Source organism: Agrobacterium sp. 16-172Ci, assembly GCF_053522725.1.
Genome location: NZ_JBNWBW010000022.1, coordinates 57,672 through 103,085 on the forward strand (window position 1 = coordinate 57,672; position 45,414 = coordinate 103,085).

Annotated in this window: 38 protein-coding genes and 2 pseudogenes (1 of these 40 cut by a window edge); 18 read left to right on the plus strand and 22 right to left on the minus strand. The window is 59.1% G+C overall.

Annotated elements, in window-relative coordinates; all coding sequences use genetic code 11:
• Nucleotides 1–503 carry the 5' portion of a LysR family transcriptional regulator gene (locus ACQZ40_RS18695; RefSeq protein ID WP_065656623.1) on the minus strand. Its footprint begins 385 nt before the window's first position, so the window shows 503 of its 888 coding nt (coding positions 1–503); the start codon lies at nucleotides 501–503; its stop codon lies beyond the left edge, outside the window.
• Nucleotides 504–700: 197 nt separating this feature from the next.
• On the opposite strand from ACQZ40_RS18695, the gene ACQZ40_RS18700 reads away from it, so the two are divergent.
• Nucleotides 701–1,630 carry a DMT family transporter gene (locus ACQZ40_RS18700; RefSeq protein WP_448748434.1) on the plus strand — a complete coding sequence of 310 codons (930 nt, stop codon included), beginning with the start codon at nucleotides 701–703 and terminating at the stop codon, nucleotides 1,628–1,630.
• Here the strand turns inward: ACQZ40_RS18700 and ACQZ40_RS18705 are convergent.
• Nucleotides 1,599–2,525: a DMT family transporter gene (locus ACQZ40_RS18705; RefSeq protein WP_433822321.1), complete on the minus strand. Its 927-nt coding sequence runs from the start codon at nucleotides 2,523–2,525 to the stop codon at nucleotides 1,599–1,601. The genes ACQZ40_RS18700 and ACQZ40_RS18705 overlap by 32 nt on opposite strands.
• 193 nt (nucleotides 2,526–2,718) lie before the next feature.
• Between ACQZ40_RS18705 and accB the strand changes: the two genes are divergently transcribed.
• Genes accB through ACQZ40_RS18735 form a run of 6 tightly spaced genes read left to right on the plus strand, consistent with a single transcriptional unit; the run spans nucleotide 2,719 to nucleotide 7,506 of the window.
• Nucleotides 2,719–3,183 (plus strand): acetyl-CoA carboxylase biotin carboxyl carrier protein, encoded by a 465-nt coding sequence (accB, locus tag ACQZ40_RS18710; RefSeq protein WP_065656626.1) that lies wholly within the window; start codon nucleotides 2,719–2,721, stop codon nucleotides 3,181–3,183.
• Nucleotides 3,180–4,571 carry an acetyl-CoA carboxylase biotin carboxylase subunit gene (accC, locus tag ACQZ40_RS18715; protein WP_448748435.1) on the plus strand — a complete coding sequence of 464 codons (1,392 nt, stop codon included), beginning with the start codon at nucleotides 3,180–3,182 and terminating at the stop codon, nucleotides 4,569–4,571. The genes accB and accC overlap by 4 nt, the downstream gene beginning before the upstream one ends.
• A complete protein-coding gene (locus ACQZ40_RS18720) occupies nucleotides 4,568–5,008 on the plus strand; it encodes an acetyl-CoA carboxylase biotin carboxyl carrier protein (protein WP_448748436.1) in 441 nt (146 codons plus the stop codon). The genes accC and ACQZ40_RS18720 overlap by 4 nt, the downstream gene beginning before the upstream one ends.
• On the plus strand, nucleotides 5,005–5,718 hold the full coding sequence (gene pxpB, locus ACQZ40_RS18725) for a 5-oxoprolinase subunit PxpB (RefSeq protein ID WP_448748437.1): 714 nt from the start codon (nucleotides 5,005–5,007) through the stop codon (nucleotides 5,716–5,718). Before ACQZ40_RS18720 ends, pxpB begins: the two co-directional genes overlap by 4 nt.
• Entirely contained in the window at nucleotides 5,715–6,713 is a 999-nt protein-coding gene (locus ACQZ40_RS18730; protein WP_448748438.1) for a 5-oxoprolinase subunit C family protein, read from the plus strand. The genes pxpB and ACQZ40_RS18730 overlap by 4 nt, the downstream gene beginning before the upstream one ends.
• A 25-nt stretch (nucleotides 6,714–6,738) precedes the next feature.
• Complete coding sequence (locus ACQZ40_RS18735; protein ID WP_448748439.1) at nucleotides 6,739–7,506, plus strand: 5-oxoprolinase subunit PxpA; 768 nt, start codon at nucleotides 6,739–6,741, stop codon at nucleotides 7,504–7,506.
• Nucleotides 7,507–7,655: 149 nt separating this feature from the next.
• Here the strand turns inward: ACQZ40_RS18735 and ACQZ40_RS18740 are convergent, their stop codons facing one another.
• The 4 genes from ACQZ40_RS18740 to ACQZ40_RS18755 are packed head-to-tail and all read right to left on the minus strand — an operon-like array spanning nucleotide 7,656 to nucleotide 11,585.
• Nucleotides 7,656–8,759 carry an ABC transporter ATP-binding protein gene (locus ACQZ40_RS18740; protein WP_271045156.1) on the minus strand — a complete coding sequence of 368 codons (1,104 nt, stop codon included), beginning with the start codon at nucleotides 8,757–8,759 and terminating at the stop codon, nucleotides 7,656–7,658.
• A gap of 9 nt (nucleotides 8,760–8,768) precedes the next feature.
• A complete protein-coding gene (locus ACQZ40_RS18745; protein WP_065656633.1) occupies nucleotides 8,769–9,845 on the minus strand; it encodes an ABC transporter substrate-binding protein in 1,077 nt (358 codons plus the stop codon).
• Between the two features lie 25 nt (nucleotides 9,846–9,870).
• Nucleotides 9,871–10,674: an ABC transporter permease gene (locus ACQZ40_RS18750; protein ID WP_003519698.1), complete on the minus strand. Its 804-nt coding sequence runs from the start codon at nucleotides 10,672–10,674 to the stop codon at nucleotides 9,871–9,873.
• Complete coding sequence (locus ACQZ40_RS18755) at nucleotides 10,671–11,585, minus strand: ABC transporter permease (protein ID WP_271045154.1); 915 nt, start codon at nucleotides 11,583–11,585, stop codon at nucleotides 10,671–10,673. The genes ACQZ40_RS18750 and ACQZ40_RS18755 overlap by 4 nt, the downstream gene beginning before the upstream one ends.
• A 449-nt stretch (nucleotides 11,586–12,034) precedes the next feature.
• Here ACQZ40_RS18755 and ACQZ40_RS18760 point away from each other — a divergent pair, with 449 nt between their 5' ends.
• Both ACQZ40_RS18760 and ACQZ40_RS18765 read left to right on the plus strand, forming a co-directional pair.
• Nucleotides 12,035–13,237: a pyridoxal phosphate-dependent aminotransferase gene (locus ACQZ40_RS18760; protein ID WP_078052162.1), complete on the plus strand. Its 1,203-nt coding sequence runs from the start codon at nucleotides 12,035–12,037 to the stop codon at nucleotides 13,235–13,237.
• Between the two features lie 10 nt (nucleotides 13,238–13,247).
• Nucleotides 13,248–13,940: an SDR family NAD(P)-dependent oxidoreductase gene (locus ACQZ40_RS18765; RefSeq protein WP_448748440.1), complete on the plus strand. Its 693-nt coding sequence runs from the start codon at nucleotides 13,248–13,250 to the stop codon at nucleotides 13,938–13,940.
• Between the two features lie 63 nt (nucleotides 13,941–14,003).
• Here the strand turns inward: ACQZ40_RS18765 and ACQZ40_RS18770 are convergent, their stop codons facing one another.
• The 11 genes from ACQZ40_RS18770 to ACQZ40_RS18820 form a co-directional block, all read right to left on the minus strand.
• On the minus strand, nucleotides 14,004–14,909 hold the full coding sequence (locus tag ACQZ40_RS18770; RefSeq protein ID WP_448748441.1) for a LysR substrate-binding domain-containing protein: 906 nt from the start codon (nucleotides 14,907–14,909) through the stop codon (nucleotides 14,004–14,006).
• 125 nt (nucleotides 14,910–15,034) lie between these two features.
• Nucleotides 15,035–17,239, minus strand: coding sequence for a methyl-accepting chemotaxis protein (locus tag ACQZ40_RS18775; RefSeq protein ID WP_448748442.1), 2,205 nt, complete (start codon nucleotides 17,237–17,239; stop codon nucleotides 15,035–15,037).
• A gap of 283 nt (nucleotides 17,240–17,522) precedes the next feature.
• On the minus strand, nucleotides 17,523–19,022 hold the full coding sequence (locus ACQZ40_RS18780; RefSeq protein WP_448748443.1) for an FGGY-family carbohydrate kinase: 1,500 nt from the start codon (nucleotides 19,020–19,022) through the stop codon (nucleotides 17,523–17,525).
• Nucleotides 19,015–19,857: a class I fructose-bisphosphate aldolase gene (locus ACQZ40_RS18785; protein ID WP_448748455.1), complete on the minus strand. Its 843-nt coding sequence runs from the start codon at nucleotides 19,855–19,857 to the stop codon at nucleotides 19,015–19,017. The genes ACQZ40_RS18780 and ACQZ40_RS18785 overlap by 8 nt, the downstream gene beginning before the upstream one ends.
• 2 nt (nucleotides 19,858–19,859) lie before the next feature.
• Nucleotides 19,860–21,584: a glycerol-3-phosphate dehydrogenase/oxidase gene (locus ACQZ40_RS18790; protein WP_448748444.1), complete on the minus strand. Its 1,725-nt coding sequence runs from the start codon at nucleotides 21,582–21,584 to the stop codon at nucleotides 19,860–19,862.
• Nucleotides 21,585–21,704: 120 nt separating this feature from the next.
• Entirely contained in the window at nucleotides 21,705–22,703 is a 999-nt protein-coding gene (locus tag ACQZ40_RS18795) for an aldo/keto reductase (protein ID WP_448748445.1), read from the minus strand.
• Nucleotides 22,700–23,674, minus strand: coding sequence for a sugar-binding transcriptional regulator (locus tag ACQZ40_RS18800; protein WP_059757988.1), 975 nt, complete (start codon nucleotides 23,672–23,674; stop codon nucleotides 22,700–22,702). The genes ACQZ40_RS18795 and ACQZ40_RS18800 overlap by 4 nt, the downstream gene beginning before the upstream one ends.
• Nucleotides 23,675–23,715: 41 nt before the next feature.
• Nucleotides 23,716–24,717, minus strand: coding sequence for an ABC transporter permease (locus tag ACQZ40_RS18805; protein WP_448748446.1), 1,002 nt, complete (start codon nucleotides 24,715–24,717; stop codon nucleotides 23,716–23,718).
• 12 nt (nucleotides 24,718–24,729) lie between these two features.
• Nucleotides 24,730–26,250 carry a sugar ABC transporter ATP-binding protein gene (locus tag ACQZ40_RS18810; RefSeq protein ID WP_448748447.1) on the minus strand — a complete coding sequence of 507 codons (1,521 nt, stop codon included), beginning with the start codon at nucleotides 26,248–26,250 and terminating at the stop codon, nucleotides 24,730–24,732.
• A gap of 70 nt (nucleotides 26,251–26,320) precedes the next feature.
• Nucleotides 26,321–27,337, minus strand: a complete 1,017-nt coding sequence (locus ACQZ40_RS18815; RefSeq protein ID WP_065656645.1) for a substrate-binding domain-containing protein — start codon at nucleotides 27,335–27,337, stop codon at nucleotides 26,321–26,323.
• A 295-nt stretch (nucleotides 27,338–27,632) separates the two neighbouring features.
• A complete protein-coding gene (locus tag ACQZ40_RS18820; RefSeq protein ID WP_220317641.1) occupies nucleotides 27,633–27,902 on the minus strand; it encodes an acyl carrier protein in 270 nt (89 codons plus the stop codon).
• Nucleotides 27,903–28,386: 484 nt separating this feature from the next.
• On the opposite strand from ACQZ40_RS18820, the gene ACQZ40_RS18825 reads away from it, so the two are divergent.
• The 7 genes and pseudogenes from ACQZ40_RS18825 to ACQZ40_RS18855 all read left to right on the plus strand — a co-directional run bounded on the left by ACQZ40_RS18825 (nucleotide 28,387) and on the right by ACQZ40_RS18855 (nucleotide 36,883).
• Nucleotides 28,387–29,430, plus strand: a complete 1,044-nt coding sequence (locus tag ACQZ40_RS18825; RefSeq protein ID WP_448748448.1) for a LacI family DNA-binding transcriptional regulator — start codon at nucleotides 28,387–28,389, stop codon at nucleotides 29,428–29,430.
• Nucleotides 29,431–29,446: 16 nt separating this feature from the next.
• A complete protein-coding gene (locus ACQZ40_RS18830; RefSeq protein ID WP_448748449.1) occupies nucleotides 29,447–31,057 on the plus strand; it encodes an FAD-dependent oxidoreductase in 1,611 nt (536 codons plus the stop codon).
• Nucleotides 31,058–31,086: 29 nt separating this feature from the next.
• Nucleotides 31,087–32,346 (plus strand): annotated as a pseudogene (locus ACQZ40_RS18835) (ABC transporter substrate-binding protein).
• Nucleotides 32,347–32,394: 48 nt separating this feature from the next.
• Nucleotides 32,395–33,321, plus strand: coding sequence for a carbohydrate ABC transporter permease (locus ACQZ40_RS18840; RefSeq protein ID WP_078052173.1), 927 nt, complete (start codon nucleotides 32,395–32,397; stop codon nucleotides 33,319–33,321).
• On the plus strand, nucleotides 33,311–34,153 hold the full coding sequence (locus tag ACQZ40_RS18845) for a carbohydrate ABC transporter permease (RefSeq protein WP_078052174.1): 843 nt from the start codon (nucleotides 33,311–33,313) through the stop codon (nucleotides 34,151–34,153). The genes ACQZ40_RS18840 and ACQZ40_RS18845 overlap by 11 nt, the downstream gene beginning before the upstream one ends.
• Before the next feature lie 15 nt (nucleotides 34,154–34,168).
• The gene (locus ACQZ40_RS18850) at nucleotides 34,169–35,212 is read left to right on the plus strand and encodes an ABC transporter ATP-binding protein (protein WP_271045144.1); all 1,044 of its coding nucleotides are present in this window, start codon (nucleotides 34,169–34,171) and stop codon (nucleotides 35,210–35,212) included.
• A gap of 168 nt (nucleotides 35,213–35,380) precedes the next feature.
• Nucleotides 35,381–36,883, plus strand: coding sequence for a SecDF P1 head subdomain-containing protein (locus tag ACQZ40_RS18855; RefSeq protein WP_448748450.1), 1,503 nt, complete (start codon nucleotides 35,381–35,383; stop codon nucleotides 36,881–36,883).
• A 170-nt stretch (nucleotides 36,884–37,053) separates the two neighbouring features.
• Here the strand turns inward: ACQZ40_RS18855 and ACQZ40_RS18860 are convergent.
• The 5 genes and pseudogenes from ACQZ40_RS18860 to ACQZ40_RS18880 all read right to left on the minus strand — a co-directional run.
• Nucleotides 37,054–37,278 (minus strand): annotated as a pseudogene (locus tag ACQZ40_RS18860) (LysR substrate-binding domain-containing protein); the annotation flags it as partial.
• A 193-nt stretch (nucleotides 37,279–37,471) separates the two neighbouring features.
• A complete protein-coding gene (locus ACQZ40_RS18865) occupies nucleotides 37,472–39,082 on the minus strand; it encodes an ABC transporter ATP-binding protein (protein ID WP_448748451.1) in 1,611 nt (536 codons plus the stop codon).
• Between the two features lies 1 nt (nucleotide 39,083).
• Entirely contained in the window at nucleotides 39,084–40,214 is a 1,131-nt protein-coding gene (locus ACQZ40_RS18870; RefSeq protein WP_448748452.1) for an ABC transporter permease, read from the minus strand.
• Nucleotides 40,207–41,130, minus strand: coding sequence for an oligopeptide ABC transporter permease OppB (oppB, locus tag ACQZ40_RS18875; RefSeq protein ID WP_443406719.1), 924 nt, complete (start codon nucleotides 41,128–41,130; stop codon nucleotides 40,207–40,209). Before oppB ends, ACQZ40_RS18870 begins: the two co-directional genes overlap by 8 nt.
• A gap of 54 nt (nucleotides 41,131–41,184) precedes the next feature.
• Nucleotides 41,185–42,780 carry a peptide ABC transporter substrate-binding protein gene (locus tag ACQZ40_RS18880; RefSeq protein WP_078052177.1) on the minus strand — a complete coding sequence of 532 codons (1,596 nt, stop codon included), beginning with the start codon at nucleotides 42,778–42,780 and terminating at the stop codon, nucleotides 41,185–41,187.
• Between the two features lie 598 nt (nucleotides 42,781–43,378).
• Between ACQZ40_RS18880 and ACQZ40_RS18885 the strand changes: the two genes are divergently transcribed.
• The gene (locus tag ACQZ40_RS18885) at nucleotides 43,379–44,077 is read left to right on the plus strand and encodes a hypothetical protein (RefSeq protein ID WP_448748453.1); all 699 of its coding nucleotides are present in this window, start codon (nucleotides 43,379–43,381) and stop codon (nucleotides 44,075–44,077) included.
• 366 nt (nucleotides 44,078–44,443) lie between these two features.
• Nucleotides 44,444–45,414 (plus strand): hypothetical protein (locus ACQZ40_RS18890; protein WP_448748454.1); only part of this gene is annotated, 971 nt, incomplete at its 3' end.

The following is a 45,414-nucleotide window of genomic DNA, read 5'->3' on the forward strand; positions in this document are numbered from 1 at the left end:
GAAACGGCAAACAGGCTCTCCTTGACGATAAGATCGTCGGCCTTGTCCTCCGCACCGACCAGCGCAACGGCCATATCCACCTTGCCGAGACGAATAAGGCGCAGGGATTCGTCATTGCGCGCCTCTATCAGCCGCAGCGACACCTTGGGCATCGAAGCGGCAACCTCGCTGATGATGCTCGGCGCAAAGGCCGTGGCCCAGGAGGGAATGAGGCTCAGCCGGATCACCCTCTCATCCAGATAGGCCATGGCCCGGATTTCCGCTTCCGCCTGCCGAACCTTCTCGGTAATCTCCCGCGCATGGGAAAGCAGGACTTCACCTTTTTCCGTCGCCTTCACACCGCGCGCCAGCCGGTGCAGCACGGGAAAACCCACCAGCCGTTCCAGTTCCGTAATGTGATGGCTGAGCGCCGGCTGGGCTATCCCCAATTGCCGCGCCGCCGCCGACATGGAGCCGCAATCGGCAATCGCGACCAGATATCGCAGCCTGCGCAAATCCAACATGCCCGCTTAACCTCCCGCCGGTTAGAAATGCGATCATGACACCAAATCACCGCGGGGGCCTAGGGGAAAAGCGTCGTCCGGTGGTCCTGCCGGTCTTCAAGGGAGTAATGGGGTAAGACAAGATTCTTATGACAGCCGGCTAAGGCTTTTCTCCGCTTCTTCCCCATGACACGGTTTGGGCTGCGATGGGGAGCGGGATGAATCCTAAGACCGGAATTTTGCTCAAGCTGACGGCCATGCTGGCATTCACAGTCATGTCCGCCTGCGTGAAGGGCCTGAACGGGGCGATCCCCGTCGGCGAAGTCGTCTTCTGCCGGGGATTTTTTGCCCTCATTCCCCTCTGTCTCTGGTTCATCGCCTCCTCGGAGCGGATAACCGTGCCGGCCAAAAAGAACATCGGCAGCCTGCTCGCGGGCAGCTCGGCCGGGCTTGGCGGCATGTTCTTCGGCTTTCTGGCGCTCGCCTATCTACCGCTGGTGAATGTGACGGTGCTGAGCTACACGACACCGCTTTTCACCATCATGCTGGCGGCGCTGCTGCTTGGCGAAAAAGTGCGGATATATCGCTGGTCCGCCGTGCTGACCGGCTTCATCGGCGTCTTCATCACGCTCTCGCCGAAACTGATCTTCGATGCCGCCTCAGGCCCCGCTCAAATCGACAGCGTCGCGATGATCGGAACCGCACTGGCGCTGACCGGTGCGCTTTGCGCCGCCTTTTCCTCCATCGCTGTCCGCCATCTGAACAGTATCGAAAAGCCGTCGCGCATCGTTCTCATCTATACGCTGACGGGTGTGGTGGCCGGCCTCGCCACGCTCGGATTTGGATGGAAGATGCCGGATTTTCACCAGTTCCTGCTGCTCGCCGGCGGCGGCCTTGCCGGCGGCATCGGCCAGATCGCCATGACGCTCAGCCTGCGCCACGCCCAGGCCTCGCTGCTGGCGCCGTTCGATTACACCACCATGATATGGGCAATCGCCCTCGGTTATCTCTTCATGGCCGAAGTGCCGACGGGTGCGACCCTCATTGGCGCCTTGACTGTCATCGCCGCCGGGCTTTTTGCGATGTGGCGCGAAAACCGGCTGGCGAAACAGGCCGTCAGGGAGCCGACAGCGTCAACTGTTCCGTAACGCGCTTTTTGTGCAGCCGCCTTTCCCGCCACAGCGTGAACAAACCGGCGGCAACCACGATAGAAGCCCCCAGAATGGTCGTCAGGGCCGGAACCTGATCCATGAAGGCATAACCGATCAACAGCGCCCAGATCATCGTCGTATAGTCGAACGGCGCGAGCAGCGAGGCCTCGGCATAACGCAGGCTGAGCGTCACCAATATCTGCGCGATACCGCCAATAAGACCGGTGCCGATCAGCAGGGTCCATTGCCACGCGGTCGGCATTTTCCAGCCCATGCCGATGCTGGCAAAGCCGATGACGGTGGTGAGCAGGGTGAAATAGAAGATGATTGCGCCGGTATTTTCCGTCTGCGTCAAATGCCGGATCTGGATCATCGATATGGCGGAGAAAAAAGCAGCCGCCAGACCGAACAGACCGCCGAGCATGGCGACGCCAGAGCCGGAAGCGACATCCGAAACATCGAAGGAAAAATGCGGCGACAGGATCAGCACGATTCCGCAGAGCCCGACGACCACCGCCGTCCAGCGGTAAATCCTGACGACTTCCTTCAAAAGCAACACCGCCAGAATGACGGTGAAGAGCGGTGTCGCATAACTGATGGCCGTCGCGTCGGCCAGCGGAATATAGGCGAGCGCCAGATAGCTGAAGACCATGCCGCCGGTGCCGGAAAAACTCCGCACCAGATGGCCGCCAATATGGCTTGTGGCCACCTGCCTTCGAAAACCGCCCTGCGCCGCCATCCACAGACAGAGCGGCAGCATGGCCACCGCCGACCTGAAGAAGACTACCTGCCCGATGGGTATCTCGCCCCTGAGGCTGCTGATGCAGGCGCCCATCAGGACCAGAGCGAGTGCTGCGGAGATTTTGAGGAGAATGCCTTTGCGGGAATCCATGGTTCGTTCCTTCGGAGTCTTCGAACCGTTTCACCACGCGGCGGCGGGATATCAAACCGGAAAGCAATGTCCATAGGAACTTCGTCTGACCCCATCAATCCCGCCCCCATGGTAGCTATTGCTGATGGACAGGGTGCGGATTCCGCTCCGCTCGCCTGCCGCCGTGGGGATAAAAAAGACGTTGGAAACCAATATGGATCTGGAAAAGATCAAGAAACTGATCGAGTTCGTCGGCTCTTCGCGAGTATCCGAATTGACCGTGAGCCAGGAGGGAACCACGGTCCGGATCATCCGCGAAAACAATGCCGTTTCGCCGCAGGCACCATCATCGCAGCCCCGGCCCGTTGCGGTAGCCGAAACGGCATCCGCGACACCCCGCGCCGAAGAACATGCGCCGGCATCCGCCGCAGCCGCACCGGCGTCATCCGGCATCGTCGCAGCACCCTCATTCGGCCTTTTCCATCGCGCCCCGAGCCCGGGCGCGGCGCCTTTCGCCGAAGCCGGCGACGAGGTCAGGCAAGGACAGGAACTCTTCATCATCGAGGCGATGAAAGTGTTCAACACCGTTAGGGCCGAACGAAGCGGCAGGATCGCCAGATTTATCGCCAATGACGGCGAAGACGTCGAACTTGGACAGCCGGTGCTGGAGTTCGAATGATGGATGCGACACTCCCAAAGGTGGCTGAGACACGAGCATTCGACAGCGTGCTGATCGCCAATCGCGGCGAGATTGCCTTGCGGGTGCAGCGCGCCTGCCGTGAACTCGGCCTGAAGACCGTCATGATCTATTCGGAAGCCGATAAGGATGCCGACTATCTGAAGGCGGCCGACACCGCCATCTGCATCGGCCCGGCCTCTCCTACACAGAGCTACCTCAACGTGCCGGCCATATTGCTTGCGATGGAGCTGACCGGCGCTGGCGCGGTTCACCCCGGCTATGGTTTCCTGTCCGAAAGAGCGTCTTTTTCGGAAGCCGTGGAGGCGGCGGGGGCGGTCTTCATCGGCCCACGCGCCGACGCCATTCGCACCATGGGTGACAAGATCGCGGCGAAGCGGGCGATGATGGAGGCCGGCGTGCCCTGCGTTCCCGGACCCGATTCCGCCCTGCCGGATGACATGGCCGAAGTCTCGAGAATCGCCGCCGAAATCGGATATCCCGTCATCGTCAAGGCGGCCGGCGGCGGCGGCGGGCGCGGCATGCGTGTCGTGCACGAGGCCTCTGCTCTTCAGGATGCCGTTCTCGTCACGCGTGAGGAGGCAAGCCGGGCCTTCGGAACGCCGGAACTCTATATCGAAAAATTCCTCGAACATCCGCGCCATGTCGAAATTCAGGTTCTCTGCGATGGTCAGGGCAACGGGGTGTGGGTGGGCCTGCGCGACTGCTCCATGCAGCGCCGCCACCAGAAGGTCGTCGAAGAAGGTCCGGCCATCGGCATCCCGCCCGATGTCGCGGCTTTCGTCGGCAATCGCTGCGTCGAAGCCTGCCGCCAGATCGGTTATCGCGGGGTCGGCACCTTCGAGTTTCTTTATGAGAATGGCGAATTTTATTTCATCGAGATGAATACCCGCCTGCAGGTCGAACATCCGGTCACGGAAATGACCTCGGGCGTGGATCTGGTGCGCCAGCAGCTTCTCGTCGCTCTTGGCCATCCGCTTGAGATTTCGCAGGAGGATATCGTCTGCGAAGGCCATTCGATCGAATGCCGCATCAATGCCGAAGACCCCTATAGCTTCATTCCCTGCCCCGGCCTTATCACGGCTCTGCACCTGCCGGGCGGTCCCGGCGTCAGGGTCGATACCCATGTGAGGGCGGGTTACAGCGTTTCGGCTCATTACGATTCCCTGATCGCCAAGCTCATCGTCCATGCGCCGACCCGCGAGCAGGCAGTCCTGCGCATGCGGCGCGCACTTGACGAAATGCGCATCGAAGGCGTTTCCACCAACCTGCCGCTGCATCGGGAAATATTACAGGACCCGGCCTTTTCCGAAGGCGGTACGGATATTCATTACCTCGAACATTGGCTTGCAGCGCGGAGTGCAAAGTGAAGCGACAGCCTGTTTCCATATCCCGCTACAGCGAGCCCGGCACGATTGCCGATCTTGCCGCTCACCTCGAGCGCAACAATGTCTCCGCCATTGAAATAGAGACGCCGGATGGATCATTGAAGATCGTTGCCATGGCAGGCGCTCAGCCCCCCGCAGCGCAGCGGCCCATCGAATCGGCCAAAGCGCCGGTAAAGGCCGGGGACATTCTTGCCCGTGCACCGATGGCCGGCATCTTCACGCTCGCGCATCCGCAGCGCCCCGACCGGGCGGTTCGGGCAGGACAATCCGTAGCGAAAGGCGAGATCGTCGCATTCGTCGCAGCCGGACCGGTGCTTGTTCCGGTCATCGCCGAAAAAGCCGGCACCGTCAGCGAAATCGTGACGGAAGCCGGCGCGCTTTTCGGCTATGGCTCCGCCCTTCTCAAGACCGAAACATGATGGTGACGTCGATGAGCAACCTCCCGCTGAAAACGCCCCACGTCACCCCCGCCCATCTGGGCCTGCCGAAAATCTCGATGATCGGCAACAAGACGTTTCTGATCGAAGCGCCCGGCGAGCTGGACTTGCCCGCCCAGCGGCGCATCTGGGCGCTGACGCGCGCATTGAAGGACCGCCCCGAAGTGCTGGAACTCATACCCGGCATGACCAACCTGCTGATCGTGCTACGCAGCACGCCTGAAGATGCCGGGCGTTTGGAGGACGAGCTTCTCGACCTCTGGCAAAGGACTGCGGAGCTCGATCTTCTGGGCAAGACCATCGAAGTGCCCACGACCTATGGCGGCGAGCACGCCATCGACCTTGCAGCGATCTGCGATTATTCCGGCCTGCCGGACAAGGAAGTCGTGCGGCTGCATTTCGAGCGGACCTATACGGTTTTCGCCGTCGGCAGCGCGCCGGGCTTCGGTTATCTCGGCGGCCTCGATCCGCGCATTTTCATGCCGCGCAAGAAAGTCCCGTCGCTCCGCATGTTGAAGGGCATGGTGACGATCGGCGGCATGCAGTCCGGCATCTCGGTTCTGACCGGACCGAATGGCTGGAATTCGCTGGGCTTCACCGAAATCACCATGTTCGACGCCACCGCCGAACAGCCGGCGGTGCTGGCGCCCGGCGACCGCGTTCGTTTCCTTCCCGAAAGGATCGAACTATGATCCATATTCTTGCCTGCGGGCCGCTGAACACCGTGCAGGATCTCGGCCGTGCCGGTTACCGCAATATCGGCATCACCGCCACGGGCGCGATGGACCCCATCGCGCTCAGGGTCGGCAATATTCTTGTCGGCAACGGCGAGGATGCCGCGGCGATTGAAATCCAGACCTTTCCGTTCCGCATCGAATTCGAAGAGGCGCTGACCTTCGCCGTAACCGGTGCGGATTGCGCCGCCCGGCTCAATGGTGCTGATCTGCCGCCCTACTGGTGCGCGCGGGCAGAAAAGGGTCAGATTCTCGAATTTTCGACGCCGCTGAAGAATGCGCGCGCCTATCTCTGCCTTCAGGGCGGCATAGACGTTCCCGTGGTGATGGGATCACGAAGCACCTCACTTCGTGGCTCCTTCGGCGGCCATGAGGGACGCCACCTCACCACCGGCGACAGGCTGTCCGTTCCGCCATCCGAACCAACGGCGCTGCCGGCAAGCGGCCTCGGCATCATGCCGCTTGCCGAGGCGATGCCGGATATGTTTCCGGTATCCGAAAATGGCGAATTGCTGCTGAGAGCCATTCCCGCCGCCGAACACGATCTTTTCGGCGAAGGTGCGGAACGTTTCTGGTCCGAAGCCTGGAAAATCACCTCGCAGAGCGACCGCACCGGCTACCGGCTTGCCGGCACTCCACTTATGCTTTCGGCTCCCGTCGAGTTGCGCTCCTATGGCGTCATTCCGGGCGTGGTTCAGGTGCCGCCGGGCGGCGAGCCGATCATCCAGATGAGCGACGCCAACACGGCCGGCGGTTACCCGAAGATGGCCGGTATCATCGACAGCGATCTTTGGCGGCTCGGACAGGCGCGCATCGGCAGCCGCATCCGTTTCGTGCAGGCGACGGTGCGCGAGGCGCTGAAGGTCGAACAGGCAATCGACGCCTATTTCGCCGATATCCGCAAGACCCTGCCGCTGGTCACCGCCGCACTCGGCACGCTCACGAAACGATAATCCTGAAGAACACGGAGAGGGAACCATGAAGATCGATGTTAATTCCGATATGGGCGAAGGTTTCGGCGTCTATAAGGTCTGCGACGACGAGAAGCTTATGGAAGTCGTCTCTTCGGCGAATATCGCCTGCGGATTCCATGCCGGCGATCCGGAAATGATGGCGCGCATGGTGCGTCTCGCCAAACAGAACGGCGTCGGTGTCGGCGCCCATCCAGGCCTCGCCGACCGTCTCGGCTTCGGCCGCCGCGAAATTCCCGTCGATGCAGAAGAAATGGAACAGCAGGTTCTCTACCAGCTGGGCGCGCTTTCGGCGATTGCCAGCGCACAGGAGGTCGCGCTCTCCCATATCAGCTTCCATGCCGCCATGGGCAACATGATCAACCGCGATGCGGCGCTTGCCGAACGGATCATGAAAAAGATCAAGGCAGTCGATCCCAATCTCATCGTCTTTTCAATGCCGGACATGCTGATTGAAAAGGCGGCGCTGGATTGCGGGCTGAAGGTGCTCAACCTCTTTCTCGCCGACCGGGCTTATGATGTGAAGGGCCAGCTCGTGCCACGCAAGCTGCCGAATTCCGTCATCAAGGAAGAGGGAAAAGTTCGTGCGCGCGTGCGCCAGTTTCTGGAAAAAGGCACGGTCACGACCATCGAGGGCGAGACCATTCCCGTTCGTGCCAGATCGATCCTTGTCCACAGCGATACGCCCGGCTCGCTGGAGCTTGCGCGCACGGTGCGCAGCGAAGTGGAAGCCTGCGGCGGCAGCGTCGTGCCGGCTCGCGAAGTGGTTGCCTGAAGCGGCATACGCCTCATATCCAGCACAAAAAGCACGGCACCGCATTCCATGTCAGGAGCGCGGTGCCGTAATTTCGTCGGCTATGGAATACGGCCCGGATTTCGATCCACCGCCAGCCGGGTGGCGTGAGGTGCCCGGCCGCGAAATCATCAATTCAGCTGGATCACGTGATTGCTGTCGCTCGTCCAGCTCAGTCTCACCCGGTCGCCAGCGGCGCTGACGGCATTGGTGAAACCTTCGGTCTGGGTCTGCCGGTAGGCGATCATCGGCTCGCCATTGTCCAGACGCAGGTAATAATGCAGCATGAAACCGCGATAGACGACCTGCTCCACCCGCGCCGTGGTGGAATTGCTGGCGTTTTCACCTGCGTCCACCGCAAGCGGTGACACCGAAATCGCTTCGGGGCGAACGGTGACGACGACCTTGTCGCCCTGAACCGCCCCCATATCCTTGACATCGAGCCGCACGCCGGAACCGGTGACCAGCCTTGCGGAACGACCATTGCGCTCCGCCACGCTCGCCTCGAAGAAGTTCGAGGCGCCGATGAAACCCGCGACGAAGCGGGTCAGCGGCTTCTGGTAGATTTCGCCGGCCGGTGCGATCTGCTCGAGATTGCCATCCCGCATCACGGCGATCTGGTCCGCCATGGTCAGTGCCTCGTCCTGATCGTGGGTCACCATGATCGTGGTGAGGCCAAGCCGCTGCTGCAGGCTGCGGATTTCGACCTGCATGCTTTCCCTCAGGCCCTTGTCGAGCGCGCCGAGCGGCTCGTCCAGGAGGAGCATCGAAGGCTCGATCACCAGCGCGCGCGCCAGCGCCACACGCTGCTGCTGGCCGCCGGAAAGCTGCACCGGCAGTCGGTCGCCGAAGGCGTGCAGCTGAACGAGATCGAGCGCCTGCTTCACGCGCCCCTCCCGGTCAGCCTTCGAGATGCCCCGCATCTCCAGACCGAAGGCGACGTTTTCGGCAACGGTCATATGGGGAAACAGGGCGTAGTTCTGGAAAAGCATGCCAACATTGCGGCGGTGAACCGGGGTGCGCGTGGTCGGCTTACCGCCGACCACGATTTCACCCGAGGTGGGATCGACAAGCCCAGCAATCATGCGCAGGCAGGTCGTTTTCCCGCAGCCGCTCGGGCCGAGAAGCGCCAGGATTTCCCCTGCCTTGACGGTAAGCGAAACATCATCGACGGCAACGACCTGACCGCTGTAATGTTTGGTCAGTCTCTCCAGGCGGACTTCTACGGATTTCATCAGCGTTCCTCAGCCGTTAAAGGTCTGGTTGTATTTTTCGAGCCATTGGGCGCGGCGCGGAATGATGTATTTCCAGTCCGGCGTGAAGAGGTTGAGCGATTCCATCTTCGTTTCCGGGTAGGCAAGGAACTTCGCCGTATCTGCGCCGAACTCGATGCCCTTGACGGAGGGGGCGCTCAGTGTCGCTTCCGAAAGCATCTTCTGCACACCGGGATCGAGGATGCGGTTGATATAGGCAAGCGCAAGATCACGGTGCGGTCCGCCCTTTACCAGGGCGATGGAATTGATGCCGGTGAATGCGCCTTCCTTCGGGAAGGTCATGTCCAGCGGCACGCCCTTCTTGGTGTGCGGATAAACCGCCTTGGAATATTCGATGCCGCCGAAATCCGCCTGGCCCTGCGCCACCATCATCGTCTGTGCTTCCGCATCGTATATCGAGAGCACGTTCGGCTTCAGCTCGGCGAGTTTCGCCCAGCCGGCATCGGTATCATATTGCGCTTCCTTCAGCGGCTTGCCGGTCGCAAGGGCGGCCGCCACCATCAGCATCAGAACGCTCTGGGTGTTCTTCGGTGTGTTGAGAAGCATGCGGCGGGCATATTTCTTGTCGAACATCTGTTCGTAGCTTTCAAACGGCTTGCCCGTCGTCGGATTATAGAACAGGCCGGCAATCGAGATTGCAAAACCGACGCCGAAATTGTCTTCGAAAAGATAGCGAGAATAGACGTTCTTGAGGTTGGGGATTTCGTCCGCCGGCAATTGCTCGATCAGGCCTTCCTCCTTGGCCTGCGGCACGCCGACATCGTCCATCGACATCACGCTATATTGCGGATTTTCGCGGGTGGCGCGCAGCGTGGCGATATTGGCGAGCGTCGCGCCTTCGGTCGTCAGGACCCGGCACTTATATTCCTTTTCGAAAGCCGGGATCACTTCCTTCTTGATCAGCCCGCCCTGCGCCGAATTATAGACGCCCACATACATGGTGCGGTCCTGTGCGGAAGCCGCGGTGTAGAAATAGGGTGTGGCGAGCGCGCCTGCGGTGACTGTCAGGAAACTGCGCCGTTTCATGATGATGGTCTTGTCTGTCATTTCCGGTACCCCTCTTGTTGTTGATTTACATAGCCATTGCCCGGCGCAGACCCACCAGCCTGTCGAGGACGAGCACGACGGTCACCGCCAGAAGAATGATGATGGTGGACATGGTCGCGACCGAAGGATCAAAGACCGTGCCGATCTGGCGATAGAGAACGATGGGCACGGGCAGGTTCGCGGAATCCGCCAGCCACATCGAAACGGGATAATTGTCGAAAGAAACCATGAAGCAGAAGATCGAGCCGGAGGCGACGCCGGGCGCGATCTGCGGAAAGATCACCCGCGTGAAGGTTTTCCAGCGCGTGGCGCCAAGCGTGCGCGCCGCTTCCTCAAGGCTGACATTGACGAGCTGAAGGCTGGTCAGCACCGTGCGGATCACATAGGGCGACGTCACGACGGTGTGGGCGATGAGAAGCTTCAGCTTGGTATCCATCCAGCCATAGCCGGAGAAAAGCTGCAGCAATGCCAGGCCGGTCACCAGCACGGGAAAGATCAGCGGCGAAAGCAGCAGTCCCTTCATCAACGAGCGGCCGATGAATTTTCCGCGGGAGAGTGCGAAGGCTGCCGGAACGCCGAGCGCCAGTGAAAGGATGGTGGTCGCCACCGCCAGCGCCGCACTGAAGGTGAGGCCAGCGGTAAATTCCTCATTCTGCATTACCGCCGCATACCAACGGAAGGTGAAACCCTGTGGCGGGAAGGTGACGAAATAACTGTCGGAAAACGAGATGGCGACGACGAGAACGATGGGGGCCAGGATGAAGACCATCATGGCGGCGGTGATCGCGTAAAGGACGATGGCGGAAGTGCCGGTCAGCTTGTTGTTCATGACGCGCTTGCCTTGATACGACGCCCGCCGAGCAGCCGCATCGAGACGGCGTTGATCAGAATGACGATGAAAACGAGGATGGTGGCGATGGTGGCGCCGAACGGCCAGTCATAGACCGCGAGAACCTGCTGTTCGACCATGTTGCCAAGCATCTGCGAGCCGGGACCGCCGATCAGAGCGGGAATGACGTAGGATGCGGAAGCGAGCGAAAACACCAACGTGAAACCCGCTAGCAGACCGGGAAGGCTGAGCGGGAAGGTGATCCGCAGGAAAACTTTCCATGCCGGCGCGCCGAGCGTGCGGGCGGCCTGCTGCAGGTTCGGATCGATCTTGCCAAGCGCGGAGGACAGCGGCAGCACCATCATCGGGAAGAAAATGTGCAGGGAGCCGATAATGACGGCGGCATCCGAAAACAGCAGCGTCATCGGACTGTCTATGATGCCAAGATTCATCAATACGTAGTTCAGAAGGCCGGTCGGACCGTTGCCGAGAATGAGCTGCCAGCCGTAGGCGCGCACCACGACGCTGACGGCCAGCGGCGCAATCACGATTAGTGTGATGATACGGGTCGTGACGATATTGCCGCGCACGAGAACGGTCGCGACCGGATAGGCCAGTATCGCCGCAAGAATTGAGGTGATCAGGCTGATGCGGATCGTCGCCCAGAGCACTTTCTGGTAAAGATCGACCTCAAAAAACCTGACATAATGGGCAAGCGTGAAGGGGGAGCCGATCAGCCCCTGCGAATTCTGGGTCATGACGCTGAAACTCATCAGCCGAACCGCCGGCCAGAAGAAAAAGATCAGCAGAAAGATCAGCAGCGGCAGGATGAGGATGCCGGGCGAAAACAGCCGACGCTCGAGGGCCTTCCAGCCGGAAACTCCGCGGCGTGGCGGGGCATGTGGTTCCATGATCGCAATATCCGACATCTATACTCCCGTCGCGTTGAATACGGCACGAGGCATCGCTTTGAGCCGAACGAGATCGTCCAGACCCTATGACTAGAATTTGCTGGGTGTGCTCCCTGTCGAGGCATACGGTCTTTTGCCGGCGCCTGTCGCATATTTCTGCATTTTCGCGCCGGTTACCTCTCTGGGTAACATTGCCCGACGCGTCGTTCCCTTGTTGTTAAGCCGAGCTTAGGGGCTAAGCCGACGGGCTGCATAATATTTTATTCCTCTGAGGTCATCGCATACGCATATGGACTGCCCACCCCGTTTTGGCGGGCTATGCATCAAAATCCCGTATGACGTCACATCGAAGTCGTATTGGGGAAATAGCGGAAAATTCCCGTAACCTCTTTGTCATGCACTGGCGTCGCGACGATGCCTGCCTTCACCGTTACAATCGGAAATAATTCATGCCCACTATCGCCCAACGCCTTAACAACGTCACCGTGTCAGCTTCGCTCGCCATGACCCAGAAAGCGCGCGATCTCGCCGCTCAGGGCATCAAGGTCATCAGCCTGTCGTCCGGCGAGCCGGATTTCCCGACGCCTGCCCACGCGGTCGAGGCGGCGCATGCGGCGGCCCTTGCCGGCGACACGAAATATCCGCCAGCCGACGGAACCCCGGCGCTACGGGCCGCGATCCAGCGAAAGTTCAAGCGCGACAATAATCTCGACTACGATCCGAGCCAGATTCTGGTGGCGGGCGGCGGCAAGCAGATCATCTTCAACGCCATCATGGCTACCTGCGACCCGGGCGATGAAGTCGTCATTCCCGCGCCGTCGTGGATCAGCTATGCCGATATCGTGAAGTTCGCGGGCGGCGTGCCCGTGCCGGTGGTTTGCCCGGAGAATAACGGTTTCCGCCTGCGCGCCGAAGATCTCGAAGCCGCGATTACCCCGAAGACCAAGTGGCTGCTTTTCAACTTCCCCAACAACCCGACGGGCGCCGCCTGCTCCCGCGCGGAAATGAAGGAAATCGCCGAGGTCATGCTGCGGCATCCACATGTCTGGATCATGACCGACGATATGTATGAGCACCTGATCTATGACGACTTCGAATTCTGCACCATCGCCGAAGTCGAACCCCGCCTCTATGACCGGGTCCTGACCGTCAACGGCGCATCGAAAGCCTATGCCATGACCGGCTGGCGTCTCGGTTTCTGCGGCGGCCCGAAGGATCTCATCAAGGCCATCAGCAACGTCAATACCCAGAACAGCGGCGGTGTCGCGACCATCGTGCAGGCTGCCGCCGTCGCGGTTCTCGACGGCCCGCAGGATCTGCTGAAGGAGCGCGCCGACATCTACAAGACGCGCCGCGACTTCGTGCTCGGCAAGCTTTCGGAAATCGAGGGGCTTCGCTGCCACAAGCCGGAAGGCGCCTTCTATATCTTCCCGAATATTGCCGCGCTGATCGGCAAGACGACGAAGGGCGGCACGAAGATCGAGAACGATACCGATTTCGTCATGGCGCTTCTCGCCGAACATCACGTTGCGACAGTGCAGGGCGCGGCCTATGGCCTCAGCCCCTTCTTCCGGCTTTCCTATGCCACCAGCATGGAAAACCTTGCCGAAGGCTGCGCCCGCATCGCCGAATTCTGCAATGGAATGAAATAGGGAGAACAGCATGTTGGGAGGAAGTGGCCGTGTCATCATGGTTTCCGGCGCATCGCGGGGTCTCGGCCTTGCGATCGCCAAAAGGCTTCACGAAGCGGGTTTCACGGTGGCGGCGGGAGCGCGAAATCCGGCCGCCATTGCGGTGAAGGACCGGCTTTCGGCCGATCGCTACGATGCGGAAGAGGCTGGTTCGGCGGAGGCCTGGGTTGAGGCCGTTGCCGCCAGATATGGCCGGATCGACGGGCTGGTGAATTGCGCCGGCATCAACCCCAAAGTCCGAGTCATGGATGCGGGCGAAGAAAGCCTCGACCAGATGTGGCGTATCAACGTCAAGGGTCCGCTGAGGGTAACCCGCGCCGCCATTCCCCATCTCGTAAAAACCGGACAGGGCAGGGTTATCAATGTCGCTTCGCTGGCGGGACGCCGCGTGGGGTCAAATGTGGGTTATGCCATGACGAAATTCGCCGTTGTCGCCCTCACCCACGGCATCCGGCAGGAATTGTGGGACAGCGGCGTGCGCGCCACCGCGCTTTGCCCTGGCTATATCGCAACCGATATGACGGTCGGCGAAACGGAAGTCAGCCGCGAGGATATGACCCAGCCGGACGATCTTGCCGAAATGGTCGAAACCCTGCTTCGCCTGCCGAACAACCTTTCGGTGGCAGAATTGCTGGTGAACTGCCGCAAGGAAGCAATGCTTTGATCTTTTCCATGCGCGGCACCGGGAAACGGTGCTGCGCGTGGCTTTAGAACCGGCCTGACCCTTTTATTTCAGGGTCTCCGCCAGTTGCAGCAATATCTCCTTCACGGCAAGCGCCGGCTCGGAGAGCGGCGTATTGTCCGATACGCAGAAGGACAGCGTTTCCTCGATCATCGGGCTGGCGATCTGCCTCACGACGATGTCCTCATTGGATTCCGCCACGATACGGTCGGCGATGGCCTTGGGCGTTATGGTCGCGCCAAGCCCGGCATCCACGCCGCGCGCGATGGTCCGGACCGATTCCAGCTCCGCCGTCACGATCAGATCCTTGCGGCTGCGGGTGAAGGCAAGATTGATGGCGCGGCGCACGAAATTATAGGTCGGCGGCAGAAGGAACGGCAAAAACGCCAGATCGGCGACCGTGATCGGCGCATCGCCCGCTTCCACGCCGAAGCTGCGATGTACGACCAGCACGAATTCCTCACGCAACAGCGGCGTGAACTTGACACCCCGGATCGGCCCGACGCCGTGGATCAAACCCATTTCCAGACGGCCGTTCATGATCATCTGGCTATAGGGCTGGCTGACGCTTTCCGTGATGTGCAGCAGAATGCCGGGATGAAGCCGCTTGGTTTCCTCCATCAGACGCAGCGAAAGCGTGGCGGCGCTGCTGAAGGGCGCAAGGCCCACCGATACCTTGCCGGAAAGCACAGCGCCGGCTTCCAGAGCCTCCGCCTGCGCCTGCTCCATCTGCCGCAAAATGACCTGCGCATGCCTATAGACAACCTTGCCGGCATCGGTCATGACCACGCCCTGCTGGCTTCGGGTCAGCAGTTTCTGACGGAAATGCTCCTCGATGCTTGCCAGTTGCTGGCTGAGCGCCGGCTGGGCAATATGCAACACATCGGCCGCTCTGGTTATGCTACCCATGTCGACAATCGTGATAAACGATTTCAGGCGCCTGATATCCATCTGCTGTTGATCATCCCATTACTTGCTTGCAGGAAATAAGATGCTCAATTTGCAGACAAAGTCCATCTTCCATTTCCCCGCCGTGCCCATCGGCGCTGATGGACACGGCTGCTCAGGGCGCCCAGTCAGGCCGCCTTTAGAGAACTCCGATGGACACCTGTTCCCTGACCGAGTTCGAACTGGCCGAGCAGCCGGTTCAGCGCATCGACCTCCGTTGCCAGCGTGTGGCTTGCGGCGGTCATCTCCTCGACCATCGCGGCATTTTTCTGCGTGTCCTGATCCATCTGGTTAACGGCGACGTTGATCTGCTGGAGGCCGGATGACTGTTCCTGCGCGGATTCCACGATCGCGGCGACGTGCTGGTTGATCTCCTGCACTTCGGCAACGATGACATCGAGCGCCTTGCCTGTATCGCCGACAAGATGTACGCCCTCTTCGACCTGCTGGTTCGACTTGGTGATCAGCGACTTGATTTCCTTCGCCGCAGCGGCGGAGCGTTGGGCAAGCTCCCGCACTTCCTGCGCCACCACCGCAAAACCCTTGCCCGCCTCACCGGCACGCGCCGCTTCCACCCCGGCATTCAGCGCCAGCAAATTCGTCTGGAAGGCGATCTCATCGATCACGCCGATGATGCTGGAAATTTCGTTCGACGATTTCTCGATCCGCTCCATCGCCATCACGGCCTGACGCACGACTTCACCAGACCGTTCCGCGCCGATGCGCGTGCGGGAAACCAGCCGGCCCGCCTCATGCGCACGTTTGGCGGCGTCTTTTACCGTTGTCGTAATCTCTTCAAGGGCCGCAGCGGTCTCTTCAACGGCCGCCGCCTGCTGCTCCGTTCGCCGCGCCAGATCATCGGACGCCGACATGATTTCATTAGCGCCGACGTCGATGCCGGAGGCATTTTCCGATACCCGCAGAAGCGCGTCCTGCAATTTCCCGGCCGAGCCGTTGAAATCGCCACGCACCGCGTCGAGCTGCTCGACAAAGGGATTGTCGATACGGCAGGACAGGTCGCCGTCAGCGAGCTTCGCCAGCGCATAAGCCAGGCTGTCGACGGCAAAGCGGATGCTGCCCGCCTCATCGGCGGCCCTGCGTTCCCGGGCCGCACGCTCTTCTTCGCCAAGCGTGCGGTTGGTCTCGGCCTCCTGTTCCAGCGAGGCCTTCTGCCGGTTGTTTTCGCGCAGAACATCGAGAGAGCGGGCAAGATCGCCGATTTCGTCCCTTGTCCCGATATCCTTCAGTGTCAGATGAAGATTTCCCTGTGCAATCTGGGCGGTCTCATCGATGATGTTTGCGATGCGCCCGATGAACCGCCGCGCGATGAACCACCCCGCCAGCGCCAGCAGCACGGTGGCCGTCACTATGGTCAAAGCGGCGTCTCGCATCATGGCATGCAGCTGCGCAAACACCGTTTCTTCCGGCACCGAGATGATTGCGTACCATTTCATGTCCTGGGTAAGCATGACCGGCAAGGCGATGGCGAAGGACGCCGTTCCATCCTGTGCGGTGATCTCGCGCTCCACACCGGGATTTGCAATCAGCTGGTCCCAACCGGCGGTCTTCGCACCGCCGTCCGCAAGGCTTTTTCCCATGATCGCCGCATCCGGATGACTGATGATCTTGCCGCCGCCGCTGACCAGACTAACGAACCCCGTTCCCATGGGCCGCACCGCCGAAAGCGCCTTGCTCGTTTCATCGAGCGACAGGTCGAGGCCGGCGACCCCCTGAGGTTTGCCATCGACCATAACCGGCTTGGCGATCGAGGTAATCAGGACCTCCTTGCCGTCGATTGCATAGGAATAGGGTTCGACGACGACCGTTTTCTTCAGGGTGAAGGGCAATTGATAATAATCGCCCGGACCTGCGGTGGCATAGTCCGTCAAAGCGGTATTGCCTATTTTGCCGCCGCTGCGCACCCAATAGGGTATGTACCGGCCGGTCGCGTCATGCCCCTCCCTGTTGGCGAAATCCGCATCCTTGCCGTCAAACGCATTTGGCTCCCATCCGGTCCAGAGGCCAAGGATGTCGGGGTTATTGGCCAGCATCTGGTGAATGATCTGATCGGCCTTACCCCGGTCGGCATCGCCTGATTGTTTCATCGATTCCAGAACCGAGACGAGGCTGTTGACGATATGGATCGTGCCGCCGATATTCTTTTCGGTCGCCAGGGCTTCGCTATGGGCGATCTGCCGCATACGCTCAAGATTGTTGGCCCTGGTATCCTCAATGGACCGATAAAACAGCACGGCCGAGGCCGCGATCGTCGCAAAGACCCCGCATGCGGCGACCGCAAAAATATTCCGACCCGTTGTCGATTTAAAAAGCATGTCCCATCCCCCAAAACTATGCTGCAACGGTGGCGAGAGTTACGGGTGCGTGCGCAACTGTTGGCGACCGGGCTGGAGGGTGAGCTTAAGAATTTATGTTTAAAATTTACTTTCAATTCTATTTTTCAAGCGCCATATCAAAACATCAATACTTTATAAAGTTGCAATATTGAAGTATATACAAACTATTGCACGATATCTTCACCCCTGCACAGATACTTTTGCTCTGCGCAGGGGCTCTGCTCGATGCGGACGCGCGATTGCGCCCTGCAGAAACCGAAGACTATTGCGGTAACCGCAAAGCGCTCCAGAAGCCACGCAACTGCGCGGTCAATTCTGCATAGAGACCGTAGCGCCGCAGATAATGCGAGACTTGCGCAGCATCGGGCCGGTAAGCATTCGCAACCCGTGTCATCGCCGCAACCGCCTCCTCATAATCAGGATAAAGCCCAATCGCCACGGCCGCACCAATGGCCGCGCCGAGCGCGCCCGTCTCGCGGGCTTCCGCGACACGTAGCGGAATTTCCAGAACATCCGCCATGATCTGCGGCCAATGCTGGCTGCGGGAACCGCCGCCGGACATCACGGCGCTTTCCACCGGCAGTCCCGCTTCGCGCAGAACGCCGATATGGCGGCGATGTTCGAAACACACCCCTTCGAATAGGGCCCGCAACATGTGACCTTCGCCGTGCCATCCCGCGAGGCCGTAAAAGCCGCCGCGAAATTCCGCACCCAGTCGCGAGCCGAAAATGAACGGATGGAAGAACGGATCGTCGGCGCGGGGTGAGACGGAGCCGACCAATTCGTTGCAGCGCTCGAAGGCGTGGTCGCCATGGTCGCCGCGAACACGGTGCACGTACCATTCGAGGTTGGCGGCGGAGGTGGCGCTGGATTCGATATTGACATAGCGGTCACGGCCGAAGGTGGTGACCATGAAGACATCGGGACTGATGACCGGCCTGTCCGCGAAAACCTGGTTGATGCTCCAGGTGCCGGCGATGATGGAAGCTTCCCCGGCATTGATGACCCCCGACCCCATGGCGCTGGAGACCACATCGAAGAAACCGCCGATCACGAGTGTGCCTTCGGAAAGCCCCGTCACAGCCGCAGCCTCGCCTGTCACATGGCCGACGATGTCAGCCGATTCCACGCGACGGGGGAAAAACGCGAACGCATCCTCAAGATCGTAAAGTGACAGAAGCTCGCGGTCGAGCCGCGCTTCCGGCAAGGCAAGTAGCCCCGCGCCGCTGAGATCGGAAATATCATTGGCAAGGCACCCCGTCAGGCGGAAATTGACGAAATCCTTGCAGAACAGGACCGTGCCTGTCCGGGCATAAAGATCGGGTGCATGTCGCTTCACCCAAGCGAGAAGGCTGGGTGTTTGCGCAGGCCATGGCCGCTGCAGGCAACGGGCCTGCAATTGCGTTCCGCTTTTCCGGTCAAGCTCGGCCGCCACATCGGCAGCACGGCTGTCGAGCGACTGGATGCCGATCAGGGGCTGCCGGTCCTTGTCCAGAAGATAGAGGCCATTGCCGTGGCCGGCGCAGCCCACTGCCAGGATGCTGCGGGGATCGACGGACGATTTCACCAGAAGCTGGCGGATCGCTTCGCAGCCGTTCCACCACAATTCCTCGAGATCGCGCTCGACATAGCCGGGCTCAGGAAATGTCGACTGTCCGTCGATGGCGTGTTGCGCAACCTGCCGGCCTTCCGTGTCGAACAGCACGGCCTTGATGACCGTGTTGCCGACATCGAGACCCAATATGTGATTTTTATCAGCCACGATTATAGATATCCCATGCTTCCTCGCCACCCGCACCCTGATGGATGATGGCCATCAACGCCGCAACGACGGCCTTGGGATTGTCGTGCTGGTAGATATTGCGCCCGTAAACCATTCCGTTCGCACCTTCGGCCACCAGAGCCGCCGATTTCGTAAGCACGTTACGCAAGTCCTCACGCCCCCCGCCCCGCACCAGCACCGGGCACCGCGCGGCTTCGATCACCTTGTGAAAATCGCGCGGATCGCTGGTCGGATCGGCCTTGATGATATCGGCTCCCATTTCCGAGGCAAGACGCACGAGCGTGACGATCTTTTCGGCGTCGCCATCCACCTGATAACCACCGCGCACATCATTCGGCAGCATCACCAGCGGCTCGATCATCAGCGGCATGCCGAAACGATGGCAATCTGCCCGCACACGGCTGATGTTTTCGACGCATTGACGAAACAGCTCCGGCTCGTCCGGCAGCATGAACAGGTTCACGACGACGCAGGCGGCGTCCATTTCCAGCGCACCGATGATCGGATCGTGATGGTTCTGGAGCTGCGACCACATGGTTCTGTGGCGCGTGGAATTGTAAGGGTTACCCATGTCGATACGCATGACGAGGGCCGGCTTGTCGCGCTCCGGCCTCTGCTGCAGCAGATCCGCCTGCCCATAGGCCATCTGGATGGCATCGGGGCCGGCCTCGACCAGCCTGTCCACGGTCTGCGCCATATCCTCCAGCCCAACGAGGAAGCTCGGCTCGTTGCAAACCCCGTGATCGATGGCCACATCCAGGCAACCGCCATTGCGGAACAGCCGGTTCATGCGCGCCTTTTTCGAAATCCGCATCATCATGCATTCTCCTTGCATCTGTGTTGAAGCATTGCCGGCGTGACCCCATAAAAAGTCTCCAGCTCATGGATAAGCCGCTGCCGTTCCGCCGCCGCCTGGGTGGCCGGCCAGCCAAGCTCGCGGGCCGCAACGGCGAGGATAGCGTCGATCAGATCGGCGTCGATGACGCCGGTGATGGCGAGCGTCGTGCGCCGCAGGGCGAGATCGGTTAGGTGTCGGACATGTTCGAAGCGGATCAGCCAGACCACCTCCGCGGCCGTGATCGGCGATTTTTCTGAAAGCCGCACATCATCCGCATGATCCCGGCAAAAGCCCATCAGATCGAAGGCGCGGGAGCCGTAAGCCAGAGCCAGATGCTCCGCCCGGTCTGCGGCAATCGAAAATTCCTCCACCAGCAAGGCAGGCAGGCTGCTGGCACCGGTGGGAAAATTCCTGCCACCGCCGATCGGGCGCTCCATGGTGCCGGTCAGCCGCCGGCGTCCAAGAAAGGCCAGAACCTCGTCGGTCACCTGCTCGCCAAAAGCCCTGAAAGTGGTCCACTTGCCGCCGATCATGCAGAGCTGCGGCGGATCGCCCGCAACGCGATGGATGAAATGGCTGCGGGAAATTCTTCCGGTAAAGGCGGCGTCGCTGCGCGGCAGCGGACGTATGCCGCTGAAACTGAAAACGATGTCGGAATGGGCGATGGCAATCTGCGGAAAGACCTGCCGGATCGCGTCCAGAATATAATCCCGTTCGTCGGGCTCGCAGCGCACCCGCTCGGGGCGATCCACCTTGATATCGGTCGAACCTGCGAGAACCCGGCCGAGATAGGGAAAGAGGATACAGACGCGATTATCGTCATTCTCGAAGAAGATCATATGGCCGTTCAGGGCCTTCAAAAGCGCCTCATTGGCAATGATCAGATGCGATCCCTTGGTTCCGGAGACGGTCGGTTTTGCTTTCTCCGCCATTGGCCCGGCGGTCAGCGTGCCAATCGTCTCGTCGATCCATGCGCCGGTTGCATTGACGACGATCCTTGGGCGGACGGGCAGGGCTTCATCCACGCCCTCCAGTCGAAGACGATACTCGTCGCCAATACGGACAAGCTCCGCATAGTTGAGCGCAATGCTTTGCGGCGCATCGGCACGGGTGTCGATAAGAAGCTCCAGCGCAAGCCGCTCGGGCTGGCTGATCCACGCATCGTAATAGGTGGCCGAATACCTGATCTCCGGCGTCAAATCCGGCCAATGCTGCAAAGTCCCGGACGCACCGCGAAAGGCGTGACGGGGCAGGATACGGTTTTTGCGGGTGACGAAATCATAGAGCATCAGACCCGCCTTGATGGCGAGAGCGCCCCGGCTTGCGGGTTTTCCGCCGGAACCGGCAAAGGTTGCCGCCGCGTTGAACAGGCCGCTGAAAGTCGAAAAAATCGGGATCGTGGTCGGCAGCGGATGAACCATATGCGGCGCAAGCCTGAGAAGCGCATCCCGCTCCCGCAAAGACTCTGCCACGAGGCCGAATTCACCGTTTTCGAGATAACGCAGGCCACCATGGATCATGCGCGAGGGTGCGGCGCTGCAACCGGAGGAGAAATCGTTGCGCTCCACCAGCAGCACCCGCAGCTCCTGCAAGGCGAGATCGCGATAGGCGGCAATTCCGTTGATGCCGCCGCCGATAACGACGGCATCGAAATCACCATCGTGCTGGATGCGGCGCAGAGCGTCCTCGCGAAAACTGGGCATAGAAATACCGTTCGCCGGCTGATGACCAGCGTCCCAATGTTGTTGACCGTTTAAAGCGACGTGAGAGACGGGACGAAAATGATGCGCTGTTCGCCTGAAGTCCCGTCTCAGCCTACATAATCAGGTATCGAGCCCCACAAGATGCTCCGCGACACCGGCGCTGATGAGCGCCAGCTCACTCGCAGTGAGGCGAAGACGTGCCGCGGCAGCGTTTTCAACCGCCTGAGCCGGATCGCGCGCGCCGCACAGCGAGAATGTTATGCCCGGCTGCGCAATCGTCCAGGCGATCACCACCTGCGCGACCGAAGCTCCATGGGCGGCCGCCACCGGTTCCAGCACGCCCATCAACCGCGCAATCTTCTGACGGTTCGCCTGGCTGAAGCGCGGGTTGCCGTGGCGCTGGTCGTCTTCCGCAAAGACCCGTTCAGGCCCGACCTTGCCCGAGAGAAGACCGAGCGCCAGCGATGAATAGCTGAGAACCGAGACATCATTCTTTCGGCAAAGCGGCAGCAGCGTCGTCTCGATATCGCGCTTCACCATGGAATATTCTTCCTGAATGGCATCCAGCGCGCCGGTGGCGATATAGGCTTCGAGATCGCCGGGCGAGACGTTGCTTGCCCCGATGGAGCGGATCTTCCCCTCCTCCTTCAGCCGCACCAAAGCCCCGACCGTTTCGGCAATCGGCGTCGTGGCGTCCTGCCAATGGGTCACGTAATGATCGATATAGTCGGTTCCGAGCCGTTTCAGGCTCTCTTCGACCTCATGCCGGATGGAAGGGGCACCGAGGTAACGGTGAACGGGTTTGCCATCCTGATGGAAGAAATAGGCACCCTCATTCACATGCCAGACCAGCCCACATTTGGTAACCAGCACCACCTTCTCGCGCCTGCCGGCAATTGCCTTGCCAACGATGGTTTCCGCAAGCCCCATGCCATAGGCCGGTGCGGTGTCGATGAGGGAAATACCAGCATCGATGGAGGCCTGGATGGCGGCGATGGATTGCCGCTCGTCGGTGCCGCCCCACATCCAGCCGCCGATGGCCCAGGTGCCGAGCCCCACGGCGGATGCGTCGATGCCGCTTCTGCCGATCGTCCGGGTCAATATTGCATTGTCCGTCACGCGGTTTCCCCTCCTTCGTGATCCAGTAAATAGCCGGCTATCGCTTCGTCCACGACGAGCGAGGTCAGATAGCGGCCGGCAAGCGTGGCCGCCACCGGTCCGGCCTTGATGGCGCCTGCCGCCACACCGATGATATTCGGGCACCGGGCCAGCTGCCCGGGGTCCAGCGCCACCACGCGCGAGTTGAGATCGATGCGCGCCAGCTGTCCGTCCGCCATGGTGAGATGGGCGAGAAACTCGCCGGCAATGCCCGCATCCACCAGCGCCTGCCCGCCACGGGCCGCATCCGGCAGAAGATCGTAATAGCCGGAGCCCGGAGCCTCCACGGAGCCGATGCCGACCAGCGCCACCTGCGCCTGCCGGGCCAGATCGAAGACCTCGCGGATCGATGCGACATTCATCAGCAGATCGCGCTGTTCCTCATCCTCGGCAAACAGCGGCGCATGAACGAGCGATGCGCTGCCGCCGAGCTTTTCCGCCAGTTGCGTGGCGAGATGATTGACATCCGTATAGTGCTTGCCCTGCACACCGCCGGTCAGCGGCACCACCCGCACATCGAAACGGCGCTCCGCCTCCAGATTGTCGACAACGGCACTCACCGCCTTGCCGCCGGTAATCGCGATCACGTCACCGTCACGAATGGTTTCCAGCAAGTGGTTGGCGGCCACCCGACCCACCATCTGCAAGGCGGTTTCCGGATTATCGGAGACCGTCGGCGTCACCACCGACTGCCTGAGGCCGAAACGGCGGGTGATCTCGTTTTCAAGGTCCACCAGCCTCTGATAGGGACTGGCGATGGTGATCTTCACCATGCCCGCCTTGCGGCCGGCCGCAATCATGCGGTTCACCTTGGTATGGGAAAGATTGAGCCGCTCGGCGATTTCCGACTGCTTCACACCCTCGATGAAATGCAGCACCAGGACGGAATACATCTGTCTCTGTTGATCGAAATCGTCCTTGATATCCAGCATGGTCGTCTTTCTCCAGTTACCCTCGGGCGAGCGAAGGGCGCTCAACGGCGGCGCCTGACCAGATAGTGGTCGAACAGGACCGCAGTGAGCAATATGCTGCCCCTGATGATGTCCTGCCAGTAGACAGACACATTGAGCAAGGCAAGCGAACTGGAAACCACCGAAAGAAGGATCGCCCCAAGGATCGCGCCGAGAATGGTGCCCGAGCCGCCCGAAAGGCTCGCGCCGCCGATGACCGCCGCCGCAATCACGTTAAGTTCCATGCCGACGCCGAAGCTTGGTTGGGCGGAACCGAAGCGGGCCATGTAGATAACGCCTGCAACACCGCATAACATCGAACAAAGCGTGGTGGTGGCAAACACCACCCGGCCGACGCGGATACCGGAATAGGCCGCGGCCTTTGGATTGCTGCCGGTATAGAACACCTTGCGGAAGGCGGTCGTGCGCCGCAGCAGCAGATCGAAAGCAACAACCACCACCGCGAAGATAATCAGCACCAGCGGAATGCTACCAAGCGCGCCCTGACCGATGAACTTGAATTCCGGCGGCAGGGAATAGAGCCCAAGCGGCCGCCCGCCCGTCGCCAGCAGGCACACACCGCGCGCAATCACCATGACGCCCAGCGACACGATGAAATGATGCAGGCCGATCACTGTCGTCAGGAATCCCATGGCCATGCCGATCAAGGTCGTAAGGCAGATCGCCAGCCCCGCCGCCACCCATGGGTCGACGCCATTGAGGAACAGCCAGCCAGCCGCCACCATCGCAAGTGCGGTGACGGAGCCGACCGAAAGGTCGATACCGCCAGAGATCAGCAGGATCGTCATGCCCACCACGACGATGCTTTCGATGGCGAAGACCATGGCCATGGCCCGCAGATTGTCCACGGTCAGGAAATACGGGGATATGAAGGACATCACTGCAAAAAGCGCGAGGATGATGACGATCAGCCCGGTTTCCCGCGCCTTGAGCGCCGGCTCCCACCAGGCGGTGCGGCGAACCGCCGTCTCAGCTATGCCCGAAGGTGTTTCCGATGTTGCCATTTTCCCGCTCCCTCAGGCCCTTTCCGGGCTATGCACAATATTGATCGATGCGAGCTGCATGATCTTTTCCTCCGTCATGTCGTCGCCCTCGACCTCACCCGTGATGCGCCCCTCGCGCACGACCAGCACGCGATCGCTGACGCCGATGAGTTCCGGCAGTTCCGAGGATATGACGACCACACCGACCCCCTCGCGCGCCAGTTCCCGGATCTGGCGGTGGATTTCCGCCTTCGCCCCCACATCCACCCCGCGTGTCGGCTCATCCAGAAAGATGACCTCCGGCTCCACCGACAGCATCTTCGCCAGCGCCACCTTCTGCTGGTTACCGCCGCTCAGGGTCGATACCGCATCGCCGATGCTGTTCGCCCGCAATTCCAGCCTGCGTCCCAACTCATCGGCGCGCTTCATTTCCTTGCGCCGTTCGATGAAGCCCATGCCGTTCGATACCCTGCCGATATCGAGCGCGGAGACATTCGAGGCGATGGACATATTGAGGAAAAGCCCGTCCCCCTTGCGATCCTCGGAGAGATAGACCAGCCCCTCACGGATGCTGTCGCGATAATCCTTGAGCCTCAGCGCCCGGCCGCGCAGCGTAACCTCGCCTCTCGGCTTCCCCTCCAGCCGGCAGACCGCCCGGGCGATCTCGCTTCTTCCCGCACCGATCAGCCCGGCAAGCCCCAGGATTTCGCCGCGGCGCAGATCGAAATCGACATCGAAAACCCGCTTTCCTTCGTTCAGGCCTCGCACAGAGAGAATGACGTCATCCGATTTTTCATCCTCCGAAAGCTTTGGCGGGTAGAGCTTGTCGAGCACCCGTCCCACCATGCTGTTGACGACCTCTTCCGGGGAAATATCGGCAATATTCTCCGTCCTGATATGGCAGCCGTCGCGCATCACCGTGATGCGGTCGCAATGTTCGAAAATCTCCGCCATACGATGCGAGATATAAACGATGGCAATGCCCCGTTCCGCCAGCCGGTGCATGATCCTGAAAAGCGTCTGGGCTTCGGTTTCGGTCAGCGCCGCCGTCGGCTCGTCGAGGATCAGGATGCGGCAATCGAGTGTCAGCGCCTTGGCGATTTCGACGATCTGCTGTTGCGAAATCGACAGGTCTCCGGCCCGGCGGGCGGGATCGATATCACCGATTTCCCGCAGCACAATTGCCGCCCGCTTTTCGAGATCGCGATAGTTCATGAACCAGGAGCGGCTCTGCCCCGTCTGCGACATAAACATGTTCTCGGCGACGGAAATCTCCGGGCAGAGCGCGATCTCCTGATGCACGAAACCGATGCCGAGCCGGTTCGCCGCATTGGGCGAGAATATCTTGACCGGTTTGCCATCCAGCACGATTTCCCCGCCATCCGGCTGCAGAATGCCGTCGATTATATGCATCAGCGTCGATTTGCCGGCGCCGTTTTCACCGGCCAGCGCATGGATTTCGCCGCGCCGCAACTCGAGTGCCGCATTGCGCAGCGCCCGCACGGGGCCGAACGCCTTGTGAATATTCGTCATGCTGAGGATGACCTCACCCATAACGCCCTCCCGAACCTGCTTCCCCTTGTGGCCGGCGAGGTGCAAACCCCGCCGGGTCCAGAGCGACGCGTCAGCGCCCCTTCATATAGTCGTTGAGATCGAAGGAAGCGGCGTTCGCCTTGGTGATGACAGCGAAACCATTGTCCATCGAAGGAACCTGCATCGGATTGAAGCCGGAAACCTTGTAGTCGTTGAACGGGTCGATAAGGTCCGAATGGGCGCCCAGAAACGTGTTCATGAAACCCATGAAGCCCTGCACACCCTGATTGGGGTTGATGGACATGTAGATATTGCCCTGCTTGATATGCTCCAGCGTGGCCGGGGTGATATCCGCATGCAGGATCAGGACCTTCTTCTTCGCCTCAAGGACCGCAGCTGTCGCGCCTTCGGCCGAACCGGCTTCGGGAATCCACAGGGCACCCAGATTGGGATTGGCCTGCAACAATGCGCCAACGGCCTGGTAGGCAAGGTTCGAATCCTGATTGGTCGCCTGGCGACCGACCAGCTTCATCTGCGGATAGGTGCGCCCCATATAGTCGATGAGAGCGGTGACGCGCAGATCGTGATTGCTCTGTCCCGGATTTTCCAGAACGGCATATTCGCCTTTTTCGCCAAGTTTCTTGACGATTTCATCCGCCGCAAATTTCGCCTCGGCAACATTGTCCGAAGTGATATAGGCGGTGCGTTTCGACTTCGGGGAATCCGCCGCAAAAGTCGTCACCGAAACGCCGGAGCCGATAGCCTTGTTGATCGGTTCGATAAAGGGATCGGCCTGCATCGGATGCAGCAGGATACCCTTCGGCTTCTTCACCAGTTCCTGCTCGAAAGATGCGATCTGCTTGGTGATGTCATATTCCGGGGTGCCGGTGAAAACGGCTTCGCAGCCGAGCGCCTTTGCGGCCTGCTTGAACCCCTCGAAGACCGGCACCCAATAGGGGTGGCTGGAAACCATGACGTTCATCACATAGGTCTCACCCGGCTCGCACGCAAATTTTCCCGCAGCAGCGGTGGCCTGCGAACCGGCCCCACCGGCAATCGCCACGGCTAAAACACCCGCGGCAGCGGTCGATTTCAGAAAAGCCAACATATTCCCCTCCCAAGGACAATGACTTAGTCCGCAATAAATTTTATTCGGTGTAATTTATTGCATGGGAATTGGGATAGCCGGAAACCGAGCGGCCGTCAATGCCGTTTGAATTTTATTTTATGATGTGAAATTTATTTCAGTTCAGCCGCAAGGCACGGAAGCGATGGCCGGCGCCTAATCGGCGCCGAGCAAATAGAGGATGAATTTGTAGAGGACATAGGCGCCGACAACGGCGGGAAGAAAGTGCATGAATGGATTGATTATCGCCATATCAAACGCGCTCTTTCCAGATCGACTAAGTGGTTGCCAACTGAATGAAGCGAATGGCATCACCGACAGTGGAAAGACTGTCTGCGGCAGCATCGGGAATTTCTATGCCAAATTCCTCTTCGAGTTCCATGACGATTTGAACGACCTCAAGCGAATCCGCATTCAGATCTTCGGAAAAATCAGCTGTATCGACGATTTTATCATCAGCTATTCCGAGCTGCTCGCCGATGATTTTTGCAACCCGGTTTCTTATCTCGGATACTGCGGTATCTGTGGGGACCGAAAAACTCACCATCTCGATTCCGACTTCCTGTTCTCCGTGCCGATGTCATCCGACATCCATCGATAGAAGGCGAAAATGCCCATCGCGAAGACAAAAAGGGATATGAGGCTACCCAGGTTCGACATTGCTCTCTCATTTCTCCCCCCGATAAAATCTAAGCTTCGGAATGAGTGACCTGCAATGAAGATTTTGTAATTTATTGTTGCCCGTAACCGGCTTTTAGACCGCTCTCTGTCTCTGAACTTTTCCGGCTTTCATGAATTGCATCCGGCTCGCAGGCGCACTCCGGTGACCTGGATAGTCATGTTTCAGGTGGCCCTAAGCGAAATATCCCGGAAAGACTGTCTAATGGTGACGGGCCGCGCGGAAGCTGGAGTGAATGTGCCGGAACCACCACATCCTCCGGAGTACCTCACTATTGACATCCCCTCGCAAACACTGTTTATACGCATAAGCAGCTAATACGAATTAGCAGCCAGAAGGAAACGAGGTTTCGATGGTTAGGCGCTTGACGCAACGGGACATTGCGATCTTCGCGGGGGTCAGCCAGGCGACGGTTTCGCTCGTGCTCAACGAGGCGAAATCCGCCGAAGGCCGTATCCCGCCTGAAACGCGAGAGCGTGTGCTGAAGGCCATTCGGGACACGGGTTATGTGGCGGACCCCATCGCGCGCAGCATGGTCAAAGGCGCTAATCGGATTCTGGGTGTTTTCACCTATCAGCCGGCTTTCCCGATTGCGCAGGCAGATTTCTACACGCCTTTTCTGATGGGGATAGAAGAGGAAGCGGAGAGGCTGAGCTACGACCTTCTGCTGATGACGGCTGCGGCGCGCGACGATAACGGCCGCAAGCGCATCTTCGGAGAAACAGGTCGGCTTCGACTAGCTGACGGATGCCTCATTCTGGGCAGCCAGTTCGACCGCGATGAATTGGCCCAGCTGGTTGCCGGCGACTACCCTTACGTCGCAGTCGGTCGTCGTGACGATGCCGGCGGGCCGGTGCGTTATGTTGGCGCGGACTATGTGACAGCCACGCATGCTCTTGTGCGAGAGGCACTTGCCGCCGGCCATCGCCGCTTCGCCTTTATCGGCGCGACGGGCCCGGCGGAATCCATCAGCGACCGCTGGCGTGGTTTTCTCGCCGCAATCGAGGGCGCGGCGGAGCTGGTCTATTCCCACGAAAGCGAAAATGGCGATCCGGCCGAGCAAATGGCCGCCGTTCGCGCCAGCGGAGCGAGCGTCGTTTTTTTTGCCGAAGTAGCCGAAGCGGTGGTCTTCGACAATCAGGTCCGCGCCCAGGGGGTGAGCGTCCCCGGCGATCTTTCCATCGTGGTACTGGGCAGCGGCACCCGCACGCATACGCTCCGGTCGCAACGCGTCTTCACCTCCTATGCCATCCCCCGCGAAGAGATGGGCAGGCAGGCGACCTCCATGCTGGTCGAAACCCTCACCAGCCCCCCCGGCCCGGTACGGCAGATACTGCTGGGCTGCGACATCGTGGCGGGCGAAACGCTTGGCTCCCCAAATCAAAGCCCAACTTAAGGAAAGAGAACCTGACGTGAGAGAATACAATGCAGATATTCTTGTGGTTGGCGGCGGGCTTGGCGGCGTGGCCGCGGCACTTGGGGCCCTGCGCAATGGCCGCAGCGTTATCCTGACCGAAGCATTTGAGTGGATTGGCGGCCAGCTGACCAGCCAGGCCGTACCGCCCGACGAACACAGCTGGGTTGAACAGTTCGGGATCACCGCCAGCTATCGCGCCTTGCGCACGGGTGTGCGGCAATATTACCGCAATCATTATCCGCTCACCGACACAGCCCGGGCCGATCTGACGCTCAACCCCGGAGACGGCAACGTCTCTCGCCTGTGCCATGAACCACGCGTTTCGCTGGCGGTGATGGAGGCAATGCTTGCGCCTTACGCGGCCGGTGGCAAGCTGACCATCCTCAAGCCCTATGAGCCGATATCAGCGGAGGTCGACGGCGACACCGTGCGGGCCGTGACGCTACGCCATTGCAATACCGGCGATCTCGTTTCCTGCTCGGCCCGCTATATCATCGACGCGACCGAATTGGGCGATCTGCTGCCGCTGACCGCAACTGACTATGTCACGGGTTTCGAAGCCCAATCCGAAACCGGCGAGCCGAGCGCGCCGGCGGAGGCGCAACCGGACAATCAGCAAGCCGTCTCTATCTGCTTCGCCATCGATCAGGTTGACGGCAATCATGTCATCGACAAACCTGCCCGGTACGAGCACTGGCGTCAGGTTGCCCCCGAATTTTGGGGCGGCCCGCTATTGAGCTGGCACTCGCCCAATCCGCGCACACTGGAGCGCAGTCGCCGGTTCTTCGATCCCAACCCAGCCGACAACGCAACACGCGACGTTGCAGACCAGCGTCACAGCGCCGGCGATATGAGCCTTTGGATATTCCGCCGTATTGCCGCCCGCCATACATTTCGACCCGGTGCCTATGCCAGCGATATCTGCCTCGTGAACTGGCCGATGATCGATTATTTCGAGGCACCGATCATTGATGTTACCCCAGAACAATATGCCGAGCGGCTGGCCGATGCGGCTAGTCTGTCCTATTCCATGTTCTACTGGATGCAGACCGAGGCGCCTCGCCCGGATGGCGGTCAGGGCTTTCCGGGCCTGCGTCTGCGCGGCGACATTACCGGCACGGAACATGGCCTGGCCATGGCGCCCTATATCCGTGAAAGCCGTCGCATTCGTGCCCTGACCACGGTGGTCGAGCAGGATCTGTCGCTTGCGGTGCGCGGCGATCGCGGCGCGGTGCATTATCCGGACAGCATCGGTATCGGCATGTACCGCATCGACCTGCACCCCTCGACGGGCGGCGATAACTATATCGATGTCGGCGCCTGCCCATTCGAGATTCCGCTGGGTGCCCTTATTCCCCGCCACAAAACGAACCTGCTGGCGGCATCCAAGAATATCGGCACGACGCATATCACCAATGGCTGCTACAGGCTGCATCCAGTCGAGTGGAACATCGGCGAAGTGGCCGGCATGCTGGCGGCCTATTGCCTCGACAAGGGCGAGACCCCGCATGGCGTGCATGCCGATGAAAAGCGGCTGGCGGAGTTTCATACCCACATTGAACGCCAAGGGGTGGAGCGCCATTGGCCCGATATTCGCGGCTACTAGCTAATACGTATAATCTGGGAGGATTGCTCATGCGCAGGAGTATAGTGAAAATTGCAGTGGCCGGTTTTCTGGTCACATCCGGGCTGGTTTCGCCAGCTTTGTCGCAGGAATTGCGGATGGCCATCTGGAGCGCCAACGAAGCCCATCTGGCCCTGTTCAACTAGATCGCCGATGAGTTCGAGGCGAGCCATCCCGGCGTCAAGATCACCTACGATTCGCTTGCCTACGAAGGCTATGCCACCGCTCTGACCACCCAGATCGCCGGCGGCAATCCCCCCGATCTGGCCTGGCTGTTCGACACGACCGCGCCCGACTTCATGGCGGCAGGGGCGCTTTATCCCCTCACCGAAACCTTTGCCAATACCGAAGGTTACGACATGGGCGACTTCCCCCCGGCAACGCTCACCGCCTGGTCGTATGAAGGGGTACAATATCTCTATCCATTCTCGACATCTCCCTTCGGCGTCTTCGTCAACAACGACATGATCCGGGCGGCAGGTGCAAAGACGCCCGCCGAGATGATCGCTGCCGGCGAATGGAACTGGGACAATGCCATTGCGACGGCGGCAAAAGTCGCGACGACCGGCAAACAGGGATTGATCATTCGTGATTTTGAATACAAGGCGTGGGAGAATCTTGCCGAGGTCTATACCGGCTGGAATGCCTATCCCTGGTCGAAAGACACCAAGTCCTGCGCTTTTGCCAGCCCGGAGATGGTTGACGCCATGCGCTTCATCCACGATGCGATCTTCGTGAAGAAAGCCATGTCGGGGCCAGGCGTTTCGGCCGATTTCTTTGCCGGGGATGCGGCGATGACGACCACCCAGATCAGCCGCGCATCGCTGCTGCCGAAAGGCGACAAGGCCTTCGACTGGGATCTCGTGCCGTTGCCCACGGGGCCTGCCGGCGATTATGCCGTTACAGGTCGAGCAGGCATTGGCGTCATGGCCAGCGGCAAAAATCCCAAGCTCGCAGCGGAATTCCTGGCGTTTTTCTCCTCGAAGCCTAATGTAGCCAAGCTCGCGCGGTTTTTCCCGCCAGCACGGAAGAGCCTGCTGACCGCCGATGTGCTTGCGGCCGCCAACCCATTGCTGTCGCGCGAGCAGATAGAGGCCGTGGTCATTCGCGGCGTCGCCACCGGTCAATCGACGCAGCAGGTTCTCAATTTTGCCCGGCTGCAACAGACCGTTCGCGCTGGCCTCGATGGTCTCTGGCGACCAGATGCCGATGTCGCGGCTGTCCTGCAAGCGCTTTGCAGCCGTCTTGACCCATTGCTGGCGGCCAATTGACGCTTCGCAGTCATCCGGTGGATGCGAAAGGCAGAAGGAAGAAGAGCCATGACGCTTGCCCTCCAAACAGCGCAAACACAGGCCCGGCGCGGTTTCTGGACCATGGCGCGGCGTGACGCCGCCACCGGTTATCTGTTCATCGCGCCGCAACTCATCGGTATCGTTGTCTTCGTGCTCGTGCCGCTGGTGCTGGTCTTCTGGTATTCGCTGCATGAGTGGAACGTGCTGGCGGGATCGTTCCGGTTCACCGGCGTCGCCAATTACCAGAAGCTGCTCAGCGACCCGGCCATAGGCGAAGTACTGGCCGTGACCGCCGTGTTCTCGGCCGGACTTGCCCTGCTCAATATGAGCCTGGCGCTGGGGCTTGCGTTGCTCTTAAACCAGAAGCTGGCCTTCATGACCGTGTTCCGCACACTGTTCTTTTCGCCGGTGGTGGTGTCGCTGGTCGCCTGGACAATCGTCTGGAGTTTCCTGTTGCAGAACAATGGCGGTATCAACGGCCTCCTGCAAATGATCGGCGTCGAGGGTCCCAACTGGCTGCGCCACCCAACGACCGCGATGATCTCGGTCATCGTCGTGCAGGCGCTCAAGAATCTCGGCCTCAACATGATCCTGTTTCTCGCAGCACTGCAGGGCGTGCCGCGGGAACTGTTCGAAGCCGCGCGCGTCGACGGTGTGCCGCGCTTCAAGCAGTTCTATCGCATTACCCTGCCGATGATCAGCCCGACGATCCTGCTCGCTTCCATCGTCACCATCGTCGGCGCGTTGCAGGTCTTTGCGCAGATCATGATCCTCACGCAGGGCGGGCCGGGTTTTTCCACGACGGTTCTCGTTTATTACCTCTATCAGCAGGCCTTCCAGTTCTACCTCTTCGGTTACGGTTCGACACTCTCCATCATTCTGCTGGTCATTGTCGGCGCTCTCACCTTCATCCAATGGCACCTGCGCAGAAAGTTCGTATTCTATGAAAACTGAACTCAGCCCACGCGCGCAGGCGCTGATCTATTTCATACTCTGCGTGCTGCTTGTCCCCTTCGTCTTCCCGACCTGGTGGATGGTCACGTCGTCGGTCAAACCCGTCAGCCAGATATTTGCCTTTCCGCCGGATATCTGGCCGCGCGCCTTCGATTTTTCCTCCTATTCCGACGTCTTCAGAATACAGCCCTTCGCGCTGCAATACTGGAACTCCGCCTATATCGCGGCGATCGTCACCATCGGCACCATGGCAGTGGCGTCGATGGCCGGATATGCCTTTGCGCGTATCAGGTTCCCCTTTGCCAACGCCATCTTCATGGTGGTTCTGGTGGGGTTGCTGATCCCATCCGAAGTGACGCTGGTTCCGTTGTTCCGGATGTTTCTCAAATGGGGCATGATCAACACGCATTGGCCGCTGATCCTGGTGCCGATCTTCGGTGCGCCGGCGGTCTTCGCCACCTTCATCATGCGCCAGTTCTTCATCTCCCTGCCCGTGGAACTGGAAGAAGCCGCACGGGTCGATGGCCTCGGCCGGCTAAAGATATTCTGGACCATCGCCCTGCCGCTTGCCCGTCCGGCGCTGGCCGCCGTTGCAATCTTCACATTTCTCGGCAGCTGGAACCTTTATCTCGAACCCATCGTCTTTCTTTCCAGCCCCGACAAGTTCACCCTGCCCCAGGCGCTGACACAATTTACCGACGCCTACGGCGGACCGATGTGGAACATCCAGCTTGCCGCCGCGACGATGACCGCCATCCCCGTACTCATCGTCTTCATCGTTGCGCAGAAACAATTCGTCGAAGGCCTCGCCCATACCGGGCTTAAAGGCTAATCGAAAGGCTGACCCATGGCACCCGTTACCCTTAGATCCGTCAAGAAAAGCTATGGCGCATTCGCCACCATCCACGGCGTCGATATCGATATTGCCGATGGCGAATTCGTTGTCCTCGTCGGCCCTTCGGGCTGCGGCAAATCCACCCTGCTGCGGATGATCGCAGGCCTTGAAACCGTTACCAGCGGCGATATCTCTATCAGCAGCCGTATCGTCAACGAGATCGAGCCGAAAGACCGCGACATCGCCATGGTCTTCCAGAACTACGCGCTTTATCCGCACATGAACGTAGCGAAAAACATGGCTTTTTCGCTTGAACATCGCGGCGGCAGCAAGGCCGAGATCGCCGAGCGGGTGAGCTGGGCAGCGGAGATATTGGGGCTGACGCCGTTGCTCGAACGCTTCCCCCGCCAGCTTTCCGGCGGGCAACGGCAGCGTGTCGCCATGGGCCGCGCAATCGTCCGCAATCCTCAGGTTTTTCTGTTCGACGAACCGCTCAGCAATCTCGATGCCAAGCTGCGTGTGGTGATGCGCGGTGAAATCAAGGCGTTGCATCAGCGTCTCGGGGTCACGACCGTTTATGTCACGCATGATCAGGTGGAAGCCATGACCATGGCCGACAAGATCGTGGTGATGAATGCCGGACGGGTCGAGCAATGCGGAGCGCCGCTCGAGCTTTATGACCGGCCCGCCAATCCCTTCGTCGCCGGTTTCATCGGTTCCCCGGCAATGAATTTCATCAATGGGCGATTGACCGCCGATGGTTTCGAGGCTGACGGCGTCGTCCTGCCCCTCCCTCCCAGCCATGCCACAGGCGAAGCGATCTACGGCATCCGCCCGGAACATTTCGAACTGGTCAACCATGGCCTCGCCGCAACCGTTTTATTGGTGGAGCCGATGGGGTCGGAAACGCAGGTCACGATGATGATCGGCGATCACCAGGTCATCGGTGTCTTCCGCGAGCGCGTACAAGCGCAACCGGGCGCGACCATCCAGGTTCAGCCGGATCTGGCATCGATCCACCTGTTCGATGCCAGAACCAGTCAACGCCTCAACTAGCGTCGATGAAAACCGGAAGCGTGCGTATAGAACCGTCGCGGAAATCGCGGCGCAGGGCAGAATTTAATGATTAAAAATCACTGCCCACAGAAGCCGCTTGGTGTTGAAACTGGGATAGACAGTCCGAAATCGGCATGTCAGGTGTTGGAAAAGCTGCAACCGGAGGGCATGCAAATTCGCACGACCACAACGCGCCGCAATATCGGCCTGATCCGCCTCCTCTTTCTCACTGCCGGTCTGACATTCCCTGCAACGATAGCGGTCGGCCCCGCACAGGCGGCGGAGAGCGTGACCGTGCCGCCTTATGCGCCTGCCGTCGGCACTGAGCTTCATTATCGGGTTCAAAAAACGACCGAAACCGATATGTCGCTTTGGTTCGACAAGCCGGAAGCCTCGTCCGTTGTCATGCGCGGGGACTTCCGTCAATCGGCAACGGTTCTGTCGCGGAACGACGAGGGGATGCGGATGAAATGGAGACTTTCCGCAGACATTCCCCCGGATGCGACGGGTGCTGCGGATTCCTATGCGATGAACGCCATGTTCCGCAATTCGCTCGCCGCTTATGGTGTCGAGGAGTTGGAATTCGATGCGGATCCGAGCGGTGCTCCGACGGCGCTCGTCGGCGCCGATCAGATCATTGCCAATATGGAAAGGCTCCTGTCCACGTCATCGTCGGATAACACGGCCTCCCGCATGCTCCAGACCGTTAAAGGTAATCCTCTTGTCGTGATCAACGTGCTTGCGCCGGAAAGCATGATCCTTGCGCTCGGGCAGTCCTCCGAAGCTTTCACGACAGATATCGGGCAGGAATGGACGGTTGCGGGAAGCGAAAAACTGAAGGGGGTGCTCGTTCCGACAAGCACCGTCTGGAAACTCGAAGCCGCCGACAAGGCCCGGCAAACAGCCACATTCAGCGCGACGGTCACCTACGATCCGGCCGCCCTGCTGCAATCCCAGCAATCTTCGATCGATGGCATGATCACAAGCTTCGCAGACCGGGCGAAACAACTGACCGATGCGCAACTGGCGCAGGCCAGAAGCGCCGGCAAGTCGCGGACTGTGACCTATGTGAATTCAACACGCGACGGATCGACAATCGAAGTGCTGGAAAACACGGTCGCAAGTGTTGGCGGCATGAAGGTCACCGTGGGCGTGCATATCTGGCGTGAGGATCAGCCACCGGTCCTGCCCACGCCGCATGCCTGGACTGCCGAGACCCTGTCCGGTCAACGCGTTGAGCCGCTACCTCAAAACAATACGCAGGCTTCGATCGATCTGGACCATTACCGCCCAAAGGCCGACGCCGATACCGCTTCCTCTCACAACCAGAAGGAGGGTGGCAAAACCTCTGCCGACAGCGGTGGGGACGTTGCACCGATTTCGCTCAAGGTCGCAAAGGTGAAAACCTCGATCAATCCCACTGCCGGACCTGCGGTGGAAATTGCGTTGACACCGGAAAGCGCCAAGGTCTTCGAGGATTTCACACGCGCGGCTCTCGGGCAGAAGACCCAGCTGCTGGTTGACGGAGACGTCATCTTCGAACCGGTCGTGAGAAAGCCGATTATGGGCGGCAGCGTCACCATCAGTGGCCTTGATTCAGCGCAAGCTTTGGCCGTCGAACGGAAATTGTCGTCTTCCGAGGCCAAGATCATTGTGCGGTTGGCGCCATAATCCTGCAAAAAGGGAAATGGCGATCGCCGCAAAGGCTCGAGCGAGGCAATAACCGGGAACGATCCGTATCTTCTCCTGCGGCGCTCATCATTTGGCGGATGCGCGTCGTAGGACACTTCTATCTTCGGTTCGAACGGTATCGCCACCACTTCGGCACCGGCAAAACGCAGGCTGGTATGATCCACGATGCCAACGCCCATGCCCGCCGATGCAAAGTGGCAGCAGTTCAGCATTGACGTTTCCATCGTGCTTATCGGCTGGTGCTCTTCGATTGAGAAGGCGCGGTCGAGTGCCAGCCTGAGCGGAGAATTACGGCCGGGAATGAGCACTCGTTCATCGAGAAGGTCATTTGGCGTGACGACCCGGCGGGATGCCAGTCGATGATCTGCCGTCATTGCGGCAACGGCATGGGAAGCTGTGCAGAGGTGTGGCGTTTGTCCGCCGCACGCATGTCTCAAAGGCCATCTCGATCCTCAACCTCGCACCGGCATTTCCTTTGTCGAAGAAGTTCTGTCTTTGTGCGATCTGTTGCCGCTCTTTTTCAAGTGGTTCAGGGCCAGAGAGGGTCTGCCACGGCCGTGCGATAATCTATGGTGCCGCCTCCACTGAAAAAGCAGATTTGATGAGTGTTTCGGTATATTCAGCCGTCGGACTGTTGAATATGGCGTCCGTTTCTCCTTCCTCCACAATCTTCCCGTTTCTCATGACGATGACGTAGTCCGAAATCGCCTTGATGACAGAAAGGTCGTGGCTGATGAAGATGTAGGAAAGGCCATGCGTCTTCTGCAAATCACGCAGCAGATCGATAACTTGTCCCTGAACGGATCGGTCCAGTGCGGATGTCGGTTCGTCGAGAATGACGACGTCCGGTTTGAGGATGATCGCGCGGGCGATTGCGATACGCTGACGTTGTCCGCCCGAGAACTCGTGAGGGTAACGGTTGCGAGCGGCGGGATCGAGACCGACTTCTTTCAGTGCTTCTATTGCCCGCTTGTCCCGTTCCGCTCGGCTCAGCCGTCGCTCATGCACAAACAGGCCTTCCGTGATGATCTCTCCGACCGTCTGTCTTGGCGAAAGCGAGCCATAGGGGTCCTGGAACACAAGCTGCAGACGCCGCCGCAATGGCCGCATTGCCTTCCGATCAAGTCCGGTAATTTCCTTCCCGTCGAAGAAAATACGGCCATCTGCCACAATTAGACGCAGAAGCGCACGACCGAGCGTGGACTTGCCTGATCCGGACTCACCGACGATGCCTATGGTCTGTCCCTGGTGAAGGTTGACATTGACGCCGTCTACGGCTCGAAACCTGCGAGACTTCGTCAAGAAGCCACCAGGAATTGTATAATCGATCGTCACGCCCTGGCCGGAGAGCACGACCGGCGCCTCTGTACTAATTGCCGGCTTGTGTCCGCTGGGTTCGGCGTCGAGAAGCATCCTGGTGTAATCCGCCTGCGGGCGATCGAAGATATCTTCCGTCGTACCGGACTCGACAATCTCGCCACGGCGCATGACGGCCACACGATTGGCAAAATGGCGGACCACGCCAAGATCATGCGTGATCAGGACGATGGCCATGCCGAAGCGTTGTTGCAACGACTTCAGGAGGTCGAGGATTTGTGCCTGGATCGTCACGTCCAGCGCAGTGGTCGGCTCATCCGCAATCAGAATATCCGGTTCATTCGCGAGAGCCATGGCGATCATGACGCGCTGGCGCTGGCCACCGGAAAGTTCGTGGGGATAGCTGTCTATGCGCCGCTCCGGATCGGGAATTCCCACGAGCTTCAGCAGTTCGAGAACGCGGGCGCGCGCCTCTTTTTTACTGCCGCCCCTGTGGTGCAGGATAGGCTCGGCGATTTGCGCGCCGATCCGGTAGAGAGGATCGAGCGAGGTCATCGGCTCCTGGAAAATCATGGTGATTTTCGCACCTCGAATATCGTTCAGCTCGCCGACCGGCAGACCGATCAGCTCTCGTCCGCGATATTTTGCCGAGCCTTCAATAACGCCGTTGGATGCCAGCAACCCCATGATGGCCATCATGGTCTGGCTTTTGCCGGAACCGGATTCTCCGACAACGGCAAGCGTTTCACCCTGCTTGACGTCAAGATCGATGCCCTTGACGGCTTTCACCGTGCCGTCCGGCGTCGTGAAATCGACCTTGAGATTACGGACGGTAAGGATGGTTTCAGATGTCGTATTCATGTCAACGATCCTTGGGATCGAGTGCATCACGCAACCCGTCACCCACGAAATTCAGCGAAAACAGGGTCAGTACGAAGAAGATCGCCGGAAATATCAGTAGCCATGGGGCTGATTGGATATTGTTGGCACCTTCGGAAATCAGCGCACCCCAGCTCGTCAGCGGCGCCTGCACGCCAAGACCGAGGAAGGAAAGGAAGCTTTCCAGAAGAATGACTTTGGGTACGACGACCGTGACGAACACGACGACGGGCCCGATCGTATTCGGGATGATGTGACGGCGGATGATCTGCCAGTCGCTCAAACCCAAAGCCTGAGCGGCGCCCACAAATTCTCGCCGTTTCAGGGCAAGCGTCTGACCGCGGACGATACGCGCCATGTCCAGCCATTCCACCGCACCGATGACCAGGAAGATCAGGATGAAGCTGCGGCCGAAAAACACCACCAGCACGACCACCAGAAAGACGAAGGGCAGCGAATAGAGAATTTCGACGAAACGCATCATCACATTGTCGACACGCCCACCGATATATCCCGCGGTTGCGCCGTAAAGAACGCCGATTCCGAGCGAAACGAGGCTGGCGAGAACGCCGACGGCGATCGAGATTTGCCCACCCAGCATCACGCGCGCCAGCATGTCGCGACCGTTGGAATCGGTGCCGAAGAAGAAGTATTCGCGGTTGACGTCGCCTTCCAGCTTCAGCGTTCGCCCCTCATCTTCTGTGGCGATGACCTTCGTATTTTCGAATTCGTTGGCGCGGTCGAAATAGCGTGTGGTGCGCGGGTCAATCGTGCTGCTGGAGGTGACGGTTGCCGTGAAGGTCTGCCCTTCGACGGAGAATTCCTTCAGCTCGACGCGCGCCCGGCTGGCAACGCCCTCCATCACGTCTTGCAGGTTGTTCACATCCGGGCGTGGCTCAAGGCTCGGCGGGACGGAGACATAGGACGAAAACACCTGATCATAGGTGTGCGTGAGGAAATGCGGGCCGATGAACGAGAAAAGCGTGATCAGCAGCAGCATGACGGAACCTGCCATGGCGGCCTTGTTTCGTTTGAAACGCAGGGCTGCCAGCTGGAACAGGCTTCGGCTTTTCACCGATGGTTGAGGGGCAATATTGCCGGGGATATCAGTCATGTCTGACCCTCGGATCCAGCAGGCCGTAGAGAATATCGACCACGAGATTGAACAGGATGACAAAAATGGCGATGAGAACGACGGTTCCCATCACCAGGGTATAGTCACGATTGATCGCACCAAGAACGAAGTAGCGGCCGACGCCCGGAATAGTGAAGATCGTCTCGATGACTGCCGAACCCGTCAACAGCGCTGCGGCGCAGGGAGCCAGATAGGAAACGACCGGAAGCATCGCCGCACGCATGGCGTGGAATACCACCACCTTGCGCGCTGGAAGGCCATAAGCCTTGGCGGTGCGGATGTGGTCCATCCGCAAAGCCTCGATCATTGCGCCGCGTGTCAGACGCGCGATGACCGCAAGCTGCGGCAAAGCGAGCGCGATCATCGGAAGGATGAGATATCGCAGCGATCCGTCGCCCCAGCTGCCGGCGGGCAGAAGCCCGAGTATGACGGCAAAGACAAGCGTGAGAACCGGTGCGACAACGAAGTTCGGCACGGTAACGCCAACGGTCGAAATCGACATGATCGAGAAATCGAAGGCACTGTTCTGCCTGAGCGCGGCCAGCGTCCCGGCAAGAACGCCGCCGACCAGCGCCAGCAAAAGAGCATAGCTGCCGAGTTCCAGCGAATAAGGCAGACCCTTGCCGATCAATTGCGCGACGGTATTATCCTTGTAGACGTAGCTCGGACCGAAATCGCCGGTGACGGCATTGCCGAGATAGATGAGATACTGGCGCCACAATGGTTCATCCAGATGATAGGTTCTCATCAGGTTTTCCATCGTCTGCGGCGGCAGGGGACGTTCAAGATTGAACGGACCACCCGGTGCGAAACGCATCAGGAAGAACGAAATCGTGACGACGATAAACAAAGTCGGCACCGCACTCGCCAAACGGCGCAGGATAAACGAGATCATGCTTTTTCGGGCTCCGGCATGGCACGGTGGTGTGAGCCACCGTGCCGACGCTGCTTATTCGGAAACGCTCAGGAAGCGGCTGAGGTGTGCGTTGGCAGCATTGTCGACCCAACCCTTGACGCGGTTGGAAACCAGCCAGAGATCGGCCTGCGTCAGAAGCGGAACAACCGGCTGTTCCTTCATGAGGATGGTCTCTGCCTCATGCAGGAGCTTGGAGCGAGCGGCAGGATCCTTCTCGTCGTAGGACTTCTGCATCAGCGCGTCATATTCGGCGTTGTTGAACTTGGAATAGTTGAAGGTCTTGTTGGAAGATACCGAAAGCGCGAGGAAGTTTTCGGCATCCGCATAGTCGGCAACCCAACCGGCACGCGCCACGTTGAATTTGCCGCCCTCCTGAAGGTAACCATAGTGCGAGGCGACGTCGAGGTTCACCAGCGACACCTTCGCGCCGAAAGTGTTCTTCCACATATCAGCGATAGCCGTCGCGACGCGTTCATGGTTCGGGTTGGTGTTGTAACGGATTTCGATGGAAAGCGGCTTGCCGCCCTCACCGTAACCAGCGTCCTTCATGAGCTTGAGGGCTTCGTCTTCGCGATCAAGCTGAGACAGCGTGGCAAAGTCGGCCTTTGCCGGCTCTTTGTAGGAATCCATGCCCGGAGGAACCATGGAGTAGGCCGGAATCTGAGAACCGCTATAGATTTCCTTGGCGAGGAAATCACGGTCCACTGCCATGGAGAGCGCCTGGCGGACACGGACATCGTTATACGGCGCTTCGCGGGTATCGAAGGTGTAGTAATAGGTGGCAAGCGTCGGCGAAACGTGAACCTGTTCGCCGTAGGCCTTGCGCAGACGGTCGATCTGATCCGCGGAAAAGTTGTAGGCGAGGTCCATTTCCTTTGCTTCGAAACGACGAACGGATGCGGCCTGATCGTCGATCGGGTAGAAGATGACCTTGTCGATCTTGGTGTTGGATGCATCCCAGAAACTGGTGTTCTTGACGACCGTCAAGCTGTCATTGGGAACATGCGCTTCGAGTTTATAGGCGCCGTTCGAGACCATGACGCCGGGCTTTACGAAGTCGGTGCCATTCTTTTCGTAGCTTGCCTTGGAGATTGGCAGAGCCGCCTGGTGAGAAAGGAGTTCAAGGAAGAAAGGTGTCGGGCGCTCGAGTGTGATCTCAAGGGTCTTGTCATCCACCGCCTTGACGCCAAGCTGGTCAACCGGAACATCGCCCTTGTTGATCTTTTCGGCGTTCTTGATCGGGTAAAGAATATTTGCATATTTTGCTGCAGTCTTTGGATCTTCGACGCGCTGGTAGGAGAACACAAAATCTCCGGCCGTTACCGGCGTGCCATCCGACCACTTCGCATCCGCACGCAGTTTGAACGTGTAGACGGTGCCATCCTCAGACAGTGTCCAGCTTTCCGCCGTACCGGGAACGATCTTGCCGGCGGCATCGTAAATGGTGAGACCTTCATAAAGGTCTTTCAGGATAAAGGCTTCGATGTTGATGGAGGTCTGCGCCTGATCGAGCGTCTGCGGTTCCCCGGCATTGCCGCGGTGTAGAACTGTTTCCGCAAGTGCAGAACTCGCCCCAATCAGAAGCGATCCTACCAGCAGAGTGGCGCGAGTTGTTGTTTTTATGGACATCGTTTTCTCTCCCCGTGAAGATTTTGAGTCTACAAACAAGGCGATATTGCTCCGAAGCGCAACAACAATAAATTGTGAGTTGATGGGAAGCCTTGACCTCGTCGGTGCTCTTTCAATGCCAGGACTGTGGACAACTGTTCTGAATACCCGAGGCGCGAAAATCGCAACCCGGGGGTTGCTTTGTCGTGAAAGACCTGCGCGATACGAACCGCGTGGCATCGAAGACGGTAAGGCAGACGCCCGTGTCACTCGCTGGGGGCCACTATGTAAAAAGGCCCTGCGATCTCTCGCAAGGCCTTGATACTTAATAATTCGGATGGTGGGCGTGACAGGGATTGAACCTGTGACCCCTACGATGTCAACGTCTATGAACATCAACAAATACAGAGCTAGCTGATAGCAAATGCTAACACCGCCCGCCAGTAGCTATCCACCATTACCAACAGTTTCCAATGGTTCACGTGTCACCCGCGTGTAGGTGCCCGCGCGATCACTGACTCGGAAACGAAGGCGTGTTCCCGGCTCGCAGCTGGGGCTCATCTTTACGACCTCGCCCATTTTACGGCTAAAGAACAGCATCCATAGGAATCCTCAGTCGATGTCACAAAATAGCAACGAAGCATTAGCGGTCAACAGTAAGGAACACGTCGAAAAAGCGATAACCATTGCTCAAAAGCACTCGTTCGCAAAAGCGCCGTCGCAAAAGGTTGGCGCTATCCAAAAACTCGTAGGTCAGCTCACCACTGCCGAACCCTACAACCACAATGGTTTTGTGTGGGCGAAAAGGCCACAAGCTTGGTGGGTTAGTACACTTGGCTTTTCGGTAGAAACGTTGCGCCGACTGATCTCTAAACCGCCGTTCGTTCGGGAATGTGTTTTAGACCCTGATACAGGCAAGAAAGTTACACTCATTCGTGAAGGCGTTTACGGGGCAAAAACCAAGAAGCACGTCCAAAATATCCTTGCCAAAATATGGCTGTCTAAAACTGGTCGGAGGATAAATGGTGCCCAATATGGCCATTTGGGTGGCCTTGCAGACGAGTGGGGTATGGAGAAAGCCCCAGAGATATTCAAGCTCGTACTAAACGATGTACCAGCATTTATGGCGGGAGCAAAAATTCAGATCGCAATACTCGGTGACCAAGGCTACTTCCGATACTATGATGATTTCCCTCCGACAAGCTTCATTCTACGCTTTAACTCCGTCGGAAAAGAAATGCATTTGATGAAAGAGCAAAAGGCTTACTCGGCGAAAAGCAGTCAAAAGACGCTATCAACGCTGACACACATCAAATGACCGAATGCATTATGTCCCCTATTGTAATATAAGATACCTATTTCTATCTTATATTACAGGGGACATAATATTTCGGTCAAAGATAGAAATAGGCCATACGCTCGGCAAGCCTCGCTATGGAGACGCGAAGAAACTTGAGCTTTCGGAGAAATTCCTTACCCGAAATAATAGGTTACCAGCTACGGGTTAGAGACACACATTGGCGGAACATAGCGTTTACAGCTATCTCCTTTCAGCAAAAGAAGATTTTATTTTTTTAATTGGGTGAAAGCGTTCTAATTTCTTGAATAGACAGATTTGCTAGCTATCGTCCTTATTGGGTCGCTCGATGATGGATGACCTCCCTGTAACAACAAGGAGGTTTGAATGCCCGACATAAAATCATTACTACCTGCAATCGACGCGTGGACCGCCAGCTCTTTACTCCAAAAAGCTGTACGGCGTGGCGAGACAGAATACGCCCAAGCGGCGGCCATCAACTTCCACAAACTACGAGGCAATGCAATCTGGCGACGATTAACACTCATCGCCTATGAAGACATCGGTATCGGCGATCTCCCCCTCTGCGGCGACATTGCGCGATATGCGATTGATCGAAAGGTCCGGAGACAAGATGGAACAGATGGCGAGATAATTTTAGAGCTCACAAAGCAGATGAGCACAGCACCTAAGAATCGAGAGACCGACTACCTGATATGCACCGCTAAGCAGGCCACCTTCACAGAGGGCCTCAGAGCGTCCGTGGCGGGGAGATCAATAGCGCAGATGGTGGAGACAGCCACCGACCCCCGCACACCACTCCTAGAGCGCGCTACGGCAGCGTGGATGGCATCGGGTATCAACGGAGGCGGGCCACGTGTTCTATCGAAGGGTGATTTATCAAGCCTAATGCGGGCATTGGAAGAAATTGGTTTGCCACCCGGTGTGTCCACCGCAATCGAGGGGGCTTCTGAAAAGACTCTCGAGCCAATCGTTGTGATGGTGGCTCTGTTATGGGTAGCTATTCGCGAAACACGCGAAGCGCCAATAATATTACGGGAGCCCGCGCCACGGTCAGTGCTATGCGGAGGTTTGCCGAGTTACACCTTCGACAAACATACCCGATTGGGAAAGCAAGCCATAAGACAACTTTTACGCGAGAGCAGCGTCGTCAGGGACTGCATTGCTGACTTTGTGCCTGAGTATAAAGCGATCGAAGTGGCAAGCATGGCCGCATTCTATGCAGATGCGATAGCCTTTGACCTGCCACTGAAGTTTCATCCGGCTGCGATTAGAGCCTCGGCTGTTTTTGATAAGCCAAATGGCGTGGTGGGAGCAACCGGCGGAAACGCGAAGCT

Bases quoted from the DNA above. Each gene is read 5' to 3' on its own strand.
- ACQZ40_RS18765 (WP_448748440.1), top strand. From the start codon at position 13,248: ATGTTGGGAGGAAGTGGCCGTGTCATCATGGTTTCCGGCGCATCGCGG.
- ACQZ40_RS18735 (WP_448748439.1), top strand. From the start codon at position 6,739: ATGAAGATCGATGTTAATTCCGATATGGGCGAAGGTTTCGGCGTCTAT.
- ACQZ40_RS18850 (WP_271045144.1), top strand. From the start codon at position 34,169: ATGGCACCCGTTACCCTTAGATCCGTCAAGAAAAGCTATGGCGCATTC.
- ACQZ40_RS18775 (WP_448748442.1), bottom strand. From the start codon at position 17,239: ATGCTTTTTAAATCGACAACGGGTCGGAATATTTTTGCGGTCGCCGCA.
- ACQZ40_RS18870 (WP_448748452.1), bottom strand. From the start codon at position 40,214: ATGACTGATATCCCCGGCAATATTGCCCCTCAACCATCGGTGAAAAGC.
- ACQZ40_RS18705 (WP_433822321.1), bottom strand. From the start codon at position 2,525: ATGGATTCCCGCAAAGGCATTCTCCTCAAAATCTCCGCAGCACTCGCT.
- ACQZ40_RS18805 (WP_448748446.1), bottom strand. From the start codon at position 24,717: ATGGCAACATCGGAAACACCTTCGGGCATAGCTGAGACGGCGGTTCGC.
- ACQZ40_RS18740 (WP_271045156.1), bottom strand. From the start codon at position 8,759: ATGAAATCCGTAGAAGTCCGCCTGGAGAGACTGACCAAACATTACAGC.
- ACQZ40_RS18745 (WP_065656633.1), bottom strand. From the start codon at position 9,845: ATGACAGACAAGACCATCATCATGAAACGGCGCAGTTTCCTGACAGTC.
- ACQZ40_RS18770 (WP_448748441.1), bottom strand. From the start codon at position 14,909: ATGGATATCAGGCGCCTGAAATCGTTTATCACGATTGTCGACATGGGT.
- ACQZ40_RS18810 (WP_448748447.1), bottom strand. From the start codon at position 26,250: ATGGGTGAGGTCATCCTCAGCATGACGAATATTCACAAGGCGTTCGGC.
- ACQZ40_RS18790 (WP_448748444.1), bottom strand. From the start codon at position 21,584: ATGCCCAGTTTTCGCGAGGACGCTCTGCGCCGCATCCAGCACGATGGT.
- ACQZ40_RS18750 (WP_003519698.1), bottom strand. From the start codon at position 10,674: ATGAACAACAAGCTGACCGGCACTTCCGCCATCGTCCTTTACGCGATC.
- ACQZ40_RS18785 (WP_448748455.1), bottom strand. From the start codon at position 19,857: ATGCGGATTTCGAAAAAGGCGCGCATGAACCGGCTGTTCCGCAATGGC.
- ACQZ40_RS18885 (WP_448748453.1), top strand. From the start codon at position 43,379: ATGTCACAAAATAGCAACGAAGCATTAGCGGTCAACAGTAAGGAACAC.
- ACQZ40_RS18755 (WP_271045154.1), bottom strand. From the start codon at position 11,585: ATGGAACCACATGCCCCGCCACGCCGCGGAGTTTCCGGCTGGAAGGCC.
- ACQZ40_RS18800 (WP_059757988.1), bottom strand. From the start codon at position 23,674: ATGCTGGATATCAAGGACGATTTCGATCAACAGAGACAGATGTATTCC.
- ACQZ40_RS18820 (WP_220317641.1), bottom strand. From the start codon at position 27,902: ATGGTGAGTTTTTCGGTCCCCACAGATACCGCAGTATCCGAGATAAGA.
- ACQZ40_RS18880 (WP_078052177.1), bottom strand. From the start codon at position 42,780: ATGTCCATAAAAACAACAACTCGCGCCACTCTGCTGGTAGGATCGCTT.
- ACQZ40_RS18730 (WP_448748438.1), top strand. From the start codon at position 5,715: ATGATCCATATTCTTGCCTGCGGGCCGCTGAACACCGTGCAGGATCTC.
- accB (WP_065656626.1), top strand. From the start codon at position 2,719: ATGGATCTGGAAAAGATCAAGAAACTGATCGAGTTCGTCGGCTCTTCG.
- oppB (WP_443406719.1), bottom strand. From the start codon at position 41,130: ATGATCTCGTTTATCCTGCGCCGTTTGGCGAGTGCGGTGCCGACTTTG.
- ACQZ40_RS18825 (WP_448748448.1), top strand. From the start codon at position 28,387: ATGGTTAGGCGCTTGACGCAACGGGACATTGCGATCTTCGCGGGGGTC.
- pxpB (WP_448748437.1), top strand. From the start codon at position 5,005: ATGATGGTGACGTCGATGAGCAACCTCCCGCTGAAAACGCCCCACGTC.
- accC (WP_448748435.1), top strand. From the start codon at position 3,180: ATGATGGATGCGACACTCCCAAAGGTGGCTGAGACACGAGCATTCGAC.
- ACQZ40_RS18845 (WP_078052174.1), top strand. From the start codon at position 33,311: ATGAAAACTGAACTCAGCCCACGCGCGCAGGCGCTGATCTATTTCATA.
- ACQZ40_RS18815 (WP_065656645.1), bottom strand. From the start codon at position 27,337: ATGTTGGCTTTTCTGAAATCGACCGCTGCCGCGGGTGTTTTAGCCGTG.
- ACQZ40_RS18865 (WP_448748451.1), bottom strand. From the start codon at position 39,082: ATGAATACGACATCTGAAACCATCCTTACCGTCCGTAATCTCAAGGTC.
- ACQZ40_RS18700 (WP_448748434.1), top strand. From the start codon at position 701: ATGAATCCTAAGACCGGAATTTTGCTCAAGCTGACGGCCATGCTGGCA.
- ACQZ40_RS18840 (WP_078052173.1), top strand. From the start codon at position 32,395: ATGACGCTTGCCCTCCAAACAGCGCAAACACAGGCCCGGCGCGGTTTC.
- ACQZ40_RS18855 (WP_448748450.1), top strand. From the start codon at position 35,381: ATGCAAATTCGCACGACCACAACGCGCCGCAATATCGGCCTGATCCGC.
- ACQZ40_RS18760 (WP_078052162.1), top strand. From the start codon at position 12,035: ATGCCCACTATCGCCCAACGCCTTAACAACGTCACCGTGTCAGCTTCG.